Genomic DNA, 54715 nt, shown 5'->3' on the forward strand with positions numbered 1-54715 from the left:
GCCGCCATCTGGCACAACTGGAACACCGGCGCACCCGTAAAACGGTCCCTGACCGCCTACGACCACTAACCCGAATTTCACATCAGCGATCTAGGCCGTGGCGGACGGCGTAGAGGGCGGCCTGGGTGCGATCCTGGACGCCGAGTTTCATGAGCACGTTCGACACGTGTGTCTTGACCGTCTTCTCCGCCACCGTCAGCGCCCGCGCGATCTCCCGGTTGGAACGTCCGGCGGCGATCAGCGTGAGGACCTCGCGTTCGCGTTCGGTCAGCTGGACCGGACCCGGGACGTGCGCCTCGGGAGCGGCCGGGCCCGCGCCGAGCATGGCCTCGGCCGCCTCGGGGGCCAGCAAAACCTGACCGCCGTGCACTGCCCGGACCGCCTGCACCAGCGCCGACGGGTCCACGTCCTTGTACAGGAAGCCCGCCGCCCCCGCCCGCATCGCCGGGCCGACGTCGGAGCGGTCGCTGACCGAGGTGAGCACCACGATCCGCGTCGCGGAACCGGTCAGGCGTTCCAGCGCGCCGAGCCCGCCGAGCACCGGCATCTTGAGGTCGAGTAGCAGCACGTCCGGCTTGAGCTCGCCGACCAGTTCGACCGCCTCCTGCCCGTCTCCGGCCTCGCCCACGACCGTGATGTCATCCTGGAGGTCGAGGAAGGTGCGCAGGCCCTGCCGTACCACCGGATGGTCGTCGGCGATCAGCACCTTGATCAAATCCCCACCTCCACCAGGACCGTGGTCCCCTCGTCCCGGGACGAGCCGACGGTCAGCGTGCCGCCGACCGACTCCGCCCGGTCCTTCATGGATGCCAGCCCGAGCCCTCTGGAGTCGGCCTGGTCGAAGCCGGTGCCGTTGTCGGCCACCGAGAGGGCCAGCTTGCCACCCTCGTACGCCAGCCGCACCCACACCTGGGTGGCGCCCGAGTGGCGCAGCGCGTTGTGCAGCGACTCCTGGGCCACGCGCAGCACCACCACCTCGACCGCCGGGTCAAGCGGCGGGAGTTCGTCGCTGTCGAAGGTGATGGCGGCGGACTGCAGCCGGTCGAGCATGCGTACGTGCTTGCGCAGCGTCTCGCTCAGGCCGTGGCGGTCGAGCTCGGCCGGGCGCATCTCCACGATGACCGCCCGGAGCTCGGCCATGGCCTCACCGGCCAGCTTCTGGACGCGGTCGAGCTCGGCGGCGGCCCGGTCGGGGTCGGTGCGCAGGATCGTGGCCGCGGCCTGGGCGGTCAGCCGCAGCGAGAACAACTTCTGGGTGACCGCGTCGTGGAGTTCGCGGGCCATGCGGTTACGTTCTTCGACGAGGGCCAGCTCGCGGCCCTGCTCGTACAGCCTGGCGTTGGTGAGGGCGATCGCGGCGTGCGCGGCGAACAGCGTGAGCAGGTCCTGGTCGTCCTGGGTGAAACCGCCGGGTGTGCGCTTGTTGGCGAGAAAGATGATGCCGAGCACCTCGTCGCCGTCGCGGATCGGGACGCCGAGGAAGTCCTTCATGACCGGGTGCGCCTTCGGCCAGTACTCGAACCTGGGGTCCTCGCGCAGGTCGGGCAGCCGAGCGGGGGTGCCCTCCTGGAGCATCGCGCCGAGCATGCCATGCTGGCGGGGCAGCGGGCCGATCGCGTCCCACTGCTTGTCGGTCAGTCCCTCGGCGACGAACTCGGCGAACGAGCCGTCCTCGTCGGGCACGCCGAGCGCGGCGTAGCGGGCGTCGAGCAGGCGTTGCGCCGAGCGCACGATGACCTGCAGCACCTCGCGCACCGACAGGTGACGGGTGACCGCCAGCACGGCCGAACTCACGGCCTGCAGTATCTCGTCGCGATCGGGGGTCACCCGACCACTCTATGGTCCTAGGTCGATGTGCCCAGTCCCGGGCGGGACTTCAGCCCGATGTACGGCGGGCCGCTCCTTTCTAGCGTCTAACCATGACGAACACCGCACTCATCACCGGCGCTTCCCGCGGTCTCGGCCTCGCCCTCGCGAGGTCCCTGGCAGGTGCGGGATGGAACCTCGTCCTCACCGCGCGCGGCGCCGACGACCTGGAGAAGGTCGCCGCCGAGATCGGCGCCACCGCGATCCCCGGCGACGTGGCGGAAGCCGAGCACCGCGAACGGCTGGCCAAGGCGGTCCCCTCGCTGGACCTGCTGGTCAACAACGCCAGCGGACTCGGCGCCACCCCGCTGCCGAAGATCGCGGGCTATCCGCTGGAGGCGTTCCGCGTCCTGCTGGAGACCAACGTGATCGCCCCGCTCTCCCTCATCCAGGCGACCATCCCAGCGATCAGGGCCGCCCGGGGCGCGATCGTGAACATCACCTCCGACGCCGCCACCGGCGCCTACGAGGGCTGGGGCGGCTACGGAGCCACCAAGGCGGCCCTGGAGCAGCTCTCGAACGTCCTGGCCGCCGAAGAGCCCGACGTCGCCGTCTGGTGGGCCGACCCGGGCGAGATGAACACCCGGATGCTGGCCGACGCCGTGGGAGCCGACGAGGCCGCGGGCGCCGCCGACCCGGCGCGGGTCGCGATCGCCCTGCACGACCTCATCAAGCGCCGCCCGGCCAGCGGGCGGGTGAACCTGCAATGACCGCCACCCTGGACGGCGGGCCGTCGGGTCTCGACTTCCGGCTTCCCGCCGCGCTGGAGGCCCACGCGCCGCCCGAGGCCCGCGGCCTGTCCCGCGACGGGGTACGCCTGCTGGTGAGCCGGGGCGGCGCGCACACCCATCACCCGTTCGGCGACCTGCCCGCGCAACTGGATCCCGGCGACCTCGTGGTGGTCAACAACTCGGCCACGCTTCCGGCGGCGGTGCGGCTCGACCGGCTCTCGGTGCACTTCTCCACCGCCCGCGAGGACGGGACGTGGCTGGTGGAACTGCGGCGCCGTACCGCGAAGGCGTCCGAGCCCTACGGCGGCGGCGAGCCGGGCGAATGGCTGCCGCTGCCCGGCAACGCGACGCTCAGGCTGATCGAACGCGAGACCCCGCGGCTGTGGCGGGCGCGGCTCGACCAGGACGTGGAGAAGTACCTGGCCAGGAAGGGCGTGCCGATCCGCTACTCCTACGTGGACCGGGACTGGCCGCTGGCCGCCTACCAGACCGTGTTCGGCACCGTGCCGGGCAGCGCGGAGATGCCGAGCGCGGGACGGCCGTTCACGGCGGAGCTGGTGACGGCGCTCGTGTCACGGGGCGTGGGGGTCACGCCGATCACGTTGCACACCGGTGTCGCCTCACCGGAGAAGGACGAGCCGCCCTACGCCGAGCGCTACGACGTGCCCGAGCACACGGCTCGCCTGGTCAACCTCACGCGGCGCGACGGCGGGCGCGTGATCGCCGTCGGCACGACCGTCGTACGGGCGCTGGAGACGGCGACCGGCGCCGACGGGCTGGTCAGGGCGTCGAACGGATGGACCAGCCACCTGGTCACGCCCGATACGCCGCCCCGTGCGGTCACCGGGCTGATCACCGGGCTGCACGAGCCGAGGTCGAGCCACCTGCTGATGCTGACGGCGTTCGCGGGCCGGGAGACGCTGGCGGAGGCGTACGCGGAAGCGCTTCGAGAGGGGTATTTGTGGCATGAGTTTGGTGATGTGCACTTGATTCAGAAGTAATTGCTTTACATGGATTTTGCCTGCGTGATAGGAAAAGCCGACGTTCACGGGGGGTTTCCTCGTCCCACTTTCCTCACGGAGACAGCTGCATGCGCAACTCCATCACGAAGGTAGCCACCTTCACGCTCGTCGCGGGGGCCATGATCCTTCCGGCCGTCCCGGCGGTCGCCGGCACCGCCGCCACGGCCACCACCACCGTCGCCGCCAAGGCCGCTGACCAGCCTTACTCGATCATGAAGGTGGGCGTCAAGGCGCCCAAGACGGTGAAGCGCGGCGGCAAGATCCGGTACCGGATCGACGTGCTGAACACCGGCCCCCACCAGGCCGACTACTACTGGGTCGGCGGCAAGCTGCCCAAGGGCATCGTCAACGGCCTGCGCTACAACGGCCCCAAGGGCACCCAGTGCGAGTGGGACCCGACCGGGTTCTGGTGCTGGGGCCCCTGGGAGCTGGAGAAGGGCGACCGGGACTGGCTCGACATCCAGGTCACCCTGAAGAAGGGCACCCGCGGCACGGCCACCGCCCAGCTCGGGGCGCTGGTGTACGACATCCCGATCGGCATGGAGAACATGGACAAGGAGGAGATGGACCGGATCGGCGGCTTCAAGTCCTGGTTCTACGGCAAGAAGGTCAAGACCAAGATCGTCCGCTAGGTCGCCCCACGCGAACCCCGGGATCCACCGGGGTTCGCCCTTGGGCCGCGGCGGCTGGTCAACAGGGCGTCGTGGCGGCGGGGACCACGTGCGACGTGCGCGGCGCCCGACGATCGGCGCGCGCCCACTGCGGCGGGAGGTGGGGGCGGGGGCTTGCCGTAACGGAAAGGCGGGGTTGAAGGACGCGCGCCAAAACCGGGCGGCGTCCGAATGTCGGGCCGGTGAGCGAGCAGCGGATGGCGCGCAGTACCGTGGCTCAAGTGGACCAGCGCACCCTCCTGATCACGCTCACCGGCCCCGACCGGCCCGGTGTCACCAGCCGCCTGTTCTCCGTCCTGGCCGGCTTCCCGGTCACCGTCTCCGACATCGAACAGGTCGTCATCCGCGGCCGGCTCACCCTCGGCGTGCTCGTCGCCTACGTCGGCGGCCCCTCCACCGGCACCGGCAGCACGCTCGGCGCCATGTGGACCGCCGTCGAGCGCACCGCGGAGGACCTCGGTCTGGAGGTCGAGCTCTCCACCGGCTCCCTCACCAAGGAGCAGCGCCGCCGCGGCCGCCTGTCGGTCAGCGTGCTCGGCCCCTCGCTCCCCCCGGCCGCCATCGCCGGCATCGCGGGCAGGATCGCCGCCGCAGGCGCCAACATCGACCGCATCGAACGCCTGGCCCAGTGGCCGGTCACCTGTATCGAACTGTCCGTGTCCGGCGCCGACCCCGACGCGCTGCGCGTCGAGCTGGCCGCCGAGGCCGCCGCCCAGCAGGTGGACGTGGCCGTCCAGCGCACGGGCCTGTCCCGGCGGGCCAAGCGGCTCATCGTCATGGACGTCGACTCGACGCTCATCCAGGGCGAGGTCATCGAGCTGCTGGCCGCCCACGCGGGCTGCCTGGACGAGGTGGCGCGGGTCACCGAAGAGGCGATGCGCGGGGAGCTGGACTTCGCCGAGTCGCTGCGCCGCCGGGTGGCGTTGCTGGAGGGGCTGCCGGCGTCGGTGTTCGAGCAGGTGCGCAAGGAGGTCGTCCTCACCGCGGGCGCCCGGACGCTGGTGCGCACGCTCAAGCGCCTCGACTACCGCTTCGCCATCGTCAGCGGCGGCTTCACCCAGATCACCGACTCGCTGGTGTCGGACCTCGGCATCGACTACTCAGCGGCCAACGTCCTCGAAGTCGTCGACGGCCACCTCACCGGCCGGGTCGTCGGCGAGATCGTCGACCGTCCCGGCAAGGCGCGCGCGCTGGAGCGCTTCGCCCGCGAGGCCGGCATCGCGATCAGCCAGACGGTCGCGATCGGCGACGGCGCCAACGACCTCGACATGATCGCCACCGCCGGGCTGGGCATCGCCTTCAACGCCAAGCCCGTCGTCCGCCAGGCCGCCGACACCGCGGTCAACTCCCCATACCTGGACGTGATCCTCTACCTCCTCGGCATCTCCCGCGACGAGGTCGAGGCCGCCGACGCCGAGGACGACGTCCTGGCGCCGAACTGACCGCGGCGACTCAGCGCCGGGTGACCGATCGGGCGAGGTCGAGGGCGTCGGTGTTCAGGGTGCGCAGCGCCGGGTGGGCGGTGACGGCGTGGCGCAACGCCCGCCGTACCGAGGAAGGCTCGCCCTCGGCGGCCTCCTCCAGCAGCTCGTCGACATGGCTGGCCACCTCGTCCAGCCCGTCGCCGTAGGCGTCCTCCTCCGGAGGCCGCGTGTTGTCCCGTACGGCCCGCGCGCCCGCCACCAGCCGGTCGGCCACCGCGTCGAGCACGGCGGTGGTGGCGTCCGAGCCCACCTCCGAGCCCCGCAGCACCGCGGCCAGCAGCAGCGCGTCGTCGCGCAGCTTCCTGGACAGGGTGATGGCGCCGCGTAGTTCCTCGGGCGCCTGGCCGCCGGGTTCCTTCTCCAGCCGGTCCAGCGACGCGCCGAGCCGGTCGGCGGCCTGACCGGCGGCCTCGGTGCGCTCGGACATGGCGTCGAGGTCACGCTCGGCCAGGGCGCGGATGACCGCGGCGTGCTCGGTCAGGAGGTCCACGGTCAGGTCCTTGATCCCGCTCGCCTCGCCGCGCGGCCACAGCAGCCGGGCGGCGACCAGCGCGAGCACGCCGCCGCCCGCGGTCAGCACGAGACGGGTCCCGGCGGCCTCCCAGTCCAGGCGGGTCGAGAAGTCCGTCAGCAGCAGCGCCAGCGGCGTCGCGAACACCGTCCAGTACCCGTAGCTGACCTCACGCAGCGCGAACCCGAGCGTCCCGAACACCAGCACCGTCGCCACGATCGTGTACGCGCTCGGCACCGCCGCCAGCACCAGCGCCGCCGCACCGGCGCCGACCACGGTCCCGGCGACCCGGAGCACCACCCGGTCCACGGTGTCGCCATAGGTGGACCGCAGGCCCATCATCACCGTGAACACGAACCACTTGCCGTAGTGCTCGTGCATGCCCACCATCAGCGCCATCGACGCGGCCACCGCGATGCCGAGCCGCCCGGCGTGCTCGGGTTCGTCACCGAACTTGAGCTGCCAGGTGAACCGCGGCAACCGTGCGGGAGCCTGGATGCCCTCACTGGTGAACACCCCGATCGTCCGCACCGCCACGGCGATCCGGTCGAGGCAGCGCCGTACCTGGCCGAGGAGCGCGACGGTCCGCAGCGACTCCGGGTCGGACAGCCGCCGCGCCCGCAGCCGCGAGATGTGCTCGGCGAAGTCGGCCGTGGCCGCCATCGCGACCGGCACGCCCGCGACGCTGCCCGCGGCCACCTGCCGCAACGCGGCCGTCAGCGCCGCAACGACCTTGTCGATCTCCTGCCGTTCCGCACCCGCCTCCGCCCGGAACGCCCGCAGCGCCACCGTCTCGTGAAAGATCCGCACCAGCGTCTGCACGTAGGCGTCCGGCGAGCGATCGAGATCCGCCCCACCGCGATACGCGGCGGAGGAGGTGGCGGCGTCATCCAGCGCCTGGGACCCGCGCTCCCGCAGCTCGGCCCAGTCCTCCTCGGAGCGCCCAAGCCCGTCCAGCATGCCCGCCAGCGCCTCGACCGCCTCGTCGAAAGCGTCCTTCAGCGGATCGAGCCGCCGCACGGGCCACAGCGCCAGCGCGAGTACGCAGAACTCGATCCCGCCGAGCCCGACCATCAAAGCCCCGTCGAACCCCGCCCGGGGGATCAGATAGAACCCCGTGACCACGGCCAGCACCGGCGGCATCCCGACGGTCCGCCACTGCCCGCCGGCCGCCGCCACCAACCCGATCACCCCGACCGCCCACCACGGGTACGGCGCGATCAACGTCCCGAGCCAGAACCCCGCCGCGATCAGCCCCACCTTGATGGCGAGAGTCCGGGCCCGCTGCCCATACGGCTTCCCGTAGGAATCCCCGAAAGCCGTGAAATAGGCCCCCAGAGCCGCCAGCCCACCCGCGTGCGGCGCCCCGGCCACGGACCCGATCACCAGCGGCAGCGCGATCGCCACCCCGCACAGCAGCCCGTAGCCCCAGGGCGGACGGGCGGGCAGCTCGAAGCCACGCCTCAGCGAACGAACGGCCCCCCGCATGGATCCGCCCCCGGTGTAGCTCCTAGGCCTGCTTGGGATCCCAGCGCGTGACCAGGCGTCCCTCCCCTGGCCAGAGATCTACCCAGGCCGAAGCCGTCTGGATCACCGCGAACGACCCGGGCCGGAACCCGTAATCCCCGCCCGCGAGCCCGAGCGCCAGCTCGTGAACCCCCGGATTGTGCCCGCACAGCACCAGCGTCTCCGCCTCCGGATCCTGCAGCCGGATCAGCGCCAGCAGCTCGTCGGCGTAGGCCTCGTAGATGTCCCGCTCGAAGCTGACGCTCTGCTCGGGAAAAGCCAGCTCCGCGGTACGCCGCGTGCGCAGGGACGGCGAACAGAGCACCAGGTCAGGCTCGTACCCCAGAGCCCGGATCTCGTCACCGGCGCGCCCGGCGTCCCGCTCGCCCCGCTCGGTGAGCGGCCGATCCCGATCCGCCAGCCCCGGGACCTGGGCGGCCTTGGCATGCCTCAGCACGATGAGCGTACGCACGCCGCTCACCCTCTCGCCGCTCACCCTCTCGACGCCCAGACGGCGAGCCCGACGAGAACGCCCAGGATCACCACCATGGCCAGCAGAATAAGGACCAGCGTCCTGCCACCGTTGGGCCGCTTCTCTTCCACCCGCCCAGTTTCCCACCCAACCACCCCGCCCCGGCATCCGCCTGTCCTGGGTTTCCCGTCATGCCGTTGCCTCGTGTTGTTGCTTGCCGCGGTGGCTGGTCAGCGGGGCGTCGTGGCGGCGGGGACCACGTGCGACGTGCGCGGCGCCCGACGATCGGCGCGCGGCCGCTGCGGCGGGAGGTGGGGGCGGGGGCTTGCCGTAAGGGAAAGGCGGGGTTTGGGCGGGACGTGAAAAGGCGCCCGCCGAGAGCGGCGGGCGCCTTTCTGAGTAGTACCTCTTACGAAACCGCTACGACGCCACGGGCGCCGGGTCGCGGTCGTTGTCGGAGGTGGAGTCGATCGGCACCGAGCGGCGCTTGCTGATCACGATGGCCACGATGACCACCACGACCGCGAACGTCGTCACGCCGATACGCACCGCCGGGTTGTCCGCGTAGAGGACGACGGCGGGGGCCACCAGCAGCGCCACCAGGTTCATGACCTTGATGAGCGGGTTGATGGCCGGGCCCGCGGTGTCCTTGAACGGGTCGCCGACCGTGTCGCCGATGATCGTCGCCTCGTGCGCCTCGGAACCCTTGCCGCCGTGGTGGCCGTCCTCGACGAGCTTCTTGGCGTTGTCCCAGGCGCCGCCCGAGTTGGCCAGGAAGACCGCCATCAGCGTGCCGCAGGCGATCGCACCGGCCAGGAACGCGCCCAGCGGCGCGTAGCCCAGTGCGAAGCCGACCGCGATCGGGGTCATGACGGCGAGCAGACCTGGCGTGGCCAGCTCGCGCAGCGAGTCGCGGGTGCAGATGTCGACGACGCGGCCGTACTCCGGCTTCACCGTGCCGTCCATGATGCCGGGGTTGTTGCGGAACTGGTCGCGGACCTCGTAGACCACCCGCATCGCCGCCCGTCCGACGGCCATGATGGCCAGGCCGGAGAACAGGAAGACGACCGCGGCGCCGATGATCAGGCCGACGAGCACGTTCGGCTGGTCGATGTCGAGGCCGAAGGTGGCCGGGTTCGGTAGTTCGCCCTGGACGGCGGTCTTGAAGGCGCCGAACAGGGCGGTCGCCGCGAGCACCGCCGTGGCGATCGCGATGCCCTTGGTGATCGCCTTGGTGGTGTTGCCGACCGCGTCGAGGCTGGTCAGGACGCGGGCGCCCTCACCCTCGACGTCGCCCGACATCTCGGCGATGCCCTGCGCGTTGTCGGAGACCGGGCCGAAGGTGTCCATCGAGACGATGACGCCCACGGTGGTCAGCAGACCGGTTCCGGCCAGCGCGACCGCGAACAGCGCCACGGTCACGTTGCCGAAGCCCAGCAGGAACGCGCCGTAGACGGCGCCGCCGATGATCAGCGCGGAGTAGACCGCGGACTCCAGGCCGACGCTGATGCCGGACAGGATGACGGTCGCCGCGCCGGTCCGGGAGCTCTCGGCGATCTCCTGGACGGGGCGCCGGTTGGTCTCGGTGAAGTAGCCGGTGAGCAGTTGGATCGCGCTGGCCAGCACGAGGCCGACGAGCACGGCGCCGATCGCGATGATCCGCGGGTCGGCGTCGGACTGGACCGAGGAACCGGCCAGGCCGCTGAAGCTGCTCGGCAGGTACCAGAAGGCGGCCGCGGCCACGAGCACCGCGGAGATCGCGGCGGAGATGAAGAAGCTGCGGTTGATGGCCGCCATGCCGTTGCGGTCCTTGTCGCGCAGGCCGGTGACGAAGATGCCGATGATGGCGGTGACGACACCGATCATCGGCACGATGAGCGGGAAGATCAGTCCCTGCTCACCGAAGGCCACCTTGCCCAGGATCAGGCTGGCGACCAGCATGACCGCGTACGACTCGAACAGGTCGGCCGCCATACCCGCGCAGTCGCCCACGTTGTCACCGACGTTGTCGGCGATGGTGGCGGGGTTGCGCGGGTCGTCCTCCGGGATGCCCTGTTCGACCTTGCCGACCAGGTCGGCGCCGACGTCCGCGGCCTTGGTGAAGATGCCGCCGCCGACACGCATGAACATGGCGAGCAGCGCCGCGCCGAAGCCGAAGCCTTCGAGCACTCCGGGCGCGTCACCCTGGTAGAGGAACACGACGACGGCGGCGCCCAGCAGGCCCAGGCCCACCGTGAACATGCCGGCCACGCCGCCGGTCCTGAAGGCGATGCGCATCGCGCGCTTCTCGCCGCTCGCTCGGGCCGCGGCCGCCACACGGACATTTCCGCGTACGGCCAGCCACATGCCCATGAATCCTGTCAATGCGGAAAAGCCCGCACCGACGATGAAGAAGATCGAGCGGCCGATCTTCACATCCGTGGCGCCGGGCAGGAACCACAGCACGATGGGGATGATGACGACGAAAATGGCGAGAGTCTTGAACTGCCGCTTCAGATAGGCGGCCGCTCCTTCCTGTACGGCACGCGCGATGTTCTGCATGCGCTCTGTGCCTTGGTCGGCCGCCAGCACCTCGCGTACGAGGCCGCCGGCGACGGCCAATGCGATGAGTGCCACGGCGGCCACCACGACCACGATGGTCAGATTGCTTCCGCTCAGGGTCAGATTCGACGCTGGCTCGGCAGCCAGGTAGTGCCTAAACATCCGTTCTCCTCGGCAAGACCGGTACGTCCTGCCCGGGCGGTGCTGCAAGGTTCTCGGTTGGTGCGGCACCATCCGGGTAATGGGTGCCGCTTCCGGTTGAGTCCGCAGTGTCGCCGGATCACCTTGGCCGGTGCGGGGGAGTCTACGCAGGGGTTCCGCGGATATGAAGGCTCTTGAGGCGGGCAATTATGCCCACGTCCAGTAAGCCCCAGACTGGGACCCGATTTGGGAACTGGCTCGGGTTATGTCCACGGGTTTACGGTCATGACAACTTCTTGAAAAGTGTTGTCCGGAATTGGGGTAGGCGTGGGCGGGCTACCGGGCGCCGTTGCGGCGGCCGGGCACGTGCGGGTTCAGAAGCGTCCCCCTGGAGGCCGCCCGCCATGGTCGGCGGGTGGCGGGTGGTCGGCTTCGCCGTAATGCCGCAAGGGGCCTTTCTACGGCGTGCCCCGTCACACTTTCCGCGGCAGTCCCGCCCGCTCCGCCCCCTGCAGCGCCCGCTCGCACCTCCGCGGTTGCCCCGCTCCGCCCTCGCCCTCGCCTCGCCTCGCCTCGCCTCGCCTCGCCTCGCCGAGGCATGCTTGCGTGCTCCGAGGCACGTTGCGTGGCTCTGTCCATGGGCGGGTTGCTTGAAACCCGCACGGTTCCCCTCAGGACCCCGCCACGGACGCGTCCCCTCGGAGATGCCACCGCACGCTCAAGACACGCGTCCCGGGCACCACAGGGGCGCGTTGTAAGACGTATGCCCGCTATGGCGGTGATGTGCCCCAGGGACGCGCGACCACAGGCGCGGGCGCGCATCCCCTGTCACAGGCGTGTCCTTTTCGGACAGGCAGCCGCTTCCGCAGGCCTGCCCCTTTCGAGGGCAGCGCCGAAGTCAGGAGGCTCGGCCGTTGAGAGAGGCCGGCCAGCTCATCCTGATGCGCATCCCCTTGGGGCTGGGGAACACCTCGACATCGTCGGCCAGCCCCGCGATCACCGCGATGCCGAAACCCGACATGAACGAATCGGAGAGCATGCCCAGATCGACCGGCTGCTCCTGCTGGATCTCGTCGCTCGGGGCCTGGTCGCTGACCGTGACCTCGAAGCGGCCGGAATCATCGCGAAGCTCGATGCGGATCGGCTCACCCGGGCAGTGGGCGCGGTGCGCCTCCACCGCCCGGGAACAAGCCTCACCGACGGCCAGCCTGACCTCGTCAAGCAGCGACTCCTCCACGCCGGTACGCCGGGCGATCGCCGTGGCGACCAGCCTGGCGGTCCGCACGTGGGCGGGGAGGGCGCTGAACGTCAGCTCGACGGTAGCCATGGCTACTTGTCTTTGCCGTGAGCTTCCTTGGCCTCGTCGACCGAAGCGTAGATCCCGAAGACCTTCGTCAGACCGGTGATCCGGAAGATCTTCAGGATGCGCTCCTGCGTGCAGACCAGCTCCAGAGAGCCATCGTGCGCGCGAACTCGCTTGAGCCCGCCGACCAGGACGCCAAGGCCGGTCGAGTCCAGGAAGTCGACCTTCTCCATGTTCACGAGAAGGTGGAAGTTGCCCTTGTTGACCAGGTCGATCAGAAGCTCACGCAATCTGGGCGCGGTGTAGACATCGATCTCACCCTCGACCTCCACGATGGTGAGTCGGTCCTCGTTGTGGTGATCCAGCTTCAGATCCACAGATCCTCCAGCGCCTCGCCTGCGAAAGTACCCTTGCGGGCCATGGCAGTCTGGAGCGGGGCTCCCGACTGTCGGACCCTGACGCGCGGCATTCAACCACGCGTCTGCCTTGTGTCTATACGAAATCACGATTCCCGGCGACTTTGCCCACGGATGCCAGACTGGAAACAGTGACTTCCTCCGCTTCCTCCCCACACCGGCCAGGTCCACTCCTCCAGCACCTGCTCGGCGTTCCCGCACGTCATGAGCGCGTCACCCATGTGGAGCATGTTCCAGCACGTCAGGCGGGTCAAGTGGGATGGCCCAAATGGGCACCGGAACTCCTGGTTACGCGCTTGGCGAACCAGGGCGTAACGGGGTTGTGGCCTCACCAGTACGAGGCGGCTGACCTGGCGCACCGTGGCCGAAACGTGATCATTTCCACAGGAACGGCGTCCGGGAAGTCGCTCGCGTACCTCACGCCCGCGCTCGCCGCCTGCCTCGGCGGCGGCACCGTCCTCTACCTCACGCCCACGAAGGCGCTCGCCGCCGACCAGCTCCGCTCGGTGCGCGAACTACGCATCTCCGCGGTACGGCCGGCCACCTTCGACGGCGACACCCCTTTCGAGGAACGTACGTGGGTCCGCCAGCACGCCAACTACGTACTGACAAACCCCGACATGCTCCACCGCGGCATCCTGCCCCGCCACGCCCAGTGGTCCGCCTTCTTCCGCCGCCTGCGCATGATCGTCGTCGACGAGTGCCACGGCTACCGCGGCGTCTTCGGCTCCCACGTGGCCCAGATCCTGCGGCGGCTGCGCCGCGTGTGCGGCCGCTACGGCTCCGCCCCCGTCTTCATGCTCGCCTCCGCGACGGCGAGCGAGCCGGCGGTGTTCGGGAGGCGGCTGACGGGGCTTGAGATGGACGAGGTGACCTTGGACGCCTCGCCCAAGGGGTCGACCACGTTCGCGCTGTGGGAACCGCCTCTGACGGATCTACGAGGCGAGGGCGGCGCCCCCGTCCGCCGCACCGCCACGGCGGAGACCGCCGACCTGCTCGCCGACCTGGTTCTGGCCGACATCCGAACCCTCGCCTTCGTCCGCAGCCGCCGAGGAGCGGAAACGGTCGCCCTGTCGGCCCGCGCAAAGCTGGCCGACGTAGCCACCACCCTCCCCCACGGCGCCCACCTGGGCCCCCTCCCCGGCACCCCTCTCCCCAACCTCCACGACATCCCCCTCCCCTCACCCCCAGCCGATGCTGCTCCGCAGACCACCGCGAGCGCCAACCCGCTCCACGAGTCCCCCCGCCACCCCGCCCACGCCGAGGCCCACGCAGACCGCTCCCCCCGCAGCCTCCCGGCCGAAGACGCCCAAGCCTCAGCCCATGCCGTCCACGCCGACGTGTGGGCAGATCTGGCCGGGCTGCCCGACAAGGTGGCCGCCTACCGCGCCGGTTACCTTTCGGAGGATCGCCGCCTCCTGGAGAAGGCCCTGCGCGCCGGCACCCTGATCGGCCTGGCCACCACCAACGCCCTCGAACTCGGCGTGGACGTCTCCGGCCTGGACGCCGTGCTGATCGCCGGTTGGCCGGGCACCCGCGCGTCCCTGTGGCAGCAGGCAGGCCGGGCGGGCCGTGACGGTCAGGACGCGCTGGCCGTACTGATCGCCCGCGACGACCCCCTGGACACCTACCTGGTCCACCACCCGGAAGCCCTGTTCGGCCGCCCGGTGGAGGCCATAGTCCTGGACCCGGACAACCCCTACGTCCTCGGCCCCCACCTCTGCGCCGCCGCCGCCGAGATCCCGCTGGCGGAGGAGGATTTGGCGACGTTCGGCGACACCACCGCGACGGTCCTGGACGACCTCGTAGAGCAGGGCCTGCTCCGCAGAAGGTCCGCCGGCTGGTTCTGGACCAGACGCGAACGCGCCACCGACCTGGCCGACATCAGAGGCGCCGGCGGAGCCCCCGTCCAGGTCGTGGAGTCCACAACCGGTCGCTTGCTGGGCACGGTGGACGAGCCCTCGGCCCACACCACCGTCCACACCGGCGCCGTCTACCTCCACCAGGGCGAAACCTTCCTGGTAGAAGAACTGGACCTGGAAGCCGGAGTAGCCCTGGTGGGCGCCGCCGAGCCCGACTACTCGACGTTCGCCCGCGACATCACCGAGATCCGCGTACTCAAATCCCTCCGCACCACCCCCATCGGCCCGGGCACCCTGACGTTCGGCGAGGTAGAGGTCACCCGGCAGGTCGTCTCCTACCTGAAGCGCCGCCTCCATTCCGGCGAGCTGCTGGGCGACGAGCCCCTGGAACTCCCCCCGCGCACCCTCCGCACCCGCGCCGTCTGGTGGACCCTCCCGGCGGACACGATCGCCACCCTCGCGGAGGAAGGCTTCGACCTGGCCGGCGCCGCCCACGCCGCCGAACACGCCTCAATCGGCCTACTCCCGCTGTTCGCCACCTGCGACCGCTGGGACATCGGCGGCGTATCCACCGAACTCCACTTCGACACCGGCCTCCTGACCGTCTTCGTCTACGACGGCCACGAGGGCGGCGCCGGCTTCGCCGAACGCGGCTACTCCCGAGCGACAGACTGGCTAACCGCCACAAGAGAAGCCATCCGCTCCTGCGAGTGCGAACGCGGCTGCCCATCCTGCATCCAGTCCCCCAAATGCGGAAACGGCAACGAACCCCTAAGCAAACCCGGCGCCCTCCGCCTCCTGGACACCCTCCTAGACCCCTAACCCACAAACCTCCACATCCAGTACGGCAAGCCAACAGCCCACCCAACACCTGGCCACCCCAGACACCCGCGACGACGGCCCACCTAGGACAACCGCCTGACCGGGTAGCCAGCCTGCCCAGGTGGTCCAAGCCCAGCCGTCAGAGTCGCGCCGAGACACGAGCGCCCAACCGCTCCGAGCCCAACTACCAGGGACCTTGGCACCCCAGCGGCCCGACGGTCTGGCACTGGCGACCCGGCGGCCAGGCCGGTCCGGCGGTTTTAGCGCCCGGCGACTCTGCGGCTTGGCAACTCGGCGGGTTAGCGGCCTGACGACCCAGCGGCTTGGCCGCCCAGCGGGCTTGGCGGCCTGACGGCCTGACGGCCCGACGGTTTAGGTCCGGCGGCTTGGCGGTCCGGCGGCTTGCCGGCTTGGCGGCTGCTCTGGTGAGCCGGGTCGAGAGTTGCTGGGCGAGTCGGGGTGCATTCGGGAGTCGGCGCAGAGGGTGCTCTGGTACGGACCAGTTGGCGATCAAAGGCAAGACGATCTGGCTATCTGTGGCCACGGTGGCGTGCCCACGGTGGCGTCGTCGCGGCGGCCAGGCGGGCGCGGCCGACGACCGTCTCCCTGGAACGTCACCAGCCCCGTGCGGTGGGTGGGGCAAGTTGGCCGGCCGTAAGAGAAAGAGGCCTTAAAGAGCAGCGGCAACAAGAGCGGCGGAGCGATGAGACGGTGGTCAGCTTTCCACGCGCTCGTCGGGGGTCCAGAAGTCGCCCGGCTGGGGACGTTCCCAGAACCCGCTGTCCTCCATCGCCCGGGGAGTCGGCGGGAGGTAGTCATCCCAACGATCCTCCAGCCGTACGGCAGGCGCGGGCACCGACGACTCCGGCATCACGGTCACCGCCGAACTGGGCAGGGCGATACGGACCGGCTCGTGCCGGGCGGCGTCGGCCTGGTTCTGTGCGGTGCGAATGTCATCGGCGCTCAGGTACAGCGGTAAGGCAGCGGGCGGCTCCGCCCCGCCCGCCGGACCGGGCGCCGGGGCCGGGTCCGACGGCGCGCCGGACGTCCTTGTCTGGCCGGAGGCCTGCGGAGACACCCGCGATGGGGCGCTCCCAGGCGGGGGAACGTCCGGCTGATCACGCTTCGGACGGGTCTTGGCCACCGCCAGAACCACAGCCGGACGGCGGGGCGCGGCCGTGGCGGACGGAACGCTGTCGCCGGGCGGCGGCGGCCCGTCGTACCCGCCCCCACCGACCGTCACGCCGGGCCCACCACTCGGACCGCCCGCGTTCGCCAGCGACCGCCGCCGCGCCCAAGCGCCGAAGTGAACGGCGACCAGCAGCAGAACGAGGCCACCGGCGACATAGAGCCCGTACTGCCCCACGCTGCCCAGCGGCGACTCCGACGACTGCGCCGTCACCTTGCTGTCGGCAGGCGCCTGGCTCTCTTCGGCGGCCGGGGCGAGCCCGTCGTCCTTGGCCTGTTCGTCGGCGGTGGGCAACGGCAGGTTGCCGTTCTTGTCGGTCTCCGGCATCGCCGGGAGCTTGGTGTCGTTCTTGGGTGTGGTGACCCTACTGGTGGTCTTGGGCTCGGTCTTCTTCTTGTTGTTCGGGATCGTGGGGAGTTCGTCGACGCCGTTCTTGTTGGTCTGCGGCTTGGTGGTGGGGGCGGTGGTCGCCTTCTTCGTGGTCGGCTTGGCGGCGGGCGGCGCGGGCACGTTCACATACGCCGCGCCCGAGTTGCCCGATCCGATCGAGCCGCCGTCACCGTCGCCCCGGTACGCCTTCACCGTGAACCCCACCCGCTGCCCCGCAGCCTTGGGCGGCACGGACAGCGTCGCCTTGCAGGTGCCCCCGCCGCACGCCTCGTCGGCCGACATCCGCCCGACGATCCCGGACTGGGTGGTGGCCACCTCGTACGACTGGAGATCGGGCTCCCCGCCCTTGCTCCAGGTCACGACGACCTTGTCCGCCCCCCGCAACGTGGCATCCACCCCGCTGGGCGCCGCCGCCGCCCGCCGGAGCTTGAACGTGCTCGTCTCATAGGTGCTGCCGCTGATCTCGCCCCGGAGCGTCACGGTGAAGGTCCCGTTGGGCACGTCCCCGGCGTCGAACGTCCCCGACAACGTCTGGTTCGCGCCCCCACTGGCCACTTTCTGCCGAGGCGTGGACGGCCCTTCGACGTAGAGCGCCATGCTCAACTGCGCCAGCCGGGTACGCGCGGAAATCGGCACCGACCCACCACTGACGACCTGGCCATCGGAAGGCGACGTGATCTGCCCGTCCTGCCCACGCACGGCACCGAGCATCCCTTGCCTCTGGGCAAACCCTTGACCCTGTACGAACGTCTGCCCCTGGGCCGGCGCCGTACCGCCGCCAAGCGCGATGGACCCGGCCACGACCAGCGTGGCGGTCATCAGTCTGCCAACCACCGTCACGACGCATCCCTTCAGGAGAGCCTCGTGCCGCCTGTCAGGGCGGCCGGAAGTGCCAGTTCCCCGGCGACCATAGCGACTGAGATCCGCCGTTCCCAGGCCTAATCCCAGAAGGCATGAACCGAGGGTAAGCGCGACCTTACGCCAGATATCTCACTCTTGGACACCGCGTCCAAGAAGTCGTGATTCGATTGCGACCTACCTCCCACCAACCCCCACAACCCCACCCACAACCACCCCACCGCCCGGCACGAGCAGGAAGGTGACGGGGCCGGGCGGGGTGGGCGTCAAGGGTCGGTTGTGCCTTCTGAGGTGATCCAGGAAGGGCCCGCGCGGGCCCGGCCGGTGACGACGCGTTTGCCCACGCCTGGGAGGGTGATTTCCAGAGATGTCCACACGTCGGCGGTCTCTTCGGTGATGGTGCAGCGGGTCAGGCGTACGGCATTGGCCGTGGCCACCTTCTCGGCCCGGGCGCAGGCCTGATCCGGGGCGGCCAGGGCTAGACGGGCCGCCTCCAGGGCGCTCAGGTCAGCCGCCGCGTACACCCGGTGCCTGGCCACCCGGACGGAGCCGACCGCGGCCAGGGTCATGGCCGCTGACATGAGCAACACCATGAGGGCAACGCCCCAGATCGTGGCCGAGCCTTGGTCACGGGGCCGGCTGCTCCTGGTTGCCGGATAGGTGGCGCCGGGCTTGCCGGTCATTGTTCGGTGCCCGCTGTCGCGGACGCCGTCACCGTGACGGCGGGCAGGCGGGTGGCCCAGCTGGGGCGTACGTCCATGGTGATCTCGACCTTCGTCAGTTGCCGGGAGCGGGTGACGCGGACCTGAGCCCCGGGGCGGGTGGCCGATCGGGCGGCTTCTTGGACCTTGTCCAGGGGTTCTCCTCGGGCCGCTGCGCGGGCCGCGGCCCTGGCGGCGTCCACGCATTCGAGCTGGGCGCCCACCGCCTGGATGGCCCACAGGGCTGCCGCCAGGACCACGATCAGGGCGGGGAGCATGGCGGCGGTCTCGGCGGTTACCGAGCCTCTCGACGTGGAGGGGGTGGCGGCCCGCGCTTGCGTTGGACGCCACCAGGTACGCATCGTCATCCGGCCGAGTTGAGTGCTCGATCGACCAGGGCGGTGAGGGCGTCCAGGATCTCGGGGCTGTTGATGACCTTGATGAGCAGAAGCGCGAAGGCCACGGCGGCGAGAGTGCCCACCGCGTACTCGGCGGTGGACATACCGGCGTCGGACCTGGTGGCCGCGTAACGGGACTTGAGGTCTGCCGGAGGTGCCTGCTCGGGGATCGCCCGGGTGGCGGCGTCGGCGTCGGGTTCCGGGGTGTCGGGGGCGCTGTGATCTGGATCTGGGGGTTCGGGGTGGGGTGGGGCGGGGGGCTTGGCTGCGATGTCTCGCTGGATGGTCGTGGTGCTCATCGGGCCTCCTGGTGTTGGGCGCCGGGGGCTTGACCGGCGCGGGAGTCCAAGAGTCTCCGAGCGGGGGCGGGCGGCGATCTGCCGAACGAGGTTCTGGGGATTGTCGCCCGCAGGATGTGCACAGCTGTGGACAACGATCAGGGCAGGACGATCGTGGACGCGAGGCCGGCGATGATCGGCACGACGCCCAGCAGGACGAAGGCGGGCAGGAAGCACAGCCCCAGCGGCGCCACCGCCTTCACCGCCACCCTGCGCGCGGCGGCCAGCGACGTGGCGCGAGCCGCCTCCCGGGCATCGTCGGCCAGCCGGGTGAGTACGTCGGCCACCGGCGCACCGCTGAGGGCGGCCCGGGTCATGGCACGGGCCAGATGAGCGGTGGCAGGATCGCGGGCCAGATGGCCCCAGGTGGACTCCGCGTCCGCCCCCAGGCGCAGCTGCGTGCTCACCCACAGCAGGCGAGCCGCCAACGGCCCGGGTACGGCCCCGGCCGCGGTCTCCGTGGCGGCGCTGACCGGCTGGCCCGCCAGCAGACAGGCGGCCATCAGATCCACGGCGAAGGGAAGGTCGGCCGCGATCCGCCGGCGTTCGAGGCGGGCAGCCGGAGGTTCCTGCCGATGCAGTGCCCAGCCGGCCCCCAAACCCGCGACGACCCCGGCGACGACACCCACCACACCCCCGACCGCCAGCCCGGTCACGAGCCCGGCGCAGGCGGCGGAGACGAGCGTGCGCCGATCGGGCGGCCACGTGGCCGTGGATCCAAGCCAGCGAGGCACCTCCTCAGCGGGGTCACGCGCCGCGCCGTCACCGGGCGGGCGCAGGCGCGACAACCGGCGAGCGGCCGTGTCCGGAGGCACCCAGACCCAGACGGCCAGGGCAGCACACACAGCGGCCAGAACGTACATGGATCAGCTCCCTCACGAGTCGAGCGCGGCCCTGGCCATGCGGCCGGTCCACCACAGACCGCCGATGTCGAGCAGGACCCCCGCCCCCAGGCAGGCCAGCCCCGGCACCCCGCCGACCAGGAAGTCCAGCGGACGCATTCCCATCGCGGCCGCCATCCCCACTCCCAGCACGGGCAGCCCGGCCAGCAACCGGGCGGTGGTGCGCGGCCCGGCCAGTTGGGCGGCCACATCCTGCCGGTGCGCCTGAGCGGCGCGTAGCGCGTGAGCCACCCGCTCCACCAGCGCCGCCATCCCGGCGCCCACGCCGACCCCGACGCTCCAGCAGGCCGCCAGCCGCCGCAACCCCTCACCGCCCTGTTCGGGCGCGGCGGCGACCAGGGCGGCGGCGACGTCACCGCCGTCCCGTGCCGCGGCCGTCACCTCGCGCAGGTCGCCGGGGACGTCCACCGAGGCGATGGCCCGCGCCAGCGCCTCCCCCGCCGTACGGCCCGCCACCAGCTCGGCCGACAGGGCGTGGCAAAGCTCGATGGAGGCCCGATGCCACTCGTCGGCCACCGGCCGCCGCCGCCGGACCAGCCGCGTGATCCACGCCCACCGAAGCCGGCTCCCGGACCCACGCCCCAGAGCCCGCGCCAGCCGGACCTCGGCGGCGTGCCGGAACCCGCTCCGCACCCAGACGAACCCGCCGACCGCGATGGCGGCCACGACAAGGGCGTTCACAACGCCTCCTCAAGACGCCCGTAAGCGGGCCCGAGCCGCACGACCCCGGCCTCGTGGAACGTCATGGCCGTCCGTGCCTCCACCAGTCCGGACGGCGTCCGGTCCAGCAGGCAGATCTCCGCCACCCGCCGCCGCCCGTCGGCGCGGCTCCTGGCCAGGTGCACGACCATGTCGAGCGCGGCCGCGAGCTGGCTGTGGACGGCCTCCCTGCTCAGTCCGGCCGCGCACCCCAGCGCCTCCAGCCGCGCGGGCACGTCGGCCGCCGCGTTCGCGTGGAGCGTGCCGCAGCCGCCCTCGTGCCCCGTGTTGAGCGCCGCCAGCAGATCGACGACCTCGGCGCCCCTGACCTCGCCCACCACCACGCGATCCGGCCGCATGCGCAGCGCCTGCCGTACGAGATCGCGCAGGCCTATTCCGCCCGCGCCCTCCAGGTTGGCCGGGCGCGACTCCAGCCGCACCACGTGCGGGTGTTCCGGACGCAGTTCGGCGGAGTCTTCGACCAGCAGCAGGCGTTCGCCGGGATCGGCGAGTGACAGCAGCGCGGACAGGAGCGTGGTCTTGCCGGTGCCGGTGCCGCCGGTGACCAGGAAGGCCAGCCGGGCGGCGACCATGCGGCGCAGGATCGCGGCCGCCTCCGGGGCCAGCGTGCCCGCGCGGACCAGGGCGTCCATCGTGTACGTCTGCCGCGGCGGCAGGCGCAGCGAGACGCACGTGCCGCCGGAGGCGATGGGCGGCAGCACGGCATGCAGGCGTACGCCGCCCGCCAGCCGGGCGTCCACGTAAGGGCAGGCGTCGTCCAGCCGGCGGCCCGCGGCGGCGGCCAGGCGCTGGGCCAGCCTGCGCACGGCGGCGTCGTCGGCGAAGGCCACCCGGGTGCGGCGCAGCCCCCTGCCGTCGTCGACCCAGACCTCGCGGGGCCCGTTGACCAGGACGTCGGTGACGTCGGGCGCGGCCAGCAGGGGCTCCAGCGGCCCCGCGCCGATCAGGTCGGCGCACAGGGCGCGGGCGACGGCCAGGATCTCGGCGTCGCCGTACACGGACTTCTCGGCGCGCAACGCGAGCGCGACCTGGGCGGCGCTCGGCTCGACACCCGTGCGCGCCAGCCTGGCGCGCACGGCCTCGACGAGGTCGGCGGGCGGTGACTCCATCAGCGGTCCTGGGCGAGCGTGTGGACGAGCGTGGCGCACAGGCCGCCCAGGGCGGTGCGGGGGCCGAGGCGCGGGAGTTCGCCGCGGTTGAGCGTGGCCGAGAGCCTCGGATGGTCGGGGAGGGTGCCGGCGAGCGGGAGGTCGAGGCTGTGGGCCACGGCCCGCTCGTCGAGGGCGCCCGGCCGGACCACGGCCCTGATGTCGGCGGTGTGCTCGGCCACGTCGTGCACGACCTGGGCGGTGGCCAGGACGCCGCGCACGTCGGCCGGGGCGACGGCGAACGTGGTGTCGGCCCTGGCCAGGGCTTCCGCGGCGGCGGGGTCGAGGTGGCGTGGCAGGTCGACCACGACGAGGTCGAAGCCGCGCCGCCCCGCTTCGAGCACCGCGCGCACGGCGGCCGGCGGGACCGGGGCGGCCCGTCCTCTGCCGAAGCTCAGCAGGGCCAGGTCACCGAAGGCGGGCAGGGCGGCGGAGAGGGCGCCGGCGTTGATGCGGCCCTCCCTGGCCAGCAGGTCGCTCCAGCGGGCGCCCGGGGCCTCCTCGCGGCCCAGCAGCGCGTCGATGCCGCCGCCGAGCCGGTCGGCGTCGACGAGGAGGGTGGCGAGGCGGTCGGCCGAGGCCTTCAGGGCCAGGCAGGCGGCCAGGACGCTGGCGCCGGCGCCGCCGCGGCCCCCGACCACGCAGGCCACCACGCCCGCGCGGGAGGCGGGCTCCAGGGCCTCGGCGAACTCCTCCACCAGGCGGCGTTCGTCACCCGGGAGGTCCATGACGGCCTGGGCTCCCACTTCCACGCAGCGCCGCCAGGCTCCGGGGTCGGCGGGTTCGCGGGCGGCCAGGAAGACGCGTTCGCGCGCGGGCGGGGCGGTTTCCGCCACCTTCCCCGCCAGGTCGTCGCCGACCACGACCACCGGGGCGATCCCCCAGTACGGCCGGGCGACGGCCGGGTTGTGGGCGACGTCGAGCTGCGTTCCGGCCGCGGCGGCCACGCGGACGAGGTCGTCGAGGAGGTTTTGGTCCTCGGTGATGACCAGGGGACGGTGCATCGGATGCCTCCCGGGGCGGGTTGGGAGGACAACCATGCGGGGAGGCGCGGGCCGCGCGAGGAGCCGAGCGGGGTTCTGTGGATGGGGCCGCCGACTGTGGAAAAGGGGCGACCCCCGCCGGGGGGGAGAGCGGGGGTCGCCTGATCGGTCCGGCTCCGGGGGGGTAGAGCCGGTCCCGTTTCAGAAGAAAGCTTTCAACACTTAACCAGAGCATGGCAAGGGACTTGCAATGCAAACCCATGCACAGTCGCTCCAGTTTCGGGAGATACCACCGTATGCTGCCCGATCGACTCGAGTTTCGTCGAGGAGCAATCTCGCATTTTCGCTAAGTTTTTTCCTCGGAAGCTAACGATCACATAAAGGAGATCACTCAGCGTGATCATCACGGGAAGGTCACCCCGCGACCCCGCCCGTACGGCCGGCAGAGATCGGACCGATGCCCCACGCCGCAGTAAAGGTCTTGGTCCCAGGGGTTCCCATCAGGGCGAATCCGACGTAGAAAGGGGACACGGACCACTTGTCCGGGTGCGTCAGCCGGGTACCCACGCGCGACCAGCCGCGGGAGGCGCGTCGAGACGGGCTTGACCCGATCCGACGAATTGAGGTGCACGCTTGGTAACCCGGTGTGATGCACGGCAGACGGCGTCTCACAAGCGAGGCGCCGTCAGCTATGTTCAGCCGCGTTGCATGGCCTCGCAGATCGCCGTGGTCTCCCGGACCCCGAGGCTTACCGCGGCGGCACAGTGGCGTACCCACTCGGCCACCCCGCCGTCCACGTACGCCTTCAGCCCGGCCTCGTAGTCCTGCTCAAGGTGCCCCACCTCGACGGCGACGATCGACTTCGGGTCCAGGCCGAACTCCACCAGCGTGAGCCGTTCCGCGGCGCGCGCCACGATCCCGTCCGCGCTGCCGAACGGCCGCAGGACCGCCAGTTCCGCGTGCACGATCGCGGCCAGGACCAGGGCCGGAGCCTTGGTGGGCGTCTCCAGCAGGCCGAAGAGGGCGTCCAGCCTCGGTCCTCCCGCCGACGGCCGCCCGAGCGCGTCGGGGCCGACGAGACCGGCCGCGGCCACCGAGTGGAGACGGGCCATGACCTGCCGGGGAGCCTTGCGCCAGGTCGGGCCCAGCCTGCCGACCTCCACCGAGGCCCGCAGCGCGCCCTGCACGAGCGGGTCGGACACCTCGTCGCGGCGCAGCGCGTCCAGCGTGACGTCCACGCCCTCCAGGGCGGCCGAGGCCCGCGCGCCACGCAGGGACGACTCGGTGGACACCGCGGGACGGGCCCGGCGCAGCACTCGATGCCGGTAAAGCCGGTCGACGGCTTCACGGGCCTCGTCGACGGCCTCGGGAACGCCGGGAAGCTTCGCGACTGCGGCCAGAGGGTCACTCACGCGTCCGACCTTACCTGTGGGTAACTCGCGGAGCGGCTGAGGGGGCCCATAAACCCCGACAATTTGGCCCGTTCCATCATTCTCTGCTTTCAAGATGACAACGATTCAATAGCGACTGTAATGACCAGGGATAAGCGCCACGGCCGGTACGGACCTGTCTAGACCTCTTGCTTGAGCCGCCCGCCACCTGGTGAAGTGGGACACGACCTAACCAATCTGGCCATAGAAGGAGCACTCAGGTGGCCCCGGAAACCCCTGGCACCGAGCCCCAGGCGCTGTCGAACCTGCTGCAGGAGAACCGCAGGTTCGCACCACCCGCCGACCTGGCCGCGGCCGCGAACGTGACCGCCGACGCGTACGACGAGGCGGCGGCCGACCGTCTCGGGTTTTGGGAGCGCGCCGCAGACCGTCTGACCTGGGCCAAGCGCTGGGACACCACGTTGGAGTGGAACCCGCCGTTCGCGAAATGGTTCACCGGCGGCCGGCTGAACATCGCCTACAACTGCGTCGACCGCCACGTGGAGGCCGGGCGGGGTGACAAGGTCGCCTACCACTGGGAGGGCGAGCCTGAGGGCGACAGCCGTACCCTCACCTATGCGGACCTGCAGCGGGAGGTCAACAAGACCGCCAACGCGCTCCAGGAGCTGGGTGTCGCCAAGGGTGACCGCGTGGCGATCTACATGCCGATGATCCCCGAGCTGCCGATCGCGATGCTGGCCTGCGCCCGCATCGGCGCGATCCACTCGGTGGTCTTCGGCGGCTTCTCGGCCAGCGCGCTCAAGAGCCGCATCGACGACGCCGACGCCAAGCTCGTGATCACCGCCGACGGCGGCTACCGCAGGGGCGCGCCGTCCGCGCTCAAGCCGACCGTGGACGAGGCCGTGGACCAGTGCCCGCAGATCGAGCACGTGCTCGTCGTCCGCCGGACAAATCAAGAAATTTCCACGTACGATCGGGATGTCTTCTGGGCCGACATCGTCGAGCGCCAGAGCGACCGGCACACCCCCGAGCCGCACGACGCCGAGGACCCGCTGTTCATCCTCTACACCAGCGGCACCACCGGGAAGCCGAAGGGCATCCTGCACACCACCGGCGGCTACCTCACCCAGACGTCCTGGACCCACAACGCGGTCTTCGACCTCAAGCCCGAGACCGACATCTACTGGTGCACCGCCGACATCGGCTGGGTGACCGGGCACTCCTACATCGTGTACGGCCCGCTGGCCAACGGCGCCACCAGCGTCATCTACGAGGGCACCCCCGACACCCCGCACCGCGGCAGGTTCTGGGAGATCGTGCAGAAGTACAAGATCACGATCCTCTACACCGCGCCCACCGCGATCCGGACGTTCATGAAGTGGGGCGACGACATCCCCGCGAAGTTCGACATGTCGTCCCTGCGCGTCCTCGGCTCCGTGGGCGAGCCGATCAACCCCGAGGCCTACGTCTGGTATCGGGAGCACATCGGCGCCGGCCGTACCCCCGTCGTGGACACGTGGTGGCAGACGGAGACCGGCGCGGTCATGATCAGCCCGCTCCCCGGCGTGACCAGCGCGAAGCCGGGCGCGGCGATGCGCCCGCTGCCGGGAATCGTCGCCGACGTGGTCGACGACCAGGGCCAGAGCGTGCCCAACGGAGGCGGCGGCTACCTGGCCGTCCGCGAGCCGTGGCCGTCGATGCTGCGCACGATCTGGGGCGACGACCAGCGCTACATCGACACCTACTGGTCGCGCTTCCCCGGAATGTACTTCGCCGGCGACGGCGCCAAGCGCGACGAGGACGGCGACATCTGGCTGCTCGGCCGGGTCGACGACGTCATGCTCGTGTCCGGCCACAACATCTCCACCACCGAGGTGGAGTCGGCCCTGGTCAGCCACCCGAAGGTGGCCGAGGCGGCGGTCGTGGGCGCCACCGACCCGGTGACCGGCCAGGCGATCGTCTCGTTCGTCATCCTGCGCGGTACCGCGGAGGAAGGCGCGGACATCGCCACCGAACTGCGCAACCACGTGGCCAAGACCCTCGGCCCGATCGCCAAGCCGCGCCAGATCCTGGTCGTGCCCGAGCTGCCCAAGACCCGCTCCGGCAAGATCATGCGCCGCCTGCTGCGCGACGTGGCGGAGAACCGCAGCGTAGGCGACGTCACCACGCTGGCCGACAGCACGGTGATGAACCTCATCTCGGAGAAGCTGCCCTCCGCCAAGAGCGAGGACTGAGCACCGAGGTAGAAGAAGGCCCCCATCGGTCCCGATGGGGGCCTTCCTCATGCTTGCAGGTACATTTATCACGGGTGTGCCGGGAAGTCTGGTCGGCGACAGGGGGAACCGACCCCAAAACCGCCACTCCCGAGGGGGAACCACCTTGCGCCGCGCCGCCGAGGTCTGGCCGTTCCGGCCCACCGTCCGCTACGCCCGCACGCTCGCCGAAGCGCTGCGCGCAGAGACGATCGGCGGCATCATCATGCTCGTGGCCACCGTGGCCGCGCTGATCTGGGCCAACGTCTCCTACGAGAGTTACGCCGCCCTCCGCGACACCAAGATCGGACCGGCGGCGCTCCACCTCGATCTCGAACTCGTCAAATGGGCCCAGAACGGCCTGCTGACCATCTTCTTCTTCGTGGCCGGGCTGGAGGTCAAGGAGGAGTTCGTCCACGGCGAGCTCAGCAACCTGCGCAAGGCGGCCCTGCCGATCATCGCGGCCATCGCCGGCATGATCGTCCCGGCGGCCATCTTCCTGCTGGTCAGCTGGGGTGCGCCCGAGGCAGGGCGAGGATGGGCGATCCCCACCGCGACCGACATCGCCTTCGCCCTGGCCGTCCTCGCCGTCACCGCCAGCGCGATGCCCGCGGCCCTGCGGGCGTTCCTGCTGACCAGCGCCGTCGTCGACGACCTCGGCGCGATCTCCATCATCGCGATCTTCTACACGGAGAACCTCGACCTGATCATGCTGGCGGCCGGGGTCGCGCTGATCTGCCTGTACGGGTTCCTGCAGTACAAGCGGGTCAAGGGGGTATGGATCTACCTGCCGCTGGCCCTGCTGGCGTGGTACTTCGTCGAGGTCAGCGGCGTGCACGCGACCGTCGCCGGCGTGGCGCTGGGTCTGCTCACGCGCGTGTGGGCGGACGACTCCGAGGAACGCTCGCCGTCGGAGGCCGCCGACCACCACATCCGGCCGCTTTCTGCGGGCTTCGCCGTTCCGGTCTTTGCCTTTCTGTCGGCGGGGGTGCAACTCAACTCCGCAAGCATGAGCGGTATCTTCTCCGATCGGGTAGTTCTGGGGGTGGTGGCGGGTCTCGTGCTCGGCAAGTTCCTCGGGGTCTTCGGCGGCGCCTGGCTGTCGGTACGGCTCGGCCTGGCGAGACTGTCGGAAGAGCTGCACTGGCGGGACATGGCGGCGGTGTCACTGCTGGCCGGGATCGGGTTCACGGTGTCGCTGCTCATCGGCGGCCTCGCCTACGGACACGATCCGCAGCGCGCCGACGCCGTCACCACGGGGATCCTCGCGGCCAGTCTCATCGCCTCGGTTCTGGCCGCGGTGCTTCTCCACCTCCGGGTACGCAATCGCCGCAGGGCGCTGGATGATGTTTGACATGGCCACCAGGCCCCGATAGGAGACGTTCATGCAGCAGACCACGGAAGAGGAATCCCTGGGCTCTCTCGTCGCCCAGGCGAGCCAGCAGATCTCCACGCTGGTCCGCTCGGAGATCGAGCTGGCCAAGGCCGAGCTGAGGTTCGACGCCAAACGCGTCGGCACGGCCGCGGGCCTGTTCGCCGCCGCGGCGTTCATGGCCCATCTGTGCCTGATCCTGATCTCGTTCACGATCGCGTACGTGCTGGACCAATGGCTGCCGACGTGGGCCGCCTTCCTCATCGTGACCGTCTTCTACCTGCTGGCCGCGGGGCTGCTGGTGTTCATCGGCATGCGCAGGCTCAAGGGGCTGGCCGGAATGAAGCGCACCGCGCGCTCGATCAAGGGACTCAAGGAGATCGCCGACCCCGGCGACGACCTGGTGCCGACCGCGGGCGTCGCCGGCGCACATCGCGAGCCGGTGAAGCCAGATGGCACCTGACGAGGCGTTCGTCCAGATCGAGGGACCCTGGACACACCGCGGCGTACACGCCGGCGGCACCCGCTTCCACGTCGTGGAGGCCGGTGAGGGGCCGCTCGTCCTGCTGCTGCACGGCTTCCCGCAGTTCTGGTGGACCTGGCGGCGCCAGCTCGTCTCCCTGGCCGAGGCGGGCTACCGGGCGGTCGCGGTCGACCTGCGCGGCTACGGTGGCAGCGACAAGCCGCCGCGCGGCTACGACCTGCCCACCCTGGCCGGCGACGCCACCGGCCTGATCAGGGCGCTCGGCGAGACCCGCGCGATCGTCGTCGGCCACGACTGGGGCGGCCTGATGGCCTGGACCATGGCCGTCATGGACCCCAAGAGCGTCAGCAGGCTGGTCACCGTGGGCGCGCCGCACCCGCGCCGCCTGCGCCGCACGCTGCTCACCCCCGGCCAGTTCAGGGCCAACCGCCACGCCCTGCGCTTCCAGCTGCCGATCCTGCCCGAGCGGCGGCTCGTCGCCCACGAGGGCGCGCTCGTGGGCCACCTGCTGGACGCCTGGTCGCGGCCCGGCTGGCCCGACGAGGAGACCGGCCGCACCTACCGCGAGGCCTTCCGCATCCCGGCGGTGGCCCACCTCGCCCTGGAGTACCACCGCTGGTTCGGCCGCTCCCAGCTGCGGCCCGACGGCATGCGCTACGCCAGGGCCATGCGCACCGCAGTCGAGTCGCCGACCCTGCAACTGCACGGCCTGCTCGACACCTGCGTCCTGCCGCGCACCGCGCAGGGCTCCGGCCGCTACGTCGCCGCGCCGTACCGCTGGAGGCTGATCGAGGGTGCGGGGCACTTCCCCCACGAGGAGACCCCCGAGAAGTTCGACGCAGAGCTGCTCGGGTGGCTAGCCGACCCGGAGCCTGATCGATGAGAGACCGCGACAGCGAGGGCAGGCCGCGCAACGCGCGCCCCCGCGACGAGTTCGGCCGTCCCCTGCCGTACGGCACGGCGGGGGTCCCACGCGTCCCCGACGACTACGCGCCCACCACCGAGCAGGCGCTCGACGACGGCCGCCGGTTCCTGGCCGAGGACAAGCCCTTCCACGCGCACGAGGTGTTCGAGGGCCGCTGGAAGTGCGCCCCCGACGAGGAGCGCGAGCTGTGGCAGGGCCTGGCGCAGATCTGCGTCGGCCTCACCCACCTGCAACGGGGCAACGGGCGCGGGGCCCTGACCCTCTTCAGCCGCGGCGCCGCCCGCATCCAGGGGTACGGCCCGCCGTACGACCAGGTGGGCAGGGCGGCGACGGGCTTCGGCGAGGACAGCGACGCGAGCGCCGCCATCGCCCTGATCCTGCGCGAGCTCGAACTGTCATAGCCCGCGGCTAGCCTGACGGCATGGCCGAACGCAAGCACGGGGTGCCCGCCCCGCCCACCGAGTCCGCGATCAGGTCAGGCGAGTGGGACGGCCGCGACCTCGACCATGAGACGTTCCGCCGCGTGCTGTTCGTCGACGTCGACATGACCGAGATGATCAACCGCGGCTCGGCGTTCGAGGAGTGCACGTTCTCGCAGGTGCGCTTCAACGTCTCCGAGCACGACGACTCCAGCTTCGTCAACTGCACGTTCAGGCGGTGCTCGTTCTTCGACGCCACGTTCCGGGCGTGCAAGTTCACCGGCAGCATGTTCGACGGCTGCAGCTACGGGCTGCTCAAGGTCGAGGGCGGCGACTGGTCGTTCGTCGGCCTGCCCGGCGCCGACCTGCGCGGCAGCGCCTTCCACGGGGTGCGGCTGCGCGAGGCCGACCTGACGGGGGCGCGGCTGGAGAAGGCCGAGATCCTGCGCAGCGACCTGTCGGGCGCCTGGTTGCACAGCGCCGACCTGACCGCCTGCGACCTGCGCGGTAGTGACCTGACCGCGCTCGACCCGCAGGTCACCACGGTCAAGAAGGCGATCATCGACTCCTTCCAGGCGACGGTCGTGGCCGCCGCGCTGGGCTTCGACGTGCGCTGACTCCGCTAGTCGCAGCGCTGGGTGCTGGCCGGGCTGACGTCGGCGCGTCCGGCCGACGCGTCGGGGCGGACCTCGTCGGCGGTCAGGACGTACCCGGTCTCCTCCTGGCTGATGGCCGCGGCGAAGATCACGCCGAAGACCTTGCCGTCGACGGTGAGCAGCGGGCCGCCGGAGTTGCCGGGCAGCACCTTGCCGCGGATCTGGTAGACCTGCCGGGTGACGTTCATGCTGCGGTAGATGTCGGGGCCCTTGGCGGGGATCTTGCTGCGGATGCGGGCCGGCTCTGCGGTGAAGCCCTTGCCCTTGGGGTAGCCGGCGATGATCGCGCTCTCGCCGCTCCTGGCCGTGCCGTCGAACTCCAGGTTGGGCAGGTTGAGGCCGGGCACGTGCAGGATCGCGATGTCGCGCTGCGGGTTGTAGCGGACCACGGTCGCCGCGTGCTTGTTGCCGCCCTGGTCGATGACCTCCAGGTCGCGGGTGACGCCGGCGACCACGTGCGCGTTGGTCATGATCCGTTCGGGTTCGTAGACGAAGCCGGTGCCCTCGATGTGCTTGTTGCAGCTCTCGGCGTTGCCCTGGACCTTGACGATCGACGCGCGGGCCTTCTTGAGTTTCCCGCCCTGCAGCACGCTGACGTCGGGCGGCGCGACGTTGACCAGTTGGTCGCCGCCGATCGCGTCGAACACCGGCGGGAACTCGGAGTTGTCGATGAACTGCTTGAACGGCTGCTGCCAGTTGCGCGCGGCCTGCGGGATCGCGTCGTCGACCGTGGTCAGCAGCAGCGAGTCCTTGACCTGGGTGACCAGCGGCGTGAACGAGGTCGAGACGATCAGCGAGCCGATCAGCCACGCGATGACCAGCACCGACAGCGCGCTGGCGAACGTGCCGCCCACCGCGTCGGCCAGCTTCGCCGGCTCCCAGGTGACGTGCGAGCGGACGACGGCGCCGATCGTCGAGGAGGCGAACTGGCCGATCGTCGCCGTCAGGAAGACGATCACGATGGCGAGCAGCGCCTGCTCGGTCGGGCCGCTGACCACGGCCTTGGAGATCGGCGGCGCGATGAACACCCCGAGCACCGCCCCGCCCACGAACCCCACGAAGCTCATGACGCCGATGATGAAGCCCTGCCGGTAACCCGAGATCCCGAAGGCGATCACGAGGCCGATCAAGATGAGGTCAAGCAGATCACCGCGCACGCTTCAAAGGTAACCAGCAACAGGGTCAAGTGTGCACGCCTTCGGCCAGGACGGGCTTACCCTCCGGGCTAGCGTGACGGCGTGAGCGTGCGCGAGATCGTCGAGGCGGCCCTGACCGACCCCGACCCTGCCGGACCCGTCAGAAAGCGCGCGATCAGCGCGCTGCGAGCGCGTGGGGACTCAGAGTCCTTCACCCTGGCCAGACGCCTGTGCGCGGCGGAGAGCGCGGCTGAGCGGCTGCTGGGGGTGCACATCATGGCCGACCTGAGCGCGTTCAGGCTCCGGTCGCTGCCGATCCTGCGCTACCTGGCCGTCGGCGACGACGATCCCGGTGTACGGCACGCCGCCCTAACCTCGGCGGGCCAGCTTGACGGCCTCGGGCGGCAGGTCTTCGGTCACTGACGCATCCCACGGCCGCGCGAACCCGCTCATCCCCAGCACCCCGTCCAGCAGGCTCGCGGTGAAGCCCCACACCAGCATCCCCCGCACCCTGAACGCCGGGCCCGCGTAGCCGCCCGGATGGCGCAACGTCACCCGGTTGCCCGGGTCCACCAGTTCCGCGACCGGCACCCGCTCCACCGACTCCACCTCGTCGGGGGCCGCCGCGTGCACCGCCGACGGCGCGTGCCACCAGCCCAGGACGGGGGTGACGCGGTTGTCGCTGCGCCAGATGTACACCTCGGGCATCGTGCACACGACCGTCACCCCCTGGGGCATCAGTCCGGTCTCCTCCTCGGCCTCCCTGAGCGCCGCCCGCACCGGGCCGCCGTCCTCCGGGTCGACGCCGCCGCCGGGGAAGGCGGGCTGACCGGCGTGCCTGCGTCCGCGCGAGCTGCGCTGGATCAGCAGCACGTCGGGCCCCAGGGGGCCCTCGCCGAACAGCATCAGCACCGCCGCCCGCCGGCCCGCGCCGTTGGCGGGCGGGTGCATGTCTCGGGGAGGTTGTGTGCGTACGGCTTTCGCCGCCAGTTGGTCGAGCCAGTCGGGCACCTGCGTCACGAACACCTCCAACGCGATCGAGCCCTCGCAGCTTCCCACCGGGATCGTTCGAGATCGTTCGGGATCAGGAGAACGGGCCGGGTCTGACGAGTTTCTGGGCGGCCTTCTCCTCCGTGGGGCCGGTGCCGTACGCGGGACAGAGGGCGGCCAGCGGGCACACGCCGCAGGCGGGCTTGCGGGCGTGGCAGATGCGGCGGCCGTGCCAGATGACCCGGTGGGAGAAGATGGTCCATTCCCGCTTGGGAAGGAGTTCCCCGACGACGTGCTCGATCTTGACCGGGTCGGTCTCCTCGGTCCAGCCGAAGCGGCGTACCAGGCGCTGGAAGTGGGTGTCGACGGTCAGGCCCGGGACGCCGAACGCGTTGCCGAGGACCACGTTGGCGGTCTTGCGGCCCACGCCGGGCAGGGTGACGAGGTCTTTGAGCTTGCCGGGGACCTCGCCTCGGTAGCGGTCGCAGACGGCCTGGGCCATGCCGATGATCGAGTTGGTCTTGGCACGGAAGAAGCCGGTCGACTTGATGATCGTTTCCATCTCGGCGCGGTCGGCGGCCGCGTAATCCTGGACTGTCGGATATTTCGCGAAAAGGGTTGGAGTAACCATGTTGACCCTTTTGTCCGTACACTGCGCCGAGAGGATCGTCGCGACCAGCAGCTCTAGCGGGTTACCGAAGTCGAGCTCGCAGCGGGCGTCGGGGTAGGTTTCCGCCAGTATGCGATTCATCCGGCGCGCCCTGCGCACCAGGGCGAGTCTCGACTCAGAGGGCATCTCCCTAGCCTAAGTGCGTGGCGGGAAGTGGGGTGCGTCACAATGGCAGCAGAGGAGGCAGAGTGAACACCGAAGACGTGCTGGGCAAGGCCCCCCTGTTCGCCGCGCTCGACCGTGAGAGCGCAGCGGCGCTGCGCACGAGCATCACCGAAGTCCAGCTGTCCAAGGGACAGACGCTCTTCCATGAGAACGAGACGGGCGACCGTCTCTACGTCGTGCTCGAGGGCAAGATCAAACTTTCCCGCCAGTCGCCGGACGGCCGCGAGAACCTGCTGAGCGTGCTCGGCCCGAGCGAGATGTTCGGCGAACTGTCGCTGTTCGATCCCCGGCCGCGCACCGCGACCGCCACGGCTCTGACGGATGTACGGCTGGCCGGGCTGGGCCACGACGACCTGCGCCCCTGGCTGACCGGCCGCCCCGAGGTGGCCCTGCACCTGTTGCGCGCCCTGGCCCAGCGGTTGCGGCGTACCAACGACGTCTTGGCCGACCTGGTCTTCACCGACGTACCGGGACGCGTGGCCAAGCAGTTGCTGGACCTGGCGGAACGTTTCGGCGCGAAGACCGACGACGGACTGCGCGTCCACCACGACCTGACCCAGGAAGAGCTCGCCCAGCTGGTGGGCGCCTCCAGGGAGACGGTGAACAAGGCACTGGCCGACTTCGCCCAGCGGGGCTGGCTGCGTATCGAGGCCAAGGCGGTCGTGATCCTCGACATGGACCGCCTCCACAACCGCTCCCGGTAACCGGCACCGCGAGGGGTTCAGTGGGGGCGCCATGCCCCCACAACCCCCAGCCCCTGAGCTTTGCCCTGGGCCGGCTCAGCGAAGCGCTGGTTGTTGCAAGTGGTTGTCAATCGCGGCTGAGTATTGTCCGGCGATGACTGGACGATGGCAGATGGTCGCGGCCCTGACCTTATGTGTGGCGATCTTCTCGGTGAACTGGACCGTGCTGGACGCCACCGGAACGCCCATTACCTGGGAGTTCTCCCTCACCCCGGCGATCGAGGTCATGCTGGCCTACGCCTATCCCGTGGCCCTCCTGGGAGTGCTGATCCCCGTGAAGGGGCGCCTGAGCGTGCTTCTGTGGGGGCTGGCCGGGTTCGGGCTGGTGTCGGCCGTGGGCGCCTTCGCGGTGAACGGCGGCATGCTCGTCGCCTCCCGGGTCGGGCAGGGGCTGGCGGCCGCGATCGTGCTGCGGGCCGGGTTCGAGCTCGCCAGGACGCACCTGCGTGGCACCACGTGGTGGCCGGCGGTCGCGATCCCGGCGGTGGTGGCCCTGGTGGGGCTGAACGCCGGGCCGGTGATCGGCGGCATCATCGCCTATTACGTCTCCTTCCGATGGATCCTTCTGGTCTGCGTGCCGCTGACCGTCGTCGCCGTGGTGGCGGTGGCGCTCTTCACGCCGCGTGCCCGTCCCGTGCCGGCGACCCGTACGGACTTGTCCGGATAATTCGGTGACGGCTTCACCAGGCACAACGTTCTTGTCAGCGTGATTCCAGAAACGACCGGTCGCGGGGCACACGGCTCCGCGACGGCAGAGAGGAATCCCGTTGTCCAGACTCATCAAGTCCGCGATCACCTCGGTGGCGCTGTCCGGCGCGCTCGCGCTTCTGGCCACGTCGGCCGGCGCCGTACCCAGCTCCCAGAACGGCACGCAGACCAGCGCGCAGTCCTTCACCGGCGAGAACAGCCCCTGGACCGCCCAGACGATCGGAGCCTGGGGGAACATCCCGACCGCGTCGGTCAACATCACCGTGCCCGCGGGGACGACGCGATTCGTCGACGCCCGCTTCACCGCCGAGTCCGTCTGCGTCGGCGCCGCCACCGGGTGGTGCTCCGTGCGCGTCGTCGTGGTCAACTCCGCGGGCACGACCACCGAGCTGCACCCGGTCGTGGGCACGGACTACAGGTTCGACAGCCCCGGTGACGCCGAGGAGGCGCACGCCCTGGAGCGCTTCTCCCCTCCCCTCGGCCCCGGGGCCTACACCGTCCGGGTACAGGCCCTGCGCATGACCGGCATCACCCAGTTCACCCTGGACGACTACGCGTTCGCCGTGGGCCTCATCCAGCCCTGAGCGTTCACTCGCCGTCCAGGTAGTCCAGCTGGGCTCGGACGGAGATCTCGGCGACCGGCCACAGCGAGCGGTCCACGTCCGCGTACACCACTTCGACGACCTCGCGGGGGGTCCTGGCGCCGTTCTTCCTGGCCTGGCGGATCTGGTCGAGGCGTTCGCGGCGGTGCGTGAGATAGCCGTCCAGCGCCGCCAGCGGGTTCGCCAGGACGGGGCCGTGGCCGGGCAGGAGGGCGTCGGCCTCCAGGTCCTCGGCGGTCTTCCTGAGGCGGTCCAGGCTGTGGAGGTAGTCGGTCAGGCCGCCGTCCTGGGCGATGACGGTGGTGCCGCGGCCCAGGACGGTGTCGCCGGTCAGCATCGCGCGGTCCACCGGCAGCCAGAAGCACAGGGAGTCGAAGGAGTGGCCGGGCGTGGCGTACACGTGGAGCTCCACGCCTCCGGCCCGAACCACGTCGCCGTCGGTCAGGCCCTCCGAGCCCAGGCGGTGCAGCGGGTCCAGGGCGTGGACGGGGGCGCCGACGAGTTCGGCGAAGCGCCTGGCGCCGCCGCTGTGGTCGTGGTGGCCGTGGGTGAGCAGAATGTGGCGGACCCGGCGTTCGCCCAGGTGGGCGACCACGCGGAGGAGGTGGGCCTCGTCCGACGGGCCGGGGTCGACGACGATCACCTCGTTGGTGCCGATGACCCACGTGTTGGTGCCGTCGAGCGTCATCATGCCCGGGTTGGGGGCGAGGAGGTTCTCGGCGTGAGCCGTACGGGATCCGTCGGGGGTGTCGATCGGGATGTAGAGACCGCTCATGACACCATCAACCGCATCTCTCCCTCGATTTCTACCGCTCGCGGGAGAATCGTAATGATTTTTCGCTGTACGGCCAGCGCATCCCCCACCGACGCGAAGCCGGCCAGCTCGTTGAGCGTGTGGTAGGTCGGGGGCATGAGGAAGATCTCGCCGTTGGCCGCCAGTTCGAGCGCCTCGGACGGGCGTTTCCAGGCGACCTGGTCGGCCTCGCCGCCCACGTCGCGGGTGCGCTGGCCGGGAGGCAGCACGGCGGCGAAGAAACGGGTGTCGAACCGGCGCTCCTCCATCTCGGGAGTGATCCAGTGCGCCCACGGCTTCAGCAGGTCGGAGCGGAGCACCAGGCCGCGCTTGGCCAGGAAGTCGGCGAAGGCCAGGCTCCTGTCGATCAGCGCCAGGCGGTCGGCTTCCCAGTCGGCGCCGGTGGTGTCGGCGACCACGGAATCGGTGCCGGGTCCGGCCAGCAGTACCCCTGACTCCTCGAACGTCTCGCGGACCGCCGCGCAGACCAGTCCGCGGGCGGTGCGCTCGTCGGCGTTGAAGACCTCACCCCACTGCCGGGGGGACGGCCCCGCCCAGGCCACCGCGTGGTCGGTGTCACGCGGGTCGACGGAGCCGCCGGGGAAGACGTAGGCGCCCGCGGCGAAGGCCATGGTGGTCTTGCGGCGCAGCAGATACACCTCCAGCCCTTCCCTGAACGGCCCTTCCCTGAACGGCCCTTCCCCGAACGGTCCCTCCCTGAGGATCACCACGGTGGCGGCGTCCCGGGCGGGGACCGGTTCGATGCGTCCTGCGTTGATGTCGCGAGCGCGGCCGGCCAGATCCTTCGGCAGGGGGATACCAGTCACAATGACCTCCAACTAGAACATCACTCGGTCATGGTGACATATCCGGTCCGTCAGGAAACCTCGGCGATCAGCTCCACCTCGACCGACGCCCCCAGCGGGAGCGCGGCCACCCCCACGGCGCTGCGGGCGTGCACCCCGGCGTCGCCGAAGACGTCGCGCAGCAGCTCGCTGGCGCCGTTGCCGACGCTCGGCTGGCCGGTGAAGTCGGGGGCGCTGGCCACGAAGACCACGACCTTGACGATCCGCACGACCTTCGCCAGGTCGCCGACCTGCGACTTCAGGGCGGCGATCGCGTTCAGCGCGCAGATGCGGGCGTGGCCGGCGGCCTCCTCGGCCGTGAGGTCGGCGCCGACCCTGCCGGAGCCGACCAGCTTGCCCTCCACCATGGGCACCTGGCCCGAGGTGTAGACGAGGTCACCGGTGCGTACGGCGGGGATGTAGGCGGCCAGCGGAGGTACGACCTCGGGCAGCGTCAGCCCGAGATCGGCGATTTTCTCCTCGGGGGTCATGCCTTCTCCCGCTTGAAGTAGGCGACCAGGTTCTCGGCGTTGGGGCCCGGCACGATCTGGACCAGTTCCCAGCCGTCGGAGCCGAAGTTGTCCAGGATCATCTTGGTGTTGTGGATCAGCAGCGGGGCTGTGAGGTACTCCCATTTCTTCATGCGGCTCAGCGTAGTGTGACGGAGCTCAAAGGCCCCGCAGGAGGTTTCCGTAAGTGACCGCCAGGTAGCCTCGAATCGTGGACTCTCGGGACACCGATTGGGACGGCGTGCGACTGCACGTCGTCACCGGCAAGGGCGGCACCGGCAAGACGACGGTGGCCGCGGCGCTGGCACTCGCGCTGGCCGCGGGCGGGCGCAAGGTGCTGCTCGTGGAGGTGGAGGGCAGGCAGGGCATCGCGCAGATCTTCGACCTGCCACCTCTCCCCTACGAGGAGCGCAAGATCGCGGTGGCCCCCGACGGCGGTGACGTCTACGCGCTGGCCATCGACCCGGAAGAGGCCATGCTCGACTACATGGAGATGTTCTACGGCATGCGCCGCGCCGGCCGCGCGCTGACCCGGATGGGCATCGTCGACTTCGCCACCACGGTGGCGCCGGGCTTCCGTGACGTCCTGGTCACGGGCAAGACCACCGAGGCCGTGCGCCGGCGGGCCAAGAACGGCAGGCGCGTCTACGACGCCGTGGTGCTCGACGCGCCGCCGACCGGCCGGATCACCCGCTTCCTGAACGTCACCCAGGAGGTGGCAGGGCTGGCCAAGGTCGGGCCGATCAAGAACCACTCCGACCTGGTGAGCGGGGTGGTGAAGTCCCCCGAGACGGCTGTGCACTTTGTCACGCTTTTGGAGGAGATGCCGGTTCAGGAGACGCTGGACGGCCTCGCCGAATTGCGTTCTGCCGGCCTTCCGCCTGGCGGAATTTTCATCAATATGGTCCGTGAATCACTGCTTCCGCGGGCCGTACTTGACTCGGCTGTCAAGGGCCGATTCGACGTGGGGGAACTCACACTTGGGCTCAAGGCGGCCGGTCTCGCCGACGGGGCCGACGCGGCGGCGGTGGCCGAATCCCTCGTGGGAGAGGTGGTGGAGCACGCCCGCCGTACCGCGATCGAGCGCGCCGAGCGGGCCTCTCTCGACCAGGCTGATCTGCCCCGATACGAGCTCCCCCTGCTGGCCGACGGTGTAGATCTGGCCGGCCTTTATGAGCTGGCCGCAAGCATCCGAAACCAGGGAGCCGCGTGAAGAAGCCCGCCCCCCTCGACGTCGACGCCATCCTCGACGACCGCGGGACCCGCATCATCGTCTGCTGCGGCGCCGGCGGTGTGGGCAAGACCACGACCGCCGCCGCACTGGGCCTGCGGGCCGCGGAGCGGGGCCGGGGCGCGGTCGTGCTGACCGTGGACCCGGCCAGGCGGCTCGCGCAGTCGATGGGCCTCTCGGAGCTGGACAACACCCCCAGACTGGTGCACACCGCCGAGGAGGGCGGTGGCCAGCTGTTCGCGATGATGCTCGACATGAAGCGGACCTTCGACGAGATCATCGAGGCCCACGCCGACCCCGAGCGGGCCAGGCAGATCCTGTCGAACCCCTTCTACCAGTCGCTGTCGTCCAGCTTCTCCGGCACGCAGGAGTACATGGCGATGGAGAAGCTCGGGCAGCTTCGCCGCTCGGACGAGTGGGACCTGATCATCGTCGACACCCCGCCCTCGCGCTCCGCGCTGGACTTCCTCGACGCCCCGGAACGGCTCGGCCGCTTCCTCGACGGGCGTTTCATCAAGCTGCTCACCGCGCCCGCCAAGGCCGGGGGCCGCAGCGCCTTCCGGCTGCTGAACGCCGGGTTCGGGCTCGTGGCCGGCGCGATGACCAAGCTGCTGGGCGCGCAGGTGCTCAAGGACCTGCAGACGTTCGTCTCCGCGCTGGACGCCGTCTTCGGCGGGTTCAGGCAGCGGGCGGAGATGACCTACCGGCTCCTGCAGGCGCCCGGCACCGCCTTCGTGGTGGTGGCCGCGCCCGAGCGCGACGCGATGCGGGAGGCCTCGTACTTCGTCGAACGGCTCGCGGAGGAACGCATGCCGCTGGCCGGGCTCGTGGTCAACCGGGTGCACTTCTCGCCCGCGTCGGGCATCTCGGCGGCGCGCAGCGCGGCCGCGGCGGAGGACCTGGAGTCCAAGGGCGAGCACGAGCTGACCGCCGCCGTGTTGCGGCTCCACACCGGGCGGATGCAGCTCGCGGCCCGTGAGCACCGGGAGCAGGAGCACTTCGTCTCCGCGCACCCCACGGTGCCTGTCGTCCAGGTCCGCGCCATGTCGGAGGACGTCCACGACCTGGCGGGTCTGCACCAGATCGGGGAACTCCTGGCTTCGGGAGCATGAAAGCACGGCCGACGCTCGCCGGCCGTGCTTTCCAGGCGGGGTTAGCCCGCTATCAGCTCGTTTGTCCGTTCGTACTCTTCTTTCGCAGACTCGAGCAGCTCCCGCCACGAGTCCACGTCTGGCCGTCGCCTCAGCAGCGCCCGCCGTTCCCGCTCCGTCATACCGCCCCACACCCCGAACTCGATGCGGTTGTCGAGCGCATCGGCGAGGCACTCGGTACGGACCGGGCATCCTCGGCAGATCAGCTTAGCCCTGTTCTGCGCGGCTCCCTGGACGAACAACGCGTCCGGATCCGCACCTCGACAGGCGGCACGGGAGGTCCAATCCGTGATCCACATTTCGACCCCACTCCCCTTAGGTGGTCAGTCGTCACTTGGGGCCGACGGGCGCGGGCGCCGAGCCTCCGTATTCAGTTGCCGCAGAGGAGAACGTATGCAACGAGACGTTCGGGCCGACAGACCCCAGAGGACCAATTTCTCGCCCGAGTGTTGACCGGGAATGACTAGTCACCCCTTCCAGTCAAGGCGAAATGGGGTTCGGTTACCGATAACGACACTCTTTCGACGTACTCTTGGTCCTGTGCAAGCTCAGGGCAAAGATCGTTCATCACCAGTCACGAACGTCATCCGGCTCATCGCCGCGGGGGCGGCCGCGGGTGTGCTGACGGCCGCCATCGCGCTGCCCGCAGTGGGCGGCGCCGGGGTGACGGCCAAGTCAGCCATGGAGGATCTCAACCTCAAGCCGGAGGAACTGGACGAACCTCCGCTGCCCGAGCGCACCGTGCTCAAGGACGCCAAGGGCAAGCAGATCGCCCAGTTCTTCTTCGAGAACCGGCAGTCGGTGACGCTCGACAAGGTCTCTCCGATCATGAAGACGGCGCTGATCTCCATCGAGGACTTCCGCTTCTACGAGCACGGGCCGATCGACATCGAGGGCACCATCCGTGCCCTCCTCAAGAACATGACGTCCGGCGGCGTGACCCAGGGCGGTTCCTCGATCACGCAGCAGTACGTGAAGCAGGTGCTGTTCAACGCCGCCGAGACCGACGCCGAGCGGGCCGCCGCCATCGCGCCCACGGTCTCGCGCAAGCTCAACGAGCTGCGCTACGCCTTGGCGATCGAGAAGAAGTACACCAAGGACGAGGTCCTGGAGAAGTACTTCAACATCGCCTACTTCGGTGCAGGAGCCTACGGCGTCCAGGCGGCCTCCAAGCGCTTTTTCGGCAAGTCGGCCGCCGAGCTCAACCTCTCCGAGGCGGCCACGCTGGCGGGAGCCGTACAGAATCCGAACAGGACCGACCCCAACGTCAGCAAGGAGTCGCGCGCGGCGCTCCTGGAGCGGCGCAACATCGTCCTGGACCGGATGGCGCAGCTCGGCAAGATCACTCCCGCCGAGCGTGACGCGGCCAAGGCCACCAAGCTCGGCTACAAGGACACGAAGTTCCCGGGTGGCTGTGAGACCAGCCCGTATCCGTACTTCTGCCTCTACGTGCAGTACGAGATCCTCAACAACGAGGACTTCGGCAAGACCCCCGAGGAACGCAAGAAGCTCCTGCAGCGCGGCGGGCTGACGATCAAGACCACGATCGACCCGCAGATGCAGAAGGCCGCCGAGAAGGCGATCAAGAACTGGGTCAGCACCAAGGACAAGCCGGTCGCCTCGCAGGCCATGATCGTCCCGGGCACGGGTGAGATCAAGGCGATGGCCGCCAGCCGTAAGTTCGGCAACAACAAGAAGAAGAACGAGATCAGCTACAACGTCGTGGCCGACGCCAAGCACGGCGGCGGCGGCGGGTTCCAGCAGGGGTCGACGGCGAAGCCGTACACGCTGGCCGCGGCCCTCGAAGAGGGCTACAAGTACGGCGACGGCTTCCCCTCCCCGGCCGGCTACAACGCGCCCAGCTACGGCGCCTTCCGCGACTGCAAGGGCAACCGCGTCGGCGAGCCGTCCCACCAGGTGCGCAACTCCAGCGAGGGCGGCGGCGGCTTCAAGACGCTGCAGTCCGGCACGTGGGGCTCGGTCAACACGTTCTTCATGAAGCTCGAAGAGCGCGTCGGCCTCTGCAAGACCGTCAAGATGGCCAAGAAGCTCGGGCTCAAGCGCGCCGACGGGCAGCCGCTGCGCGAGTTCGAGACCTTCACGCTCGGCATCAACGAGACCGACCCGGTCACCGTCGCCAGCACCTACGCCGTCTTCGCCTCGCGCGGCCAGTCCTGCAAGCCGCTGGCCATCACCGAGATCGTCGACCGCTACGGCAAGGCCAAGCGGTTCAAGCCCAAGTGCACGCGGGTCATGGACGAGGAGGTCGCCGACGCCGTCAGCGGCATCCTGTCCGGCGTGTTCACCAAGGGCACCATGAGCGGCGTCGGCGGCATCGGCAGGGACGCGGCAGGTAAGACGGGCACCACCGACGGCTACACGGCCGCCTGGTTCGCCGGTTACACCCCGAACCTCTCCTCCGCCGTCAGCATCGGCGACCCCCGCGGCGCGTTCGACAACCGCCTCATGGGCGTCACCATCGGCGGACGCGGCTACAGCTACGTCTACGGCGCCTCCATCTCCGGCCCCATCTGGAAGCAGTCGATGATGCAGGCGCTGAAGGGGATCGAGGCGGCGGAGTTCACGCCGGTGAACATGGAGCGCTTCGGCGGCTGCGGCGACATCTGCGCGCCCAAGCCGGTCAAGAAGGACAAGGACCGGGGCGGGGACGGCGAACCCGACGACCGGGGCGGCGATCCGTTCGACCTGTTCGACCCGGACGACGGCGACTTCGGGCCCATCACCCCGGGCAACTAGCCCTCCGAACCGTTGAGAGGCCTCTGGGAGGCCTCTCAACGCGTTTCAGGGGCCTTTTCCGGGGCGCTTGGTCAAGGAGGCGACGTCACGGCGGCCCGCCCGTCAGGCTGCCGGGCGTGGAAGCGCGGACCCGCGGGGCGGCGGCGGGTGGTGGGTGGCGGCGGCTTCGCCGTAACGGATGGCTCCGATCACACGACGTCGATCACCCGGACAGGCGCGCGCGCACGGCGGCGGCGACACGCCCGCCCTCGGCGCGGCCGGCGACCTTCGGGTTGAGCACCTTCATGACCGCGCCCATCGCCTTCGGGTCGGTCGCGCCGCTCTCCGCGATCGCGGCGTCGACCAGCGCGTTCAGCTCCTCGTCCGAGAGCTGCGCCGGCAGGTACTCCTCCAGCACCGCCTGCTCGTCCAGCTCCGCCTGGGCCTGCGCGGCGCGCCCGGCGTTGCCGAACGCCTCGGCCGCCTCGCGGCGCTTCTTGGCCTCCTTGGTCAGCACCTTGACGATCTCGTCGTCGCTGAGCTCCCTGGCCTGCTTGCCCGAAACCTCCTCGACGTTGACGGCCGACAGAACCATCCTGATCGTGCGGAGGCGAACCTCGTCCTTGGCCTTCATGGAGGCCGTCAGATCGGCCTTCAGCTTGTCCTTCAATGCGCTCATGCGGTCCATCTTGCCGCTTGAGCGGCACCTCTCGTGCCGGATGTCGGGCATCATAAGTACGTGAGGAAAGCCGCCGCTATACCACTGTCCCTGCTGGGTCTCGGCATCGCCGGGCTCGGGTACGCCTCGGTCGTCGAGCGCAACTGGTTCCGGCTGCGCCGATTCGACGTTCCGGTCCTGGCCCGGGGGCAGCGCCCGGTGCGCATCCTCCACCTGTCCGACCTGCACCTGACGCCCGGCCGCAAAAAGCTCATCAACTGGGTACGCTCGCTCGGCTCGCTCGAACCCGACCTGGTGGTCAACACCGGCGACTCGATCGCCCACCCGGACGCCGTCCCCTCGCTGCTCCACGCCCTGGAGCCGCTCATGTCCCGCCCCGGCCTGTTCGTGTACGGCTCCAACGACCTGTACGCGCCCGTGTTCAAAAACCCCGCCCGCTACCTGTGGCGCACCTCCCGCAACGAGCGCCGCCAGCACGTGCCGTCGCTCCCGTGGCGAGAACTGGGCGAAGGCATGGCCGCAGAAGGCTGGCTCGACATGAACAACACGACCGCCCGCCTGAAGGTCGCCGACCTGGACGTGGCCGTGGCCGGCATCCACGACTCCCACATCGACCGCGACCGCTACGACCTGGTAGCCGGCCCCGCCCCCGCCGACGCCGACCTCCGCCTGGGCGTCATGCACTCCCCCGAGCCGCGCAACATGACCCGCTTCGCCGCCGACGGCTACCAGCTCCTGCTCGCCGGCCACACCCACGGCGGCCAGCTCTGCATCCCCTTCTACGGCGCCCTGGTCACCAACTGCGGCATCGACCGGGCCCGCGTCAAGGGCCTGAGCACCCACGACTCCGCCTGGCTCCACGTCTCCGCCGGCCTGGGCACCTCCCCGTACGCCCCGGTCCGCTTCGCCTGCTTCCCGGAGGCGACCCTGCTCACCCTGGTACCGCGCCGCTGACGGATTATGCGGTCACAAGCACCCGCGAAGTCCGCTAGACTTTCCCAAGCACGCGCAAGACCGGCGTGCGACCGGGGTGTAGCGCAGCTTGGCAGCGCGCTTCGTTCGGGACGAAGAGGCCGTGGGTTCAAATCCCGCCACCCCGACCCAGCAGTACATGGTCAAGGGCCTGATCCGCAAAGCGGTGAGGGCCCTTCTCCCGTTTCTGGGAGAAACCTGGGCAACGACCTTGGTAGCCGCCCCTTACACCGGTGCTCCAAGAATGAAGGTCACGATGCCACTCACCAATCTGCAGGTCGCCGGCCACAACTTCCTCGAGTCCATGTACCAGGACGGCTACTACCCCAACCACGTCGTCGACAAGGGGAAGGCGATCCTGCTGGGTCTCTGCGCGCGGAAGGGCCCGCTGACCTCACAGCTCTGTATGTACTGACCCACGCCACGACCGAAGAGTTCAACGACCTGGAGTCCGAATTCGAGGAAGCCGACAGCGAGATCGAAAACGTCGCACGCGATGCGATCGGCGAAGAGTTCGAGTTCATATCCAAGGCGTACGGCTTCGCGAATGCGGACCACGAGGAATTGATCTCCCCCCGAGTGTGGTGACCGGCTCTCAGGCATTCGGGAGAAACTGTCCGCACCTTCCGCTACGGTGCCGGCCATGAGCGATCTTGCGCCAGGCCTGTACGAGCAGCTCGTCACTGAGGGACTGGCCCACGAGCTCAACGGCCAAGCCGGCATAACCCAGCGGCGCCAACTGGACCACATCGAGGCAGCAGACGTACTGACTGCCCACCTGGCCGCACTGACCCGCAGAGCGCTTCGCTCCATGAGGGGAACCGATGCGGAACGCTTGGCAGGCCAGGTCGAGTTGGCCAACCGTCTCGCCACGCTCCTCGGTGATACGGCTCAGGAGGACTTGGTCGCAAGCTCCCACGAACTCCTGCTGGCCATCACCCGCACCCACACCCCCACCGGCAGGCCAGTCTTCCCTCCACGCCCAGAGACGCCCCTGGCAGCCAGTGCTCTGTTGGTCAACGGCCACGGACAACCCAGCGTCGGGCACGAGCTGAAGCGAGAGCTCGCTTCAGCCGACCGCGTCGACCTGCTATGCGCCTTCGTCCGCTGGTACGGCGTGCGCATCATCGAAGACGACCTGGCCGAGTTCGTACGGCGAGGCGGCAGGCTTCGAGTGATCACCACGACCTATCGAGGGGCAACTGAACGCCGCGCCTTGGACCGTCTGGAGGAACTCGGCGCCGAGATCAAGATCTCCTACGAAACCAAGACCACCCGACTCCATGCAAAGGCGTGGCTGTTCCGCAGAAACAGCGGATTCTCCACGGCGTACGTCGGCTCCTCCAACCTGTCCAAGTCCGCCCTCATAGACGGCTTGGAATGGAACGTCCGCATGTCCGCAATCGAGCAGCCCCATCTCCTCGATACCTTCGCCGCCACATTCGAGGAGTATTGGGGCGATCCCGCCTTCGAGACCTACGACCCCACCATCGATCGCGATCGGCTGGACAAGGCCCTGGAGTTCGAAAGCGCCGGGCCGCGCGAACTTCCTCTGGCGATCGCCTCGATCGATGTGCGCCCGTTCGGCTACCAGAGCGAGATCCTGGCTGAACTCGCGGCGGAACGCCGAATCCATGACCGCTGGCGAAACTTGGTCGTGATGGCCACCGGCACCGGCAAGACCGTGGTGTCGGCCTTGGACTACAGAGACCTGCGCGATGCCGGCGAGGTCGGCTCATTGCTTTTCGTGGCCCATCGGGAAGAGATTCTCACCCAGAGCCAGGCCACCTTTCGCCAGGTGTTGCGCGAAGGCTCCTTCGGCGAACTCTACGTAGGCGGACGGCGTCCGGAACAGTGGCGTCACGTGTTCGCCTCCATTCAGTCACTACAGAACGCCGATCTCAACCCCACGGCTTTCGACATGGTGATCGTGGACGAATTCCATCATGCCGAAGCCACCACTTACACCCGCCTCCTCAACCACCTCAAGCCGCGTGTGCTTCTCGGCCTGACCGCCACCCCGGAACGCGCCGACGGCCAGGACATCAAACATTGGTTCGGCGGCCGGATCGCCGCTGAACTCCGACTGTGGGAGGCCATCGAACGCCAACTCCTGGTGCCCTTCCAGTACTTCGGTGTACATGACGGCGTCGATCTGTCAGCCGTGCCATGGAAGCGTGGCCAGGGCTACGACCTGGCCCAACTCAGTAACGTCTTCACCGGCAACGACACCCGCGTCGGCCTCGTCGTCGAAACCCTGCAGCGCAAGGTCGGCGACGTCGCGCGCATGCGCGCACTCGGCTTCTGCGTCAGCATCGATCATGCCGAGTACATGGCCCGGCGCTTCAACGAGGCAGGCATCCCAGCCCTGGCGATCACTTCCCGGAACGGCGATCGCGTCGCTGGACTCCAGCAGCTGAAGTCCCGCGAGGTCAACGTCATCTTCACCGTTGACCTGTTCAACGAGGGCGTCGACATTCCCAGCATCGACACCGTGCTGTTTCTCCGCCCCACTGACAGCGCAACCATCTTTCTCCAGCAACTCGGCCGCGGCCTGCGCCTCGACAACGGCAAGGCCTGCCTGACTGTGCTGGATTTCATCGGCAATCAGCACCGCCAGTTCCGCTTCGACCGCCGTTACCGGGCGTTGACCGGCGCTAGCCGTACCGGAGTCGCTCATGAGGTCGAAAACGGCTTCCCCACCCTGCCACCTGGCTGCCACATCGACCTGGATCGGGAAGTGTCCCGCCTGGTCATGGCTAACATCCGCCAATCACTCAACCTCCGCTGGCCCGACTTGACCGCGGAGCTCGTCTCCCTGCCTGAGCAGACCACTCTGGCCGCCTTCCTGGAGGAGACCGGGCTGGAACTGGAAGACCTCTACCGCCGCCGCCCCGGCTGGGCCGCTTTGCTCCGCGCGGCACAAAGAGGAGGTACGGCAGGCCCACAAGACGACAAGATCGGCAAGGCGCTCAGTCGTATGCTCCGCATCGACGACCCGGAGCGCCTCGCGCTCCTGCGCAACCTCGGCGGTGGCACATCCGTGCGCGAACAGCGACTCCTAGCGATGCTGGACGTGACCGTCTGGGGCGGCACCCAACCGATCTCCACCGCCGAGAACCGTATGGCCGAACTACTCACCCACATCGATCGGGTGAGCGAAGTGCGGGAACTGGCCGACTTGCTCGCCGAGCGCCGCCACCGCGTGACTCATCCACTGCACGGCGATGTCCCCCTGCACATCCACGCCACCTACAGCAAGAACGAGGCCCTCGCTGCCTTCGGCGTGGACAAGCCCGCCCACATGCGCGAAGGCATCAAATGGATCCCCGAGGCCCGCGCCGACCTGTTCTTCGTCACGATCGACAAGTCGGAAACCCTCTACTCACCCACCACGATGTACCACGACCGCGCCATCACTCCCACGCGCTTCCAGTGGGAGTCACAGTCCACGCTGCGCCGCACCAACCCAACCGCCAGGCGTTACATGTCCGGTGAATCCACCGTCCACCTCTTCATCAGAGAGCACAAGCGGGACGAGGGTCTGGGCGCGCCGCCGTACCTGTATGCCGGACCCATGACGTACATGGACTGCGACGGCGACCGGCCGGTCCGCTTCCAATGGAAGCTGGAGCACCCACTTCCGCTCGACATCTTCCACTACGCCAAGGTCACAGCAGGCTGACCCAGAAAGGGTAGATGGGGTTGAACCACGCAACCCCCGTCCGGCGACACGGCCTGACCGAGCTCGCTGCTGTGGTTGTGGTGTGGACGACAAGGGGCCGCTGAAAGCGGTCTCCTCCGACGGCGAGAGAGGGCGGAGGGGTCTGTCCTCTCCCGCCGTCGCTTACCTCGGTGCCGGCGTCAATAGGTGCCAGGGTGGTAGCGGGCGTGGATCTCTGCCCGTACGGCTTCCTCGGGGGTCAGCCAGCGCAGGACTATGTCGTCGAACAGGTCGGCGTCGATGCTTTCGGCTCGGTCGTCGGATGTGGCGCCGAGACGTTGGTAGTGAACCTGAGGAAGGGCTGTGGGGCCGGGGTCGGCGATCTTAGTGATCATGTACAGTGCCGGGCGGTCGTTCTGGGAGTTCAAGGCATGCTCGAACCACATGCCCGGCTGGGGGATCACGCTCTGGGTCACATCCATCATTCTCCGCTGTCGGAGGGTGTTGTGGGAGGGGAACATGCCAGCTCATGGGGTGGTGCGCCAAGTTTCCGCGGGTAACAGTTCTCCTCGGAGCATCGGGCCCATAACCCGTGGTGGCAAAGGTGGCTATCGCGTGGTTTGTCGGGACAGCGTGGGGGCGTGGTTATGAGCGAGCGTGCCTCACTTCATGAAAACCCAGGTTTTTGTCCCGGACGGAGGCGCTTGCCCGCTTGCGGTCTGCAAAATTCGGGACGCATGCGGATATCCGGGCAGGCTCCGGGGGCCAGGCAGCATCTTGGCGGTCCGGGGGTTCGGCGTGTGGCGGGCGTCCCTACCGAGCGCCTCGCCAGGTGCTCGGTAGAGCGCCTGGCGAGGGCTACTTCTGGTTGCGGCAACCGCGGATGGTAGCGCCTGTCCCCCGACTTGGGCGCTGCCTCGCATGACAGAGACTACTCTCCGTATAAATTTCGTCGCAACCGGTTATGGAAATCTCCACCTGGCCATGGCCAATTAAGCGGCCAATCGGCGGGGGTTGGAGAGGGGCTTGTGCAGGTAGCGTGCTGGCTATGGAGATAAAGACGGTTAATCCGGAACGTGGGGTTTACTCGGCCACCGGGGACTATGTGCATGCGGTCGAGGTTCGTGGGGCTGAGCGGTTGTTGTTTGTGGCGGGGACGATGGGGTTGGATGCCGATGGGCAGCCCGGGGCCACATTGGAGGAGCAGCTGGGGCTTATATGGGCGAATATTCGGGCTATTCTCGCCAGCGCCGGTATGACGGTGGACAACATCGTTCGGCTCACCAGTTATCTGCGCGATCCGGCTTATGCGGCGGCGAATGCGGCGGCTCGGGTGGCGGCGCTCAAGGGGCGGGCTGTGCCGACGACGGCGATCGTCGCGCAGACGCTGGTCGACGAATGGCTGGTGGAGATCGAGGTTGTCGCGGCGGGTTGACGCTCCGGGCGTCGTCGTGGCGGGTTGACGCTGGGCGTCGTTGTGGGGGTTGCGGCCGGGCGTTACTTCGGTGGGTTGGTGAGGCCTTCGGTGTAGGCGACGGTGAACTTGGGGCCCAGCGATGCGCGCAGGCGTGCCGTGATGCGGTCGACGTCGAAACGCTCGCCCTCCGGCAACGGGGCGTCGACGGACAGGCGCAGGGCGGCTGCCTGGCCGAGGAGGTAGGCGCCGGCCGTCTCTGAGGTGGCGGTACCGGCCAGGCCCTCCAGGGCGAGGGCTATGGCTCGGGGGTCGCCTACGGCTCGGGCCCGGGTCAGGCTTTGCTGGTGGCGGGCTTCGGCGGCCGAGTACGAGCCGCGCATCTCTTCGATGAAACCCAGTTCGGCGAAGATCAGGGCCAATGCGGCGTCGGAGTCCAGGGCGTGGTCCCAGTCGATCCAGGCCAGCAGGTGCGCCTCCGCCTCATCCAGGCGGCCCTGGCGGCGGGCGCTCAGGGCCAGGCCCAGGGCGGCGAACTCCTCCCCCACCGTGTAGCCCTGTTCGGCGGACAGTGCCATGGCTCGCGTGTGGAGCGAGTCGGCCTGGTCGAAGGCTCCGGCCAGGAGGGCTAGACGTCCCAGCTGGGACATTTTGTCGGCTACCTCGGTCCATAGGCCGAGTTCTTCGGACATGCGGAGGCCATCGCGGTGTACGCGGGCCGACTCGGCGTAGTCGCCCACGATTTCGGCGTGCCAGGCGACGGCGAACCCGGCGTGGGACTGGCCCCAGCGGTCGCCCAGCTGGGCGAACAGGTCCAGGCTTTCCCGGCCGTAGGCTCGGGCACCGTCCAGGTCGCTGCGTAGCAACGCCTGGCGGGCCTGGACTGAGCGGGCGAAAGCCGTACCCCATTCGTCGCCAATCGCGGCGAAGGAGGTCAAGGCGCGGTCGGCGAGTTCTTCGGCGGGCTCCGAGTCGCCGATGCCCAGCTGGGCGGAGGCCAGGAAGGCCTGAGCTCGCGCCAGGCCGGTGAGCGCGGCGACGTCGGCGGTGGGGGCCGCGACGGGGACCGAGGTGATCGCCTCGCCGGTACGCAGGGTGAAGGCGGCCAGCCATGTACGCGTGATGTCGCCCGGGGCGGTGATCTGGGCCAGCCATCTGCGGCCCTCGCCGAGCCGTCCGCGCAGGACCCAGTACCAGGCGAGCGCGTTGACCAGCCGTTCGGAGCTCCCGCTGTCGTCCGCGGTCAGCGCGGCGCGGAAGTTGGCGGCTTCGGCGTCCAGTCGCAGCAACCATTTGCGCTGCTCGGGCCCACGCAGGTACGGCTCGGCGCGCTCGGCCAGCGCGAGGTAGTGGTCCCGGTGCCGCAGCCGCATCTCCTCGCTCTCCCCGGCCTCCAGCAGCCGCTCCTGGCAGTAGGCGGCGACCGACTCCAGCAGCCGGTATCGGGGCCCGTCGCCGACCACGACCAGCGACCGGTCCACCAGCCGGGGCAGGACGTCCAGCGCGTCGTCGCCGCAGACAGCCTCGGCCGCCTCCAAAGTGCACCCGTCAGCGTGTACGGCCAGCCGCCGCAACACCAGCCGCTCGGCAGGCCCGAGCAGCTCCCAGCTCCAGTCGATCATTGCCCGGAGCGTCCGCTGCCGGGCGGGCACGTCGTTCCGGGAGCCCCCCAGCACCCGGAACCGGTCGTCGAGCCGCGCGGCCAGCTCCCGGACACCGAGTGCCCGGACGCGGGTGGCCGCCAGCTCCAGCGCCAGCGGAATCCCGTCGAGTCGCCGGCAGATGGCCGCCACGGCGTCGGGATCGAGCTCCACACCGGGCGCGGCGTCCGCGACCCGGGCGGCGAACAGGCGCTCCGCGTCCTTCTGGGCCAGCGTGGGCACGCTCCACACCTGCTCGCCCGCGACACCGAGCGGCTCCTGGCTGGTGGCGAGGATGCGTAGCTCGGGCGCGGTCCGCAGCAGGAGCGCGGCGAGCCGGGCGACAGGCTCGGTCACGTGCTCGCAGTTGTCCAGCACGAGCAGCATCCTCTTGCCGCGCAGCGCCTCGGCCAGCCGCCCGGCCAGGTCCGGCCCCTCGTCACGGACGCCGAGGGCCGCCGCGACAACCTCGGCCACCTCAGTCGCCCCGGCCACCGAGGCGGCCGAAGAGACCCCGGAGCCGGCCGAGGTGGCCGAAGAGACGCCGGAGCCGGCCGAGGTGGCCGAAGAGGCCCCGGAGACGGCCGAGGTGGCTGCGGTCAGTTCGACGAGCCAGACCCCGTCCGGCTCGGAGGAGGTCAACCGGCCCGCCGTCTCCATCGCCAGCCGCGTCTTCCCCACACCGCCCGGTCCAGTCAGCGTCACCAGCCTGGCCTCGCCCAGCAGCCCGACGACGGCGGACACCGCGTCGTCGCGGCCGACGAGGTCGGTCAGGGCGACGGGCAGGTTCGTACGGCGGGCCTCCCGCACCGGCGCGTCCAGCGAGGGATCCTGCCGCAGGATGGCCTGGTGCAGCCCGGCCAGCTCAGGCCCGGGCTCCAGCCCGAGATCCTCGTCAAGCCGAGCCCGAAGCGCGCCGTAACTGTCCAGCGCCTCCTTCTGCCGCCCGGACCGGTAGAGGGCCCGCATGTGGGAAGCGCGCAGCCGTTCCCGGAGAGGGTGCCGGCCGACCAGGTCACCGAGTTCGTCGGCGAGCAGGGCGTGCTCGCCCAGTTCGAGCCGCGTCTCGGCGTGGTCTTCCAGCGCGGTCAGCCGCAGTTCCTCCAGGCGGGCGATCTCGGGCCTGGCGAACTCCTCGTCGGCGAAGTCGATCAGCGCGGGCCCGCGCCACAGTGCCAGCGCGTCGGCCAGCAACGCCGCCCTGGCCTCGGGCGCGCCGGTGCGGGCTTCGGACAGCAGCGTCTGGAAACGTCCGGTGTCGACGTCGCCGGGCTCCACCTGGAGCCGGTACCCGGAGGCGCCGGACACCACGCTCTCCTTGCCGACGATCCTGCGGAGCTGGGAGACGCGGGTCTGCAGGGCGCCGGCGGGGTTGGCGGGCAGCGCGCCGCTCCAGAGCGAGTCGATGAGGCGGTCGGCGGGCACCACCTTCCCCGGGTCGATGAGCAGGTGGGCCAGCAGGGCGCGGACCTTCACCTCAGGCACTCTGACCTGCGCACCTTCCGGTCCCCACACCGCGAGCGGACCAAGTACCCCGAAACGCATGAGCCTCACGGTAGTGGAGCTGGAGAAAACCTGGAGCGCCCGCAGGCACAGTCCAGGACATGAACGACGGACACCCGCGGCTGGCGGTGGTCACAGGCTCTGACCACTCGGCGGCCATGTTGATCGCTGAGCGAGCCTGTGCGCGCCACGGCCTGGAGGTCGACGTGATCGATCTCGAGGCCGCGTGCCTGCCGGATCCGGCGCCCGGCCGGGCGTTGGTGCCGCCGGCCGTACACGATCTGATGCCTTGGCTCGCCGCGGCGGAGGGGTTCGTGGTGGTCGCGGTACGGACCTGGTCGTTGCGCAAGGCGGTGTTCTGGTGCGCCGAGGCGTGGCGGGGCAAGCCGGTCGCGCTCGTGAGCGACCCGGCGCTGCTGATCCCGTCGGCCGTCGATCGCATGCTCCTCAGACTTCTCAGACAGGAATTCTCATGAACAAGGCTGGACCCCGGCAGTGGTTCGGGCTCTCGATACTTCTGCTGCCCACCGTGCTGCTCTTCCTGGCGATGACGGTGCTCTTCCTGGCCACGCCGCAGATCGCGGCGGACCTGGACCCGAGCGGCGCGCAGCTGTTGTGGATCAATGACATCTATGGCTTCATGATGGCGGGCCTGCTCGTGGCGATGGGCACCGTGGGCGACCGCATCGGACGCAGGAAGGTGCTGTTGTTCGGCGCCGCGGCCTTCGGCGTGGCCTCGTTGCTGGCGGCGCTGGCGCCTAATGCGGAGCTGCTGATCGCGGCCCGCGCGGTGATGGGCGTGGGCGCGGCGGCGGTGATGCCTTCGACGTTGTCGCTGATCAGCAACATGTTCAAGGACGACAGGCAGCGCGGCACCGCCATCGGGCTGTGGGCGGCCTCGATCTCCGTCGGCGTGGCGATCGGCCCGCTGGTGGGCGGGTTGCTGCTGGAGGCGTTCTGGTGGGGCGCGGCCCTGCTGGCGGGCGTGCCGGTGATGGTGCTCGTGCTGGTGGGCGCGCCGTTCCTGATCCCCGAGTACCGCGCGCCGAAGAGCGGCGGGCTGGACCCGCTGAGCGTGCTGCTGTCGATGGCGACGCTGCTGCCGATCGTGTACGGGGTGAAGGAGCTGGCCAAGGCGGGTCCCGGCGTGATCTCGCTGGGCACGCTCGCGGTCGGCCTGCTGTTCGGCGTGATCTTCGTCCGCAGGCAGCTGCGGCTGGAGAACCCGCTCCTGGACGTGCGGCTGTTCGCCGACAAGGTGTTCAGCGGCGCCCTGAGCGTGTTCATGCTGAGCGCGGTCGCGCTGGGCGGCGTGTACCTGCTGTTCACGCAGTACCTGCAGCTCGTGGCGGGGCTCTCGCCGCTGGAGGCGGGTCTGTGGATCCTTCCCGCGGCGCTCGCGCTGGTGGCCGTCTCGACGTTGTCGCCGGTCATCGCCCGCCGGGTACGGCCGGCGTACGTGATCAGCGGCGGCGCGTTCCTCTCGGTGATCGGCTACCTGCTGATGACCCAGGTCGGCAGCGTCGCCGGTCTGCCGATGCTGCTCACCGGCTTCTTCGTGCTCTACCCGGGCATCGCCCCGGCGATGGCGCTGAACACCGCTCTGGTGATCGGGTCGGCGCCGCCGGAGAAGGCCGGGGCCGCCTCCGCGGTGAACACCACCGCCAGCGACCTCGGCACCTCTCTGGGCGTCGCGGTCCTCGGCAGCGTGGGCACGGCCGTCTACCGTGCGGCGATGCCCGCCGGCGCCCCAGACACGCTCTCAGGGGCGCTGACGGCGGCCGAGAGCCTGCCGGGCCAGACCGGCGAGGCGTTGGTGGCGGCGGCGCGGGCCGCCTACACCGACGGGCTCAACGTGGCGGGCGGCATCGCGGCCGCTTTGGTGGCCGTGGCGATCGTCCTGTCGCTGACGATGCTCAGGAAGGTCCCGGCCACGAACGCCCCGGCCGCCGCCGAGCCCGCGCCCGCCGAGCGCGAGGAGGCACTGGCTGTCTGAACCGCCGGTGAAGCCCGGAGCCGTCGGGGCCGGGGGGGACCCCCGGTTGAGGGGCCCCCGGCGGTGGCCCCCCGGGTCGGACCCCCCCACGGCG

At 70.0% G+C, this 54715-nt stretch carries 50 protein-coding genes, 1 tRNA gene and 1 pseudogene; 25 read left to right on the forward strand and 27 right to left on the reverse strand.

Translation table 11 applies throughout. The features are described from left to right. Positions 1 to 82 precede the first annotated feature (82 nt). Both ACFWY5_RS51440 and ACFWY5_RS51445 read right to left on the reverse strand, forming a co-directional pair. On the reverse strand, positions 83 to 715 hold the full coding sequence (locus tag ACFWY5_RS51440; RefSeq protein WP_379639421.1) for a response regulator: 633 nt from the start codon (positions 713 to 715) through the stop codon (positions 83 to 85). Next, positions 712 to 1827, reverse strand: coding sequence for a GAF domain-containing protein (locus tag ACFWY5_RS51445; protein WP_379611346.1), 1116 nt, complete (start codon positions 1825 to 1827; stop codon positions 712 to 714). The genes ACFWY5_RS51440 and ACFWY5_RS51445 overlap by 4 nt, the downstream gene beginning before the upstream one ends. 92 nt (positions 1828 to 1919) lie before the next feature. Between ACFWY5_RS51445 and ACFWY5_RS51450 the strand changes: the two genes are divergently transcribed. The 4 genes from ACFWY5_RS51450 to serB all read left to right on the forward strand — a co-directional run bounded on the left by ACFWY5_RS51450 (position 1920) and on the right by serB (position 5732). Beyond that, positions 1920 to 2576, forward strand: coding sequence for an SDR family NAD(P)-dependent oxidoreductase (locus ACFWY5_RS51450; RefSeq protein ID WP_379611345.1), 657 nt, complete (start codon positions 1920 to 1922; stop codon positions 2574 to 2576). Continuing rightward, positions 2573 to 3598, forward strand: a complete 1026-nt coding sequence (locus tag ACFWY5_RS51455; RefSeq protein WP_379639423.1) for an S-adenosylmethionine:tRNA ribosyltransferase-isomerase — start codon at positions 2573 to 2575, stop codon at positions 3596 to 3598. Before ACFWY5_RS51450 ends, ACFWY5_RS51455 begins: the two co-directional genes overlap by 4 nt. 89 nt (positions 3599 to 3687) lie before the next feature. After that, a complete protein-coding gene (locus ACFWY5_RS51460) occupies positions 3688 to 4251 on the forward strand; it encodes a hypothetical protein (protein WP_379639424.1) in 564 nt (187 codons plus the stop codon). A gap of 260 nt (positions 4252 to 4511) precedes the next feature. Further along, the gene (gene serB, locus ACFWY5_RS51465; protein WP_379611342.1) at positions 4512 to 5732 is read left to right on the forward strand and encodes a phosphoserine phosphatase SerB; all 1221 of its coding nucleotides are present in this window, start codon (positions 4512 to 4514) and stop codon (positions 5730 to 5732) included. A gap of 10 nt (positions 5733 to 5742) precedes the next feature. On the opposite strand, the gene ACFWY5_RS51470 is transcribed toward serB, so the two are convergent. The 5 genes from ACFWY5_RS51470 to ACFWY5_RS51490 all read right to left on the reverse strand — a co-directional run bounded on the left by ACFWY5_RS51470 (position 5743) and on the right by ACFWY5_RS51490 (position 12625). After that, a complete protein-coding gene (locus ACFWY5_RS51470; protein WP_379639425.1) occupies positions 5743 to 7773 on the reverse strand; it encodes an FUSC family protein in 2031 nt (676 codons plus the stop codon). Positions 7774 to 7795: 22 nt separating this feature from the next. Next, positions 7796 to 8263, reverse strand: a complete 468-nt coding sequence (locus tag ACFWY5_RS51475; protein WP_379611339.1) for a SixA phosphatase family protein — start codon at positions 8261 to 8263, stop codon at positions 7796 to 7798. Between the two features lie 420 nt (positions 8264 to 8683). Beyond that, on the reverse strand, positions 8684 to 10966 hold the full coding sequence (locus ACFWY5_RS51480; RefSeq protein WP_379611338.1) for a sodium-translocating pyrophosphatase: 2283 nt from the start codon (positions 10964 to 10966) through the stop codon (positions 8684 to 8686). Between the two features lie 877 nt (positions 10967 to 11843). Then, a complete protein-coding gene (locus tag ACFWY5_RS51485) occupies positions 11844 to 12272 on the reverse strand; it encodes an ATP-binding protein (protein ID WP_379611337.1) in 429 nt (142 codons plus the stop codon). Between the two features lie 2 nt (positions 12273 to 12274). Beyond that, complete coding sequence (locus tag ACFWY5_RS51490) at positions 12275 to 12625, reverse strand: STAS domain-containing protein (protein WP_020542579.1); 351 nt, start codon at positions 12623 to 12625, stop codon at positions 12275 to 12277. A 410-nt stretch (positions 12626 to 13035) separates the two neighbouring features. On the opposite strand from ACFWY5_RS51490, the gene ACFWY5_RS51495 reads away from it, so the two are divergent. Continuing rightward, a complete protein-coding gene (locus ACFWY5_RS51495) occupies positions 13036 to 15348 on the forward strand; it encodes a DEAD/DEAH box helicase (protein WP_379639426.1) in 2313 nt (770 codons plus the stop codon). A 715-nt stretch (positions 15349 to 16063) separates the two neighbouring features. On the opposite strand, the gene ACFWY5_RS51500 is transcribed toward ACFWY5_RS51495, so the two are convergent. From ACFWY5_RS51500 to ACFWY5_RS51540, 9 genes are all read right to left on the reverse strand, one after another. Then, positions 16064 to 17563, reverse strand: coding sequence for a hypothetical protein (locus tag ACFWY5_RS51500; protein WP_379639427.1), 1500 nt, complete (start codon positions 17561 to 17563; stop codon positions 16064 to 16066). Positions 17564 to 18051: 488 nt separating this feature from the next. Continuing rightward, a complete protein-coding gene (locus ACFWY5_RS51505) occupies positions 18052 to 18468 on the reverse strand; it encodes an Rv3654c family TadE-like protein (protein WP_379639428.1) in 417 nt (138 codons plus the stop codon). Next, positions 18465 to 18854 carry a TadE family type IV pilus minor pilin gene (locus tag ACFWY5_RS51510; RefSeq protein ID WP_379639430.1) on the reverse strand — a complete coding sequence of 130 codons (390 nt, stop codon included), beginning with the start codon at positions 18852 to 18854 and terminating at the stop codon, positions 18465 to 18467. The genes ACFWY5_RS51505 and ACFWY5_RS51510 overlap by 4 nt, the downstream gene beginning before the upstream one ends. Continuing rightward, positions 18851 to 19183, reverse strand: coding sequence for a DUF4244 domain-containing protein (locus ACFWY5_RS51515; protein ID WP_379611332.1), 333 nt, complete (start codon positions 19181 to 19183; stop codon positions 18851 to 18853). The genes ACFWY5_RS51510 and ACFWY5_RS51515 overlap by 4 nt, the downstream gene beginning before the upstream one ends. Positions 19184 to 19320: 137 nt before the next feature. Further along, the gene (locus ACFWY5_RS51520; protein ID WP_379639431.1) at positions 19321 to 20085 is read right to left on the reverse strand and encodes a type II secretion system F family protein; all 765 of its coding nucleotides are present in this window, start codon (positions 20083 to 20085) and stop codon (positions 19321 to 19323) included. 12 nt (positions 20086 to 20097) lie between these two features. After that, positions 20098 to 20805 carry a type II secretion system F family protein gene (locus ACFWY5_RS51525; RefSeq protein ID WP_379639432.1) on the reverse strand — a complete coding sequence of 236 codons (708 nt, stop codon included), beginning with the start codon at positions 20803 to 20805 and terminating at the stop codon, positions 20098 to 20100. Beyond that, positions 20802 to 21953 (reverse strand): TadA family conjugal transfer-associated ATPase, encoded by a 1152-nt coding sequence (locus ACFWY5_RS51530; RefSeq protein ID WP_379639433.1) that lies wholly within the window; start codon positions 21951 to 21953, stop codon positions 20802 to 20804. Before ACFWY5_RS51530 ends, ACFWY5_RS51525 begins: the two co-directional genes overlap by 4 nt. Next, positions 21953 to 22996: a septum site-determining protein Ssd gene (gene ssd, locus ACFWY5_RS51535; RefSeq protein WP_379611327.1), complete on the reverse strand. Its 1044-nt coding sequence runs from the start codon at positions 22994 to 22996 to the stop codon at positions 21953 to 21955. The genes ACFWY5_RS51530 and ssd overlap by 1 nt, the downstream gene beginning before the upstream one ends. 674 nt (positions 22997 to 23670) lie before the next feature. Further along, complete coding sequence (locus ACFWY5_RS51540) at positions 23671 to 24387, reverse strand: oxidoreductase (RefSeq protein ID WP_379611326.1); 717 nt, start codon at positions 24385 to 24387, stop codon at positions 23671 to 23673. A 239-nt stretch (positions 24388 to 24626) separates the two neighbouring features. On the opposite strand from ACFWY5_RS51540, the gene acs reads away from it, so the two are divergent. The 6 genes from acs to ACFWY5_RS51570 all read left to right on the forward strand — a co-directional run bounded on the left by acs (position 24627) and on the right by ACFWY5_RS51570 (position 30435). After that, a complete protein-coding gene (acs, locus tag ACFWY5_RS51545) occupies positions 24627 to 26600 on the forward strand; it encodes an acetate--CoA ligase (RefSeq protein WP_379611325.1) in 1974 nt (657 codons plus the stop codon). Between the two features lie 145 nt (positions 26601 to 26745). Further along, entirely contained in the window at positions 26746 to 27972 is a 1227-nt protein-coding gene (gene nhaA, locus ACFWY5_RS51550) for a Na+/H+ antiporter NhaA (protein ID WP_379611324.1), read from the forward strand. A gap of 31 nt (positions 27973 to 28003) precedes the next feature. Then, positions 28004 to 28453 (forward strand): phage holin family protein, encoded by a 450-nt coding sequence (locus tag ACFWY5_RS51555; RefSeq protein WP_379639435.1) that lies wholly within the window; start codon positions 28004 to 28006, stop codon positions 28451 to 28453. Next, positions 28443 to 29357, forward strand: coding sequence for an alpha/beta fold hydrolase (locus tag ACFWY5_RS51560; RefSeq protein ID WP_379639436.1), 915 nt, complete (start codon positions 28443 to 28445; stop codon positions 29355 to 29357). Before ACFWY5_RS51555 ends, ACFWY5_RS51560 begins: the two co-directional genes overlap by 11 nt. Continuing rightward, positions 29354 to 29800, forward strand: a complete 447-nt coding sequence (locus ACFWY5_RS51565) for a DUF309 domain-containing protein (protein ID WP_379611321.1) — start codon at positions 29354 to 29356, stop codon at positions 29798 to 29800. Before ACFWY5_RS51560 ends, ACFWY5_RS51565 begins: the two co-directional genes overlap by 4 nt. Before the next feature lie 20 nt (positions 29801 to 29820). Then, positions 29821 to 30435, forward strand: coding sequence for a pentapeptide repeat-containing protein (locus ACFWY5_RS51570; protein WP_379611319.1), 615 nt, complete (start codon positions 29821 to 29823; stop codon positions 30433 to 30435). Between the two features lie 5 nt (positions 30436 to 30440). Here ACFWY5_RS51570 and ACFWY5_RS51575 read toward each other — a convergent pair whose 3' ends face one another. After that, positions 30441 to 31631 carry a MarP family serine protease gene (locus ACFWY5_RS51575; protein WP_379639437.1) on the reverse strand — a complete coding sequence of 397 codons (1191 nt, stop codon included), beginning with the start codon at positions 31629 to 31631 and terminating at the stop codon, positions 30441 to 30443. 81 nt (positions 31632 to 31712) lie between these two features. On the opposite strand from ACFWY5_RS51575, the gene ACFWY5_RS51580 reads away from it, so the two are divergent. Then, positions 31713 to 32033 (forward strand): hypothetical protein, encoded by a 321-nt coding sequence (locus tag ACFWY5_RS51580; RefSeq protein ID WP_379611317.1) that lies wholly within the window; start codon positions 31713 to 31715, stop codon positions 32031 to 32033. Here the strand turns inward: ACFWY5_RS51580 and ACFWY5_RS51585 are convergent. Together ACFWY5_RS51585 and nth are read right to left on the reverse strand one after the other, a co-directional pair. Beyond that, a complete protein-coding gene (locus ACFWY5_RS51585; RefSeq protein WP_379611316.1) occupies positions 31980 to 32630 on the reverse strand; it encodes an NUDIX hydrolase in 651 nt (216 codons plus the stop codon). The genes ACFWY5_RS51580 and ACFWY5_RS51585 overlap by 54 nt on opposite strands. A gap of 64 nt (positions 32631 to 32694) precedes the next feature. Further along, positions 32695 to 33351, reverse strand: coding sequence for an endonuclease III (gene nth, locus ACFWY5_RS51590; protein WP_379639438.1), 657 nt, complete (start codon positions 33349 to 33351; stop codon positions 32695 to 32697). A gap of 107 nt (positions 33352 to 33458) precedes the next feature. Here nth and ACFWY5_RS51595 point away from each other — a divergent pair, with 107 nt between their 5' ends. The 3 genes from ACFWY5_RS51595 to ACFWY5_RS51605 all read left to right on the forward strand — a co-directional run bounded on the left by ACFWY5_RS51595 (position 33459) and on the right by ACFWY5_RS51605 (position 35470). Next, positions 33459 to 34139, forward strand: a complete 681-nt coding sequence (locus tag ACFWY5_RS51595; protein ID WP_184958766.1) for a Crp/Fnr family transcriptional regulator — start codon at positions 33459 to 33461, stop codon at positions 34137 to 34139. Positions 34140 to 34272: 133 nt separating this feature from the next. Beyond that, on the forward strand, positions 34273 to 34845 hold the full coding sequence (locus ACFWY5_RS51600; protein WP_379639440.1) for an MFS transporter: 573 nt from the start codon (positions 34273 to 34275) through the stop codon (positions 34843 to 34845). A 100-nt stretch (positions 34846 to 34945) separates the two neighbouring features. Further along, positions 34946 to 35470 carry a hypothetical protein gene (locus ACFWY5_RS51605; RefSeq protein ID WP_379639441.1) on the forward strand — a complete coding sequence of 175 codons (525 nt, stop codon included), beginning with the start codon at positions 34946 to 34948 and terminating at the stop codon, positions 35468 to 35470. A gap of 4 nt (positions 35471 to 35474) precedes the next feature. Here ACFWY5_RS51605 and ACFWY5_RS51610 read toward each other — a convergent pair whose 3' ends face one another. The 4 genes from ACFWY5_RS51610 to ACFWY5_RS51625 are packed head-to-tail and all read right to left on the reverse strand — an operon-like array spanning position 35475 to position 37769. Then, the gene (locus ACFWY5_RS51610) at positions 35475 to 36263 is read right to left on the reverse strand and encodes an MBL fold metallo-hydrolase (protein WP_379611310.1); all 789 of its coding nucleotides are present in this window, start codon (positions 36261 to 36263) and stop codon (positions 35475 to 35477) included. Next, a complete protein-coding gene (locus tag ACFWY5_RS51615) occupies positions 36260 to 37099 on the reverse strand; it encodes an NUDIX hydrolase (RefSeq protein ID WP_379611437.1) in 840 nt (279 codons plus the stop codon). The genes ACFWY5_RS51610 and ACFWY5_RS51615 overlap by 4 nt, the downstream gene beginning before the upstream one ends. 59 nt (positions 37100 to 37158) lie before the next feature. Then, positions 37159 to 37617, reverse strand: a complete 459-nt coding sequence (locus ACFWY5_RS51620; protein ID WP_379611309.1) for a RidA family protein — start codon at positions 37615 to 37617, stop codon at positions 37159 to 37161. Then, entirely contained in the window at positions 37614 to 37769 is a 156-nt protein-coding gene (locus tag ACFWY5_RS51625) for a DUF4177 domain-containing protein (RefSeq protein ID WP_181019660.1), read from the reverse strand. Before ACFWY5_RS51625 ends, ACFWY5_RS51620 begins: the two co-directional genes overlap by 4 nt. 77 nt (positions 37770 to 37846) lie before the next feature. Between ACFWY5_RS51625 and ACFWY5_RS51630 the strand changes: the two genes are divergently transcribed. Together ACFWY5_RS51630 and ACFWY5_RS51635 are read left to right on the forward strand one after the other, a co-directional pair. Beyond that, the gene (locus ACFWY5_RS51630; RefSeq protein ID WP_379639442.1) at positions 37847 to 38848 is read left to right on the forward strand and encodes an ArsA-related P-loop ATPase; all 1002 of its coding nucleotides are present in this window, start codon (positions 37847 to 37849) and stop codon (positions 38846 to 38848) included. Further along, positions 38845 to 39978, forward strand: a complete 1134-nt coding sequence (locus ACFWY5_RS51635) for an ArsA family ATPase (protein WP_379611306.1) — start codon at positions 38845 to 38847, stop codon at positions 39976 to 39978. Before ACFWY5_RS51630 ends, ACFWY5_RS51635 begins: the two co-directional genes overlap by 4 nt. Before the next feature lie 41 nt (positions 39979 to 40019). On the opposite strand, the gene ACFWY5_RS51640 is transcribed toward ACFWY5_RS51635, so the two are convergent. Next, entirely contained in the window at positions 40020 to 40316 is a 297-nt protein-coding gene (locus ACFWY5_RS51640; RefSeq protein ID WP_148036282.1) for a WhiB family transcriptional regulator, read from the reverse strand. Positions 40317 to 40557: 241 nt separating this feature from the next. Here ACFWY5_RS51640 and ACFWY5_RS51645 point away from each other — a divergent pair, with 241 nt between their 5' ends. Beyond that, positions 40558 to 42774 carry a transglycosylase domain-containing protein gene (locus tag ACFWY5_RS51645; RefSeq protein WP_379611305.1) on the forward strand — a complete coding sequence of 739 codons (2217 nt, stop codon included), beginning with the start codon at positions 40558 to 40560 and terminating at the stop codon, positions 42772 to 42774. 202 nt (positions 42775 to 42976) lie between these two features. On the opposite strand, the gene ACFWY5_RS51650 is transcribed toward ACFWY5_RS51645, so the two are convergent. Next, the gene (locus ACFWY5_RS51650) at positions 42977 to 43432 is read right to left on the reverse strand and encodes a GatB/YqeY domain-containing protein (protein WP_379611304.1); all 456 of its coding nucleotides are present in this window, start codon (positions 43430 to 43432) and stop codon (positions 42977 to 42979) included. 60 nt (positions 43433 to 43492) lie between these two features. Here ACFWY5_RS51650 and ACFWY5_RS51655 point away from each other — a divergent pair, with 60 nt between their 5' ends. The 4 genes and pseudogenes from ACFWY5_RS51655 to ACFWY5_RS51670 all read left to right on the forward strand — a co-directional run bounded on the left by ACFWY5_RS51655 (position 43493) and on the right by ACFWY5_RS51670 (position 48089). Then, complete coding sequence (locus ACFWY5_RS51655) at positions 43493 to 44386, forward strand: metallophosphoesterase (RefSeq protein ID WP_379611303.1); 894 nt, start codon at positions 43493 to 43495, stop codon at positions 44384 to 44386. A gap of 72 nt (positions 44387 to 44458) precedes the next feature. Continuing rightward, positions 44459 to 44532 (forward strand) — tRNA-Pro (locus ACFWY5_RS51660). A 176-nt stretch (positions 44533 to 44708) separates the two neighbouring features. After that, positions 44709 to 44992: pseudogene (locus ACFWY5_RS51665) on the forward strand (DUF5713 family protein). 55 nt (positions 44993 to 45047) lie between these two features. After that, entirely contained in the window at positions 45048 to 48089 is a 3042-nt protein-coding gene (locus ACFWY5_RS51670; RefSeq protein WP_379639444.1) for a DUF3427 domain-containing protein, read from the forward strand. A 179-nt stretch (positions 48090 to 48268) separates the two neighbouring features. Here the strand turns inward: ACFWY5_RS51670 and ACFWY5_RS51675 are convergent, their stop codons facing one another. After that, positions 48269 to 48544, reverse strand: a complete 276-nt coding sequence (locus tag ACFWY5_RS51675) for a hypothetical protein (protein WP_379639445.1) — start codon at positions 48542 to 48544, stop codon at positions 48269 to 48271. A 572-nt stretch (positions 48545 to 49116) separates the two neighbouring features. Here ACFWY5_RS51675 and ACFWY5_RS51680 point away from each other — a divergent pair. After that, positions 49117 to 49503: a RidA family protein gene (locus ACFWY5_RS51680; RefSeq protein WP_379639446.1), complete on the forward strand. Its 387-nt coding sequence runs from the start codon at positions 49117 to 49119 to the stop codon at positions 49501 to 49503. Positions 49504 to 49565: 62 nt separating this feature from the next. Here ACFWY5_RS51680 and ACFWY5_RS51685 read toward each other — a convergent pair whose 3' ends face one another. Further along, on the reverse strand, positions 49566 to 52607 hold the full coding sequence (locus ACFWY5_RS51685; protein WP_379639448.1) for a BTAD domain-containing putative transcriptional regulator: 3042 nt from the start codon (positions 52605 to 52607) through the stop codon (positions 49566 to 49568). Positions 52608 to 52726: 119 nt separating this feature from the next. Here ACFWY5_RS51685 and ACFWY5_RS51690 point away from each other — a divergent pair, with 119 nt between their 5' ends. Together ACFWY5_RS51690 and ACFWY5_RS51695 are read left to right on the forward strand one after the other, a co-directional pair. After that, a complete protein-coding gene (locus ACFWY5_RS51690; RefSeq protein ID WP_379611284.1) occupies positions 52727 to 53101 on the forward strand; it encodes an NADPH-dependent FMN reductase in 375 nt (124 codons plus the stop codon). Beyond that, positions 53098 to 54621 carry an MFS transporter gene (locus ACFWY5_RS51695; protein WP_379611283.1) on the forward strand — a complete coding sequence of 508 codons (1524 nt, stop codon included), beginning with the start codon at positions 53098 to 53100 and terminating at the stop codon, positions 54619 to 54621. Before ACFWY5_RS51690 ends, ACFWY5_RS51695 begins: the two co-directional genes overlap by 4 nt. The last annotated feature ends 94 nt before the right edge of the window (positions 54622 to 54715 follow it).

Origin of the sequence: Nonomuraea sp. NPDC059007 (genome assembly GCF_042740555.1) — a bacterium.
Taxonomy (GTDB): Bacteria; Actinomycetota; Actinomycetes; order Streptosporangiales; family Streptosporangiaceae; genus Nonomuraea.

What these genes read in the sequence shown, in the direction of transcription:
- ACFWY5_RS51620 (WP_379611309.1), bottom strand. Translation starts at nt 37,617, where the DNA reads ATGACCCCCGAGGAGAAAATCGCCGATCTCGGGCTGACGCTGCCCGAG.
- ACFWY5_RS51510 (WP_379639430.1), bottom strand. Translation starts at nt 18,854, where the DNA reads ATGACGATGCGTACCTGGTGGCGTCCAACGCAAGCGCGGGCCGCCACC.
- ACFWY5_RS51530 (WP_379639433.1), bottom strand. Translation starts at nt 21,953, where the DNA reads ATGGAGTCACCGCCCGCCGACCTCGTCGAGGCCGTGCGCGCCAGGCTG.
- ACFWY5_RS51555 (WP_379639435.1), top strand. Translation starts at nt 28,004, where the DNA reads ATGCAGCAGACCACGGAAGAGGAATCCCTGGGCTCTCTCGTCGCCCAG.
- nth (WP_379639438.1), bottom strand. Translation starts at nt 33,351, where the DNA reads ATGAATCGCATACTGGCGGAAACCTACCCCGACGCCCGCTGCGAGCTC.
- ACFWY5_RS51600 (WP_379639440.1), top strand. Translation starts at nt 34,273, where the DNA reads ATGACTGGACGATGGCAGATGGTCGCGGCCCTGACCTTATGTGTGGCG.
- ACFWY5_RS51670 (WP_379639444.1), top strand. Translation starts at nt 45,048, where the DNA reads ATGAGCGATCTTGCGCCAGGCCTGTACGAGCAGCTCGTCACTGAGGGA.
- ACFWY5_RS51450 (WP_379611345.1), top strand. Translation starts at nt 1,920, where the DNA reads ATGACGAACACCGCACTCATCACCGGCGCTTCCCGCGGTCTCGGCCTC.
- ACFWY5_RS51640 (WP_148036282.1), bottom strand. Translation starts at nt 40,316, where the DNA reads ATGTGGATCACGGATTGGACCTCCCGTGCCGCCTGTCGAGGTGCGGAT.
- ACFWY5_RS51625 (WP_181019660.1), bottom strand. Translation starts at nt 37,769, where the DNA reads ATGAAGAAATGGGAGTACCTCACAGCCCCGCTGCTGATCCACAACACC.
- ACFWY5_RS51485 (WP_379611337.1), bottom strand. Translation starts at nt 12,272, where the DNA reads ATGGCTACCGTCGAGCTGACGTTCAGCGCCCTCCCCGCCCACGTGCGG.
- ACFWY5_RS51560 (WP_379639436.1), top strand. Translation starts at nt 28,443, where the DNA reads ATGGCACCTGACGAGGCGTTCGTCCAGATCGAGGGACCCTGGACACAC.
- ACFWY5_RS51505 (WP_379639428.1), bottom strand. Translation starts at nt 18,468, where the DNA reads ATGACCGGCAAGCCCGGCGCCACCTATCCGGCAACCAGGAGCAGCCGG.
- ssd (WP_379611327.1), bottom strand. Translation starts at nt 22,996, where the DNA reads ATGCACCGTCCCCTGGTCATCACCGAGGACCAAAACCTCCTCGACGAC.
- ACFWY5_RS51570 (WP_379611319.1), top strand. Translation starts at nt 29,821, where the DNA reads ATGGCCGAACGCAAGCACGGGGTGCCCGCCCCGCCCACCGAGTCCGCG.
- ACFWY5_RS51515 (WP_379611332.1), bottom strand. Translation starts at nt 19,183, where the DNA reads ATGAGCACCACGACCATCCAGCGAGACATCGCAGCCAAGCCCCCCGCC.
- ACFWY5_RS51460 (WP_379639424.1), top strand. Translation starts at nt 3,688, where the DNA reads ATGCGCAACTCCATCACGAAGGTAGCCACCTTCACGCTCGTCGCGGGG.
- ACFWY5_RS51695 (WP_379611283.1), top strand. Translation starts at nt 53,098, where the DNA reads ATGAACAAGGCTGGACCCCGGCAGTGGTTCGGGCTCTCGATACTTCTG.
- ACFWY5_RS51470 (WP_379639425.1), bottom strand. Translation starts at nt 7,773, where the DNA reads ATGCGGGGGGCCGTTCGTTCGCTGAGGCGTGGCTTCGAGCTGCCCGCC.
- ACFWY5_RS51455 (WP_379639423.1), top strand. Translation starts at nt 2,573, where the DNA reads ATGACCGCCACCCTGGACGGCGGGCCGTCGGGTCTCGACTTCCGGCTT.
- ACFWY5_RS51690 (WP_379611284.1), top strand. Translation starts at nt 52,727, where the DNA reads ATGAACGACGGACACCCGCGGCTGGCGGTGGTCACAGGCTCTGACCAC.
- ACFWY5_RS51650 (WP_379611304.1), bottom strand. Translation starts at nt 43,432, where the DNA reads ATGAGCGCATTGAAGGACAAGCTGAAGGCCGATCTGACGGCCTCCATG.
- ACFWY5_RS51480 (WP_379611338.1), bottom strand. Translation starts at nt 10,966, where the DNA reads ATGTTTAGGCACTACCTGGCTGCCGAGCCAGCGTCGAATCTGACCCTG.
- ACFWY5_RS51520 (WP_379639431.1), bottom strand. Translation starts at nt 20,085, where the DNA reads ATGTACGTTCTGGCCGCTGTGTGTGCTGCCCTGGCCGTCTGGGTCTGG.
- ACFWY5_RS51565 (WP_379611321.1), top strand. Translation starts at nt 29,354, where the DNA reads ATGAGAGACCGCGACAGCGAGGGCAGGCCGCGCAACGCGCGCCCCCGC.
- ACFWY5_RS51680 (WP_379639446.1), top strand. Translation starts at nt 49,117, where the DNA reads ATGGAGATAAAGACGGTTAATCCGGAACGTGGGGTTTACTCGGCCACC.
- ACFWY5_RS51610 (WP_379611310.1), bottom strand. Translation starts at nt 36,263, where the DNA reads ATGAGCGGTCTCTACATCCCGATCGACACCCCCGACGGATCCCGTACG.